Origin of the sequence: Arthrobacter sp. efr-133-TYG-118 (assembly GCF_030209755.1) — a bacterium.
Taxonomy (GTDB): Bacteria; Actinomycetota; Actinomycetes; order Actinomycetales; family Micrococcaceae; genus Arthrobacter.
In genome coordinates, this window is the sequence record NZ_JARVRH010000015.1 from 55,467 (window position 1) to 113,137 (window position 57,671).

The window sequence follows — 57,671 nt, forward strand, 5'->3', positions numbered from 1 at the left end:
GGCGTAGGCGTTCACGAGGCGCACGGCGCCGCCGTCGACACCCTTTGCACCCTGGACGTAGTCCGGGCCGCTCTTGATGATCGAGTCGGAGTCCGAAGCCACGGTACCCATGACCCACGACGGGAGGCCGCGTTCGTTGAGGCGGGCCACTGCGGCGTCGGCGATTTCGTGCGACACGATGGCCACCATGCCGACGCCGAGGTTGAGCGTGCGCTCCAGGTCGGCCAGCGGAACATTGCCGAGCTCTGAAACCAGCTTGAAGATGGCCGGCAGTTCCCACGTGGCGCGGTCAACCGTGGCCACGAGGCCCTGCGGCAGGACGCGGGCCAGGTTGGCTGCGAGGCCGCCGCCGGTGACGTGGCTGAAGCCATGCACGGCGCCGGGCGCGGCACCCAGGCCGCTGACCGGGAAGGCGCGGGCGAGGTCCAGGCAGTCGGCGGCGTAGACGCGGGTGGGCTCCAGCAGTTCTTCGCCGAGGGTGCGGCCGAGTTCGGAGACCTGGCGGTCCAGGGCCCAGCCGGCGTGGTTGATCACGCGGCGAACCAGGGAGTAGCCGTTGGAGTGCAGGCCCGAGGAGGCCATGCCGATCACGACGTCGCCAGCGCGGACGCGGTCCGGGCCAAGCAGGGCGTCGGCTTCGACAACACCGGTAGCTGCACCGGCGACATCGTACTCGTGCTCACCCAGCAGTCCCGGGTGCTCAGCGGTTTCGCCACCCACCAGGGCGGTGCCCGCCACGGAGCAGGCGGCCGCGATGCCGCGGACGATGTCCGCGATGCGCTCGGGCACAACCTTGCCGCACGCAATGTAGTCGGTCATGAAGAGCGGCTCTGCGCCGACCACCACGATGTCGTCCACCACCATGCCGACCAGGTCGAAGCCGATGGTGTCGTGGATGTCCATGGCCTGGGCGATGGCCACCTTGGTGCCGACGCCGTCAGTGGACGTGGCCAGCAGCGGCCTCTTGTAGGTGAGCAGCTTGGAGACGTCGTACAGGCCGGCGAAACCGCCGACGCCGCCGAGGACCGAGCTGTTGTGGGTCGCCTTGACGGCGTCCTTCATGAGTTCGACGGCGCGGTCGCCCGCTTCGACGTCGACGCCGGCTGACGCGTAGGTGATGCCGGTTGTGTTCTCAGCGGCGGAGGATGCGGAGGTCATACAGACTCTTTCTTATCGGCGTCGGTCAGCAGGTTCTCAAACTCGGCGTCGGGTCCGGGATCGCAGCCCGTGGCGCCGGGCTTGTTGGCCGGGTCGTCCGAGTCCGCGGTCGCGGCTTCGGCGGAGATGCCCGACGTCGGCAGCCCGCCGAGGTCGGTGCGCTCCAGGAGGTTTTTGCCCAGTTTGTCCGAACCCGGAAGTGCGATGGGGTACTGGCCCGTGAAGCAGGCGGTACAGAGGCGTTCGCGCGGCTGCTGGGTGGCGCCGATCATGCCGTCTTCGGAAATGTAGGCCAGCGAGTCCGCTCCAATGGCCTGGGAGATTTCCTCGATGGTGGCACCGTTGGCGATCAGTTCAGCGCGGGACGCGAAGTCGATGCCGTAGAAGCAGGGCCACTGGACAGGTGGGGAGGAGATCTTGATGTGGACGGCTGCGGCGCCGGCCTCGCGGAGCATCCGGACGATGGCACGCTGGGTGTTGCCGCGGACGATCGAGTCATCCACCACCACCACGCGCTTGCCGCGGATCACGGATTCGAGGGCGTTGAGCTTGAGCCGGATGCCGAGCTGGCGCAGGGTCTGCGAGGGCTGGATGAACGTGCGGCCCACGTAGGAGTTCTTGACGAAGCCGTGCGCGAACGGAATACCGGATTCCTCGGCGTAGCCGACCGCTGCCGGGGTTCCGGATTCGGGAACCGGGATGACGATGTCCGCTACCTGGGTGTTTTCGCGGGCCAACTGGCGGCCCATCTCCACACGGGACTCGTACACCGAGCGTCCGGCAATCGAAGCGTCGGGACGCGCAAGGTAGACGTACTCGAAAACACAGCCGGCCGGCGTCGCTTCCGCGAAGCGCTGGGAACGGACGCCGTTCTCGTCAATGGCGATGAACTCGCCGGGCTCGATCTCGCGGATGAAGCTCGCGCCGACGGTTGCCAGCGCGGACTGTTCCGAGGCGACAACCCAGCCGCGCTCAAGGCGGCCAAGGCACAGGGGACGGATGCCGAAGGTATCGCGGGCGGCGTAGAGCGTTCCTTCGTCCATGAACACGAAGCAGAAGCCGCCTCGGATCTTGGGAAGCAGCTCAAGAGCGGTCTGTTCAAGGGTCTTGCCCTCTTCGCCCTCAAGGAGCGCGGTGACCAGGGCGGTGTCCGAGGTGTTGCCCTGCTTCATTTCTCCGGTCAACTGGCCACCGTTGAGCTCGAGGATCATTTCCCGGAGCTCAGCAGTGTTGGTCAGGTTGCCGTTGTGCGCGAGGGCAACGGTGCCGGTGGCTGTTGCGCCCAGGGTGGGCTGTGCGTTTGCCCAGTGGCTTGCTCCGGTGGTGGAGTAGCGGCAGTGGCCGACGGCAAGGTGCCCTGTGAGGGTGTTCAGGGTTGTCTCGTCGAAGACCTGGGACACGAGGCCCATGTCCTTGTAGACATTGATGCGCTTGCCGTCACTGGTAGCAATGCCAGCCGATTCTTGTCCGCGGTGCTGCAACGCATACAGCCCGTAATAGGTGAGTTTTGCTACTTCTTCGCCCGGCGCCCAGACCCCGAAGACGCCACAAGCGTCCTGAGGTCCTTTTTCGTCGGGGAGAAGATCATGAGAAAGTTTTCCGTCGCCACGTGCCACTGGTCAATTGTCGCATGATGTTGGCGTGGTACTTTCCCTCACGCGGCATTGTGACCGGGATCCTATGCCTCGGCGTCGTCCCCTGTCGGATTGGGTACGGATTCGACGACGGCACGCCGGGAGCGCCGCACGCTGACCTTGTCCAGAACGAGGGCCGCGATGGCACCGAGCAGCACGCCGCCAGCGGCAAAGGTCACAAGGAAGAACCCGAAGACCGCGCCGGTGTCGAAACTCTCGTCGCCGGGGATCCCGTAGGCCACGAACGCGGCAACGATAATGCCGAGCACCCCGCCCAGGCCCATGAATGGAACGAACTTCGGCGCACGGCGGACCGTGATCCCGCGGCGTTCGGGAGCGCCGTCCCCTGACCTGGCGTTGTGCGCGGTGCTGTTTTGTGACGTGCCGCTTTGTGACGTGCCGTCGACGTTCGAGTCCTCAGAAACCATGCCTACCAGACTACCGTTTCGAGCAGGTTGGTTTGTGGTCTGAAGTCAGACCATTGACAGATGGAAGTGAAGTGGGTCACTATCGATGCGAGCGGTGTCGGCCCGTTCCCCCCTTCCGTTTAGAAAGAGAATAATCATGAGTGATCGTTCTACGGCAGCGAAGGTGCAGGCTGTGCAAGACGCAGATGCTGCGGCCCTCGCCGAGCTTGGCTACAAGCAAGAGCTACATCGCGGCATGTCCGGTTTCTCCAACTTCGCAGTCTCGTTTTCCATCATTTCGATCTTGGCTGGCTGCATTACCTCCTTCAGCATCGCGCTCAAGTCCGGCGGCCCGGCCGCCATCAACGTGGGTTGGCCAATCGTTGGCCTCCTGGTCTTGTGCGTGGCCCTTTCCATGGCCGAGGTTTGTTCGCGATACCCGACAGCCGGCGGCCTGTATTTCTGGGCCGGCCGGCTCGCCAAACGCAACAAGCGGGCCTGGGCCTGGTATGTCGGCTGGTTCAATTTCCTCGGTGAAGTGGCCGTCACGGCCGCAATCGACTTCGGTTGCGCCACGACAATGATGGCCTTCGCGGCGCTGACTTTCGGCGTCGAACCCACCGCTGGTGGTACGTTCGTCCTATTCGTCGTCCTCATGGTCATCCACGCACTGCTCAACAGCTTCGGCGTCAAGATTGTCAGCTTCCTCTCCAATGTCTCCGCTTGGTGGCACATTGTGGGCGTCGCGATCATTGTGGCGGCGCTGTGGATCATGCCCACGAGCCACCAGTCCTTCGACTGGACAATGACGGCGTGGCACAACGAAACCGGCTTCACCTTCGGGCCGTATGTCTTCCTCATGGGCCTGCTCATGTCGCAGTACACCTACACCGGCTACGATGCTTCGGCCCACGTTGCCGAAGAGACCAAGAACGCCGCCATCGCAGCCCCCAAGGGGATTGTCATGAGCGTGGTCATCTCCATTATCGGTGGCTGGATTCTGCTCTACTCACTCGTCGCCGCGATTCCGAACGGTTCAGAGGACGGACTGACCACCCTTGGTGCCACGCCAACCGGGTTGCCTCCCGCACAGATTTTCCTGGATGCGCTGGGCAACCCCGGCGTAGCGAAGTTCCTGCTCGCCATCGTGGTAGGTGCACAATTCTTCTGCGGCATGGCGTCAGTGACCGCCAACTCGCGCATGACTTACGCGTTCTCCCGAGACAACGCACTGCCGGGGTCCCGCATCTGGGCCAAAGTCAACGCCCGGAGCGGCACCCCGACAAATTCGATCTGGCTCTGCGTTGGCTGCGCGATTGTGCTCGCTTCACCCGCCCTGTTCAATACAACCGCGTATTTTGCGGTGACGAGCGTTGCCGTCATTGGCCTCTACATCGCGTACATCACCCCGGTATTGCTCCGCAGGCTCAACAAGAACTTCGTACCGGGTCCGTGGCACCTGGGGAAGTGGAGTCCCGTCATCAACTGGGTAGCAATTGTGTGGGTCGCCATCATCGTGATTCTCTTCGTTCTTCCGCCCGTCGCAGACATCACCATCGACACCTTCAACTACGCGCCAATCGCCGTCGTGGTCGTCTTCCTCCTTGCCACGGTGCTTTGGTACACCACGGGGCGTCGGACGTTCATGACGAGTGCCGAACAGGAGCACCTGACGATCGACGCGGATAAGCTGCTCAATTAGCACAACCATGGGCCGCCGGCGGTTCTTCGCCGGCGGCCTCCCAGCCAGGAAGGTCGCCATGTTCCTCGTTGAACCGATTGAATCCCCCCTGCTGGAGACGGTCTTGCTCCCCGTGCGTGGACACATGGCCTTCGAGTCGTGCGTCGAGCACTTGGGATCGGCAATTCAGTTGGGGATCTTCAAGACCGGCGAACGCCTCCCACCCGAGCGCGACTTGGCCGAGCGCATGCAGGTCTCCCGGGCCACGCTGCGCGAAGCGATCAGCGCACTGCGCGCGGCCGGTTTCGTCACGACCGTCCGGGGGAGGGGCGGCGGAACCATCGTCGAACCGGTCGGCAACGCCCGTCCGCCGGAGCGTCTGGGCAACAAGGACAGGCAGGAGGAAATCAGCGATATCCTCATCTTCCGCTCGGTGATTGAACCCGGGGCCTGCCATCGGGCGGCTTCGATGCGGCTCAGCGAGGATCAGCGCCGGCTTCTGACCGATTCCCTGGCCGAGGTTGAAAACGCGGGTTCACCGGTGGAATACAGGCAAGCGGACGCCCGCCTTCACTTGGCTTTCTCCGCTGTTGCGGGGTCGTCCGAACTCAATAAAGCGAGCACCACCATCCAGACAAAGATCCACGAGTTCCTCGCGGAGATCCCCTTCCTGCAGCGGAATATCGAACATTCAAACCAAGAACATCGATTGATAGTGCAGGCCATCCTCGACGGCGAGCCTGCAGCGGCCCGAAGCGTCATGGAATTGCACTGCGAGTCCACTGCCGCACTACTCAAGGGACTACTGAAATGAGCAGCACCATGAACGACATTTCGAACACCGTTCACCCTCGCAATGACCGTATGCTCACCGTTGAGCAACTTAAGGCGCAGATTGGCGAGGGCGCCATAGACACCGTGATTCTCGGCTTCACCGACATGCAGGGGAGGCTTCAGGGCAAGCTCCTCCACGCGCAATTCTTCCTGGATTCCGTCCTGGAGCATGGCACCGAAGGCTGCAATTACCTCCTCGCCGTTGACACCGAAATGAACACCGTTGATGGCTATGACATTTCCTCGTGGGAAAAAGGCTATGGAGACATGCTCTTCGACATGGATCTGGACACTATCCGCGTCCTTCCCTACCGCGAGGGGAGTGCACTGATCCAGTGCGACCTGTCCATGACCGACGGCACTCCGGTCTCCGTTTCACCCCGCGCCATGCTCAAGCGCCAGACGGCGAAGGCGGCCGAGCACGGTTGGAAGGCACTTGCCGGAACCGAGCTTGAGTTTGTGGTCTACAACGACTCCTACGAGCAGGCATGGGACCTGGACTACAAGCACCTCACACCTGCCAACCAATACAACGTGGACTACTCGCTCCTGGGATCCGGCCGCGTGGAACCCCTGCTTCGCAGGATCCGGAACGAGATGTACGCTGCGGGCATGACGGTGGAATCCGCCAAAGGTGAATGCAACTTCGGCCAACACGAGATCGCGTTCAAGTACGACGAAGTGGTCACCACGGCGGACAACCATTCCGTCTACAAGACCGCGGCCAAGGACATCGCCCATGACATGGGCCAATCCATTACCTTCATGGCCAAGCCCAACGAGCGCGAGGGCAATTCCTGCCACATCCACCTGTCCCTGCGCGGACTCGACGATGAGCTGGTCTTCTGGGACAAGGCCACAGGCGCCCGCACCAAAACCTACGATCACTTCATCGCCGGAGTGCTTGCGACGATGCGGGAATTCACGCTCTTTTACGCTCCCAACATCAACTCCTACAAGCGGTTCGTCAAAGGCTCTTTCGCCCCGACCGCGGTGGCCTGGGGCCTCGACAACCGCACCTGCTCGGTGCGCCTCGTGGGGCATGGCCAAAGCGCGCGGCTGGAAAACCGGCTGCCGGGTGGCGACGTCAACCCTTACTTGGCATTGTCGGCCATGCTGGCCGGCGGGCTCTACGGAATCGAAAATGAGCTCGAACTCGAACCGGCAACCCTCGGCAACGCATACACTTCGGGCGCTCCCACCGTGCCGACGACGATGCGGGAAGCGCGGGATCTGTTCGCCAACTCCGTGATCGCCAAGGAAGTCTTCGGTGAGGAAGTGGTCCGGCACTACGTGAACTACGCCGACGTCGAACTGGCAGCATTTGAGTCCGCCATCACGGACTGGGAGCTACGCCGCGGGTTCGAAAGGCTGTAGGGGCAATGACTCGGAATCAGACGCCGGCTCCAGATCCAGGTTCGAGCCCACGGCCTCGGATCGCCCTGACCACCTATCTCCAAGACGCGAAATGGGGGGTTTGGGATGCGCGGGCAGCGGTGCTGCCGGCGGCATATTTGGAAGCCGTCGTGGCGGCCGGCGGCACCCCTCTTCTTCTGCCGCCTATCGGCACGGATACCTCCGTACTTGACCTCGTGGATGGCCTGATTGTGGTGGGCGGAGCCGACGTCGACCCCGGAAATTACGACGCCGAGCCTCACCCAAGCACTCGCAGCCAGCCCGCCCGGGACGAGCACGACATCGCCTTGACGCTGGCCGCATTGGAGAAGGGGGTTCCTCTGTTTGCCATCTGCCGCGGCGCGCAAATCCTGAACGTGGCCTTGGGCGGAAACCTCATCCAGCACGTGCCGGATGTGCTTCCCGAGGCCAACTACCAACCCGCATCGGGGGTTTATGGCGAAGTCCAGTTCGGTACCCGGCCGGGGAGCATTATCGCCGAACACCTGGGCGAGCGGGCATCGGCGCCCGTTTATCACCACCAGATTCTCGACCGGGTTGCCGAAGGCCTGTGCGTCACGGCGTACGCGGCGGACGGCACGATCGAGGCCGTCGAGTCGACCCAAGGAAGCTGGGCGTTGGGCGTTCAGTTTCACCCTGAACAAAATCGTTCCGACGTGCGCCTCTTTGAAGGATTCATCGAGGCCGCCAGAAGGTACCGGGACGGCGAGCCCTGCGCTGAGCGCGTCGACCCAACGACGGAATTCAAACCGACAGAAACGAGCTGGGCGTGAGTGCCACAACTTTTGACATCATCAATCCGGCCACCGAGGAATTCCTTCAAACTGTTGAACTTGCGTCCCTCGCCGAGACCGACGCCCTGATTGCACGCGCGGCTGGCGCCTTTGAAACCTGGCGGAAAGTGTCGCCGTCGGACCGGGCACTGCTCTTGCGCCGGTTCGCGGCCGCCGTCGACGCCGATCTGGAGAACCTCGCACAACTGGAAGTCCGCAATGCGGGACACACGGTCGGCAACGCCCGCTGGGAAGCGGGCAATGCGCGTGACGTCATCAGTTACTACTCGGCGGCTCCTGAGCGGCACTTCGGGCGGCAGATCCCCGTTGCCGGAGGCCTCGATGTGACCTTCCACGAGCCGTTGGGCGTTGTCGGCATTATTGTGCCGTGGAACTTTCCCATGCCGATCGCGGCGTGGGGCTTCGCTCCGGCCCTCGCGGCAGGCAACACGGTGGTCCTCAAGCCTGCGGAACTTACGCCCCTGACGGCGATGAGGCTGGGCGAGTTGGCGCGCGAGGCCGGCCTGCCCGACGGCGTGCTGACCATCATCCCGGGGAAGGGCTCCGTGGTGGGAGCGCGCTTCGTGACCCACCCCGCCGTGCGAAAGGTCGTCTTTACCGGGTCCACCGGGGTTGGCAAGCAGATCATGGCCGGTTGTGCTGATCAAGTGAAGCGAGTGACGCTCGAGTTGGGAGGCAAGAGCGCAAACATCGTGTTCGCCGACGCCGACCTTCAGGCCGCTGCTGCCGCAGCGCCCGGCGGTGCGTTCGACAACGCCGGCCAGGACTGCTGTGCAAGGTCCCGAATCCTGGTGGAAAAGTCCGCCTACGATAGCTTCTTGGAGCTCTTGGAACCTGCAGTTCGGGCTGTCAAAGTCGGCAACCCGGCCGATGAAAGTACCGTCATGGGGCCGTTGATTTCCGCCCGGCAAAGGGAAACCGTCGCAGGTTTCGTGCCTTCGGGGGCGCCCATAGCTTTCCAAGGCGAGGTGCCCGAAGGGCCGGGTTTCTGGTTCCCGCCCACTGTCCTGGCCCCCGACTCGTTCGACGACCCGGCGGTGCGTGAGGAGATCTTCGGACCAGTCGTCGTCGTCGTTCCGTTCAACGACGAAGCGGACGCTGTACGGATTGCCAACGACACCGAATACGGCCTCTCCGGATCCATCTGGACCCAAGACGTTGGCCGGGCCTTGCGCGTGGCCCGCGGAGTGGATGCCGGAAACCTCTCGGTGAACTCCCATTCTTCAGTCCGGTATTCGACGCCGTTCGGCGGCTTCAAGCAATCGGGCCTGGGCCGCGAGCTGGGTCCTGACGCGCTTGATTCCTTCAGCGAAGTAAAGAACGTCTTCATCGCGCACTGAACCCGCCAAACTTTGGAAGCCCCATCATTCAAGGAGAGATCACCATGACCGAATTCATTTCAAACCGACTCAAGGACCGCACAGCCGTCATCACCGGCGGCGCCAGCGGGATCGGCCTGGCCACGGCAAAGCGCTTCGCCTCGGAGGGTGCCAACGTGGTCATCGCCGATATCGACCCGGCAGCCGGAGAAGCAGCCGCGGCCGCCGTCGATGGCATCTTCGTGAAGGTCAACGTCACGGACGAGCAGGAAGTCATCGACCTCTTTGCCGCAGCCAAGGGCCATTACGGCAGCGTGGATATCGCGTTCAACAATGCGGGTATTTCCCCGCCGGACGATGCATCCATCCTCGACACCGGAATCGATGCCTGGCGCCGGGTCCAGGAGGTAAACCTGACCAGCGTCTATTACTGCTGCAAATACGCACTCCCCTACATGTTGGAGCAGGGCAAGGGCTCGATCATCAACACCGCGTCCTTCGTGGCCGTGATGGGTGCGGCAACTTCGCAGATCTCCTACAGCGCATCCAAGGGCGGCGTGCTGGCAATGACCCGCGAGCTGGGCGTCGAATTCGCGCGCAAGGGTGTGCGGATCAACGCACTGTGCCCTGGACCGGTCAACACCCCGTTGCTGAAGGAACTCTTCGCCTCGGATCCGGAGCGGGCAGCGCGCCGCCTGGTCCACGTGCCCTTGGGACGTTTCGCCGAGCCCGAAGAACTGGCCGCTGCGGTCGCCTTCCTGGCAAGCGACGACGCCTCGTTCATTACCGCGTCGACCTTCATGGTTGACGGCGGCATCTCGGGAGCCTACGTCACCCCGATCGACTAGGGGCAGCTTCGAAGTCGGTTCCCCAGTCCAGTGGTGGGTGGGGAACCGACGCGTTAGCTTCCCCGGTACGTGGAGAACGCGAAGGGGCTGAGCAGGAGCGGCACGTGGTAGTGCTCGCCGGCGTCGGACACCGTGAAGCTCAAGTCCACTTCCGGGAAAAAGGTGTCCACGCCCTGTGCCTTGTAGTACGGACCGGTCGCGAAGTTCAGGCGGTAACTGCCGCCGTCGACCCTTTCAGGACCCAGGTCCTTGATCCGGCCATCCGCATCGGTGGTGCCGCTAGCGACGTGCCTCCAGTTGTCGCCGTCGCGCACGGAGAGAACGACGGCGACACCTGCCGCCGGGCGTCCGGATCCGGTGTCCAGGATGTGGGTGGTTATCTGGGAAACGCTCATTTGTTGGACACTCCTTCGTTGCTCGCGCGGGCTTCGCTGATGACGCCGGCGAGGCGCAGCAGTGCGATTTCGCGCAACTGGCCCGCCACGATGACGTCTTCTTCTTCCGCGCTGTGGCTCAGGCGCTCTTGGAGGGAGGCCAGGATTTCCTTGGCGGTCCGGCCCGCGGCGCGGATCAGGAAGACGCGGCCGAACTTTGCCTCGTATTCGCGGTTGCCTTCGGCCAAAGCGGTGACGACGCCGTCATCGCCGGGGTCGACGCCGGCCTGTTCGGAGCGGGACATCGCGGCTTCGGTGGTCTGGGCCTTCGGCCGTTCGCCAATCCGCGGATGGTGGGCCATCGCGGCCGCCACTTCGTCCGACGTGAACGGCTCGGCGGTTTCCCGGGCGAAATCGAGCAAGGAGTCCAGGCCGCTGAAGGGGCGCGCATCTGCGACGTGCTCCACCCAACGCTGGATGTCGAGGCATGGGCGGAGGACGTCGATGGCGTCCGCACGGTCCACGCTGTTGAATACTTCAAGCTGCATGCTTGTTCATTCCTCGTGCGAGTGCTGGCATCCATGGTGTTGGCTATGCGGAACTCCGGCCATTCCTGCCGGATGGACCTGCGCGCCTCCGCACTTCAGGCCTTCCACATCATGGAACTGTTATTTCAGCATACGTAATAGTGAATCCAATGACTGCCGTGGTGTCAAGAGAATACCGCACCCCGGTCCTCCCGCCCCGCCCTGCCCTCCCTGCGACGCCCGCTCACGTTTGGTGGCGTTTCCCGAAATGCTCGCTCACGTTTGGTGGTGTTTCCCGGAACGCTCGCTCACGTTTGCGGTCTGGTGGACAATGTCAGCAACGAGCCAAAGGAGTTCCGCCATGCCAGAGGTCCTGACTTCCCGGTATCTCTTCGGACCGGGTCCCAGCAATTGCTATCCGGAAGTGACCGCCGCGTTGGCGTATCCGGTGATCGGGCATCTGGATCCGGTGTTCATAGAGCGCCTGGACCGGACATGCGCCGGGCTTCGAACTGTGTGGGGAACCCGGAATGCCCGCACCCTGCCATTGAGTGCCACTGGTTCTGGCGGCATGGAGGCTGCCTTCGTTAATACAGTTTCCGACGGCGACGTGGCGGTAATTGCCGTCAATGGGCTTTTCGGGGAGCGCATGTGTGAGGTCGCCCGGCGCTGCGGCGCCACGGTGGTCCGCGTCGATCATGAATGGGGCCGGCCCGTGGACGCGGAGCGGGTCCTCGCCGCGCACCCTCATCCCAAGGTGATTGCCGCCGTCCACGCCGAAACCTCCACAGGCGTCCTGTCCGACGTCGCGCCCCTGGGCGCCGGCAAGGGCGACGCCCTGCTGATCGTGGACGCGGTGACGTCCATCGGCGGGCTGGAACTCCTGGCTGACGACTGGGGGATCGACGTCGGGTATGCCGGGACACAGAAGTGTTTGGGAGCGCCCCCTGGCTTGTCCCCGTTCACAGTGTCCGAGCGCGCTTTCGAGCGGCGCATCAAAGAGCCGCGTTCGTGGTACCTCGATATCGGCCTTCTGGGTGGGTATGTTGGCGCGGCGAGTGGCAGCCGGACGTATCACCATACGGCGCCGGTGACCATGATCGCAGGGCTCGAGGCCGGATTGGACCGCATCTTGGCCGAGGGGCTCGCGGCTGTTCAAGCGCGGCACCGTGCAGCCGGAGCCGAGTTGCGGGATGGCCTTGAAGCGATGGGGCTCGAGCTGTTTGCCGCGGAGGGCTCGCGATTGCCGAGCCTCACCACAGTCAAAGTGCCCGACGGCGTGGACTCGGCTGCCGTCCGCTCTTACCTTCTGGAGAACTTCAGTATGGAAATCGGCTCCGGGGCGGGTGCGTTTACGTCGACCGTTTGGCGGATCGGCATGATGGGTCCGAATGCCAACAGGGCATCGGTAAAGCTCGTTCTTGGCGCACTGGAAGAAGCGATCGCTAAAGCCTGACGCCCGCTCACATATGACGGCCAAATCCCAAACGCACGCTCACTTCTGGCAGAAAAGTGCCGAACCGTCCTGCAGGTCATCTGCGCGACGGTCACGCCGGACGGCCTTGTTTGTGAGCGGGCGTTGGCCCGGACGGCTTTGTTTGTGAGCGGGCGTTGGCCCGGACGGTCTTGTTTGTGAGCGAGCGTCGGCCCGGGCGGCCTTGTTTGTGAGCGGGCGTCGGAAGGGGAAGTTAGTGGCCGTTGGATTGGGCTTTTGTCGCGAGCATCTTGTCGAGGGGCTTGGCGTATCGTTCCTGGACGATTTTCAGGTGCAGCCAGCACTCCACGCTTGCCACCGAGTCCATCGCGCGTACCTTGTCCAGGACCTCGTACATTTCGTCCAGGGAGCTGACACCCACGGTCGCCACGAGGTCGTGCCTGCCGAGGCAGCTGGCCATGAACTCCACGCCGGGCGTCGCAGAGAAGAAGTCGATTGCTTCCTCGGTGCCGGCTGCTGTCGAGATTCCGAAGCCAAAGGCCATGGACCGCGAAGAACCGGAGCGGCTCCGGATAGGGCCGATCTGCATGACGCGGGCTTCCAGCAGGCGAAGGACCCGGATCCTGGCGGCGCTGGCCGAAAGGCCGATCCGTTCGCCGAGGGACTCGAAACCGAGGCGACCGTCCACCTGGAGCTCGCTCATGAGGAGCAGGTCCGCCTGGTCGAGTTCAAGCCGGGGGTCCGGGGGCTCCTTGCCGAGGAAGAGGCTGCGGACCACCTCTTTGTACATGAGGACATCGACGGCAGCCACGCCTTCGCAAAGGCGGATGGCCTCGACGTCTTCGTAGAGCCTTTCCACCGTGGGCAGGCGGAGTTCGGCGATGATGCCGTACCTGCCCGTGGTGAGGGAGGCGAACACGGCGCCGTCCAATTGGCTCAACTTCTCCAGAGCCGCGCGTGCGGAACCGTTGAGCCGGATGGAGATGTGCGCGACGGCGGTCAGGCCCAATAAGCGCGGATGGACTGCAGCCACAATCCGCAGTTCTCCGGAGGATGTGAGCTCATTGACCTTGGCCGTCACGGCGGAGCGTGTCACGCCCAGCTGCTTGGATAGCTCGCTGAACGAAGCGCGGCCATCGGCCTGCAGCAGGCGGATCAGCCTGTCGTCCAGATCATGCATGGTCTTCACAATAACCGCCTTGTCCCTAGGCCGCGGTAGTGGGTGCTTAGCGAGGTGCGGCGCCACGGCGAGCCGAGCGCCGCCGTCGTAATCAATACTTTCACGAGCCATGCGATAGGCAAGTGATTTGGATCAAAAAATCGTGAGGAGCGCACAAAAACTGTGTCACATCAGTATTAAACAACTGATTCGCTTGATTTGGCGGGATTTTTCGCTAGCATCGTGATCAACGCCACATCGGCGCACTCCGACTCGCGTTTCCACGCGACCCCAACAGTCATTGGAGATCTGCACATGCTCAAGTTCACGAAGCCCGCCCTGGCGGCCGCTGCGTTGGCCCTGCTGTTGAGCGGCTGCTCCGCCGCAGCTTCCCCCAGTTCCACGGGGCAAGCATCGGCCACCGCGCCGAAGGGACTCACCACGAGCGGCAAGCTCACCCTCTGTATCGACCCCGAATACGCGCCGCTGGAGTACTACGCCAACGGTTCCGGCGGTGACATCGCAGGGTTCGACGCCGATGCCGCCCGGGCTCTCGCCAAGCACTGGGGAGTCGACGCCAAGTTCGAAGTAACCACATTCGACGGCCTCATGCCGGGACTCCAAACCCGCCGCTGCGACGCCATCTTCGGTGGTCTTTACATGAGCAAGGCCCGTCTGGACGTCGCCGACGCTTCGGCCGTGATGAACGCCGGCCCCGCGATCCTCTCGGCACCGGCCAGCACGGGCAATTACAAGACCGCGCTGGACCTGTGCGGCCACTCCGTCGCAGCGCAGAGCGCCTCATCCAACGCCGCGCGCATCACCGCGCTCAAGGACGAGTGCAAGAAGGCCGGTAAGGACGAACCCAAGCTCACCGAATACCCCAAGACGGCTGAAACGGTGCTGGCAGTCCTCAACGGCAAGTCCGAGGCCTTGATCGAGACCAATGTGGCGGCCGCCTACATGGCCAGCCAGAACGAAGGCAAGCTCAGCGTGGCCCCCGGAGTCTTCCCGGCGGACACCACCTTCGGCGTGTTCACCCGCAAGAACGATCCGCTGTCTCCCGCCATCGCGCAAGCGCTGAAGGACCTCCACCAGGACGGCACCTTGGCCAAGATCGCCAAGGACAACAAGCTCGATCCCACGATCGTCGACGTCCCCTAGCCATCCTCCCCGGGGGCCGCAATAGCGCTGCGGCCCCCGCCCCTAACTCGAAAGGAGCTGGTGATGGAATTCGATGTCAACATCTTCGTCCAACAACTCGTGAATCCGAGCTACGTCTCCGGGGCTTTCCTGTCCGTCGCCGTCGCGGTGCTTTCACTCATCCTGGCCACGGCCATCGGCTTTGCCGTTGCCCTGGGACGCACCTCCCGTAGCCGGATCGCCCAGGGCGTCGCCGGAATCTACACCTGGTTCTTCCGGGCCATTCCGGCCCTGTTGGTGCTGCTCATCATCTGGAACGCCTTGCCGCAGCTTTTCCCCGTCCTGCGCCAGGATTGGTTCTCCCCGTTCATTGCCGCGTTCATCGGCCTGGGCATCGTGGAAGCCGCCTTCATGGCGGAAATCATCCGTTCGGCGTTGCTCAGTATCGACGAGGGCCAGGCCCTGGCTGGCAGGGCGCTTGGAATGTCGCCGGTCAAAGTCATGCTCAAGGTTGTCCTGCCGCAGGCCATCCGCACGGCACTGCCTCCCACAGGCAATGAGTTCATCGGCCTCGTGAAGTTCTCCTCGCTGGCCTCCGTGATTTCCCTGCAGGAACTCCTCACCACGGCCCAGGTGGGCGTGAACATCACGTTCCGCTATGCCGAGTACTACGCCGCGGCAATCGTCTACTACCTCATCATCGTCAGCCTTCTGACGCTTCTCCAAAGCTATGTGGAAAAGAAATTCGTCTGGACGTCACGATCCAAAACCAAGAAGCCTTCCATCCTGGAACCAGTCGGCCAAGGAGTGCAGTCATGACCCACAGCGGCCCGGAACCCATGCCGGAAACCTGGTCCGCCAACGACCCCGTGCTCAGCGTGCGGAATCTCCACAAGAGCTACCAGGACCAGCACGTCCTGCGCGGGGTCGAATTCGATATCCATCAGGGACAAGTCAAGGCGGTACTGGGTCCCTCTGGTTCCGGTAAGTCCACGATGTTGCGCCTGATGGCGCTACTCGAGCCAGCCGACGACGGCGAGATCCGGCTCCGCGGGCGGCGCATCGGTGTCCGTGAGAAAGCAAGCGGAACCGTGGCCCTCCCCGAACGCGAACTCGCCAAGGAACGCCGCAACATTGGCATGGTCTTCCAGAAGTTCAACCTGTTCCCGCACCTGACGGCCTGCCGCAACGTGATGCTCGGTCTGACCTCCGTCAAGGGCATCCATCACAAAGAAGCCGAAGAGCAGGCCATGGCCATGCTCCACCGTGTGGGTCTTTCGCACCGCGCCGGGCATTTCCCCTCGGAGCTCTCGGGCGGCCAGCAGCAACGCGTGGCCATCGCCCGCGCCTTGGTGATGAACCCGGACGTACTTCTCTTCGACGAACCGACCTCCGCCCTCGACCCCGAGTTGGTGGGCGAAGTCCTGGACGTCATGGAGAGCCTGGCCAACGACGGCATGACCATGATCGTGGTCACCCATGAAGTCCGTTTCGCCCGTCGGGTGGCTGATGAAGTGACCCTGTTCGACAGCGGGGTGATCGTGGAACAAGCCACACCGGACGAGTTCTTCGACAACCCCCAGCACCAGCGCACGAGGAAGTTCTTGAGCCATGTCCACTAAGCATCGCCCCCTCGCCGTCTACACGGACATGGAAGACCTCGACTACTCCGCCGGCGTCGCCCTGCTCGAGGACAACGGTTACGACGTCCGGTACCTCGGCACCCAGGACCCGGCGGTCATCGCGGAGCAGGCGAAGGACGCCGAAGCCTTGCTAGTGGGTTACGCCTCCGTGACCGCCGAGGTCATGGACGCCGTCCCGGGCTTGAAGATCATTGCCCTGGTCTCGATGGGCTTCGACAACGTTGACCTCGATGCCGCCAAGGAGCGCGGCATTTGGGTCAGCAACCTTCCCGGCGTCGCCACGGAGGAAGTCGCTTCGCACGCGCTGGCGCTTGCCCTCGCAGTCACGCGCGAAATTCCGTTTTTCCAAGGACGTGTGGCCGAGGGGGACTGGAACGGCCGCCCGGACAGCCGGGTGTTCCGGCTCAGTCAGGAGCGGCTGGGGCTGATCGGACTCGGACGGATCGGCAGCCGTCTCGGAGAGCTCGCCTCCGGCGTCTTCGGCGAGGTTATTGGCTACGATCCCTACCTCCCGGACACCCCGGCCACGAGGGAAGCCTTGGCGAAGGCGGGCATCCGCCGGACCGGCCTCGAAGAAGTCCTGGCGGAATCCGCCGTCGTGTCCTTGCACATGCCGCTCTCGGAGGAAACGCACCACATCATCAACGCTGAAAGCCTCTCGACGATGCGGCCAGGAAGCTATCTGGTGAACGTCAGCCGCGGTCAGCTGATCGACAACGATGCCTTGCGCGCCGCCGTCGACTCCAGCCACATTCGTGGAGCGGCGCTGGACGTGCTCGACGTCGAGCCGGCACCTGCCGACCACCCTCTCATGGGGCACCCGCGGATCCTCGTGACGCCCCACGTCGGCTTCCTCTCGGACTACACGCTGGCCGAATACGTCAGGATCCAGGCGCAGAACGTCATTTCCCAAGCCCGCACCGGGGCCCCGGACACCCCGTTGTTCGAGCTGGCACCCGCCCGCTGACTTCCGGCCGTACCGCAAACTTCAACACGCAAAGGTCATTCCCATGTCATTCCTGGCATCCCATGAAACTTCAACCGTAGCGCCAGCCGCAACGCTGTTCTTCGGCGGCCGCATCCGGACCGTCGACGCCCTGAACTCCGTCGCGGAGGCGATGCTGGTCATCGGCAACCGTGTTGCCGCCGTCGGGACGCCACACGAGTGCCGCGATGCGGCGCTTAAGCTCACGACGGCGGTGCCCGACGTCGTCGACCTCCGGGGACGCACGCTGGTACCCGGCTTCGTCGACCCGCACGCGCATCCCCTGATGTACGGACAGCTGCTGTCCTGGGTGGATTGCGGTCCCGAGGCGGCGCCGGACATCCCCGCCATGCTTGAACTGCTGGCCAAGGCGGCGGCCGACAACCCGGGAGACACTCCGATCCGCGGCTACGGCTACGAGCACCGCAACCTTGCCGAGCAGCGCCACCCCACGCGGCAGGAATTCGACACCGTCTCCACCACGCGCGAGGTGTACGTCATGAACGCGAGCGGCCACGGCGGAGTGGTGAACTCGTACGTGCTCGCGAAGGCGGGAGTGGACCGCGAGACTCCCAACCCGCCGGGCGGAACGTTCTTCCGGGACGCCGACGGCGAGCTGACCGGTGAGCTCTCCGACGCCGCCTGCGACATCCTCACGGGAGACGAAGGCGTCAAACTGGGGCACCACGGACCGAACTTCCACCTCGGAGACAGCAAAGAACACCACCGCGCCCAGCTGCTGCACGCCCAGCGCGAGTTCCTCAGCCACGGCGTGACCACCATCGGCGACGCCCAGGTGACCAAGCGCGAATTCGGCGCGTACCTGGACCTCGTGGAGCGGGGTGAACTGGTGACTCGCATCAACGCCTACTTCCTGTCGAGCCTCCTGGACGAGGTCCTGGAACTGGGTCTCGTGGACAAGTTCGGAGATTCCCTCCTTTCCTTCGCCGGAATCAAGCTCTATGCGGATGGCACCCTGGGCGGCTGGACGGCGTACTTCCCGGAGGGCTATCGCGACGATCCCTGCCGCACCGGCTCGCTCTACCACGAGCCGGCCGAGTACCGTGCCCTGGTCGCCAAGGCGCACAACGCCGGGCTGCAGACGGCGACCCATGCCCAATCGCCCACGGCCATTCAGTTGGTGTTGGACGCCGTCAGCGAGGCTCTTTCGGTGTCGCCACGGGCGGATCACCGGCACAGGATCGAGCACTGCGGGCTGCCGACGTTGGAGCAGATCGAGCAAATGGCCGAGCTCGGGATCATGCCCGTCAACCAGCCGCAGCACTACTACAACTGGGGTCCCGGCGTCACGGATGCGATCGGCTCCCCGGGCGAGCGCTTCAACCCCCTCGGCGAATTCGTAGCCGCTGCGGTGCCCGTGACGATGAGCTCGGATGCTCCCGTGGCCGATCCCCGTCCGCTGGAAGCCATTCAGACGTCCGTGACGCGCAGGACCCGCTCCGGCGTCCAGTTGGGCTCGGATGATCTCAAGATCGACGTGGTTGAAGCCCTCCGTGCCCACACCATCAACGGGGCACGGGCCATGGGTCGCGAGCAGGACCTCGGTTCCCTCGAACCGGACAAGCTGGCCGACTTCGTGATCTTGGCCGCGGACCCGCTCGAGGCGCACCAAGGTGACATCAGCGGCATCGAGGTTCTGGAGACCTGGGTCAACGGCGTGCGAGTGTACGCGGGCTGAGTCAGACCCGCTGAGTTGGCCCGCGCCGTCCTGACCTTGTTTGAACCCGGCAGCTCGGGCGACACACCCCTGCTTGGGCGAGTCGGGGCAGTTTGAGAAACAAAGAAGGTCAGGAAGGCAGCGGCAAACACAGTTAGACCACGACGTCGGCACCCAACGTGAGTGCCGACGTCGTGGGTTTTGTCGACTCAGCTCCTCTGGACCGAGTCGGGGTGGGTGAGAGAGACCCATGGGAAGGCCGGGAAATCGAGACGTGGATCTCTCGGTCAAGACGCCAATCTGAGTCCACACCGACTACAGGCAGGGCCCTTGTTGACTTGGCCCGGATCCTTGACTCCGGCGAGGGCGGCCACCAGCCTGGATGTCAGAAAATCGCAAAGTTTCTGAACGACCTCCGAGGTCTTCATGAAGACGGACCTGGCTCGATGCCGCAGCCTTCCTGGGTCAACGGCGTGCGGGTGTACGCGGGCTGAGGGGCGCCGTGCGCCAGATCGCCGGAAAGCTGCCGGTTCGCTGGAGCCTTCCGGCGATCCCGCAGCCCTCCGGCGATTTCGCCCGGTTGGGCGCCGGGCGGACCGGGCTTAGGCCCGGCGTATGGCCTCAGCCAGGCGCTTGACTCCCTCGGTGAGCTGCTCCTCCGGCGCGTACGAGAAGGCGATGCGGAGCTGGTTGCTGCCACCGCCGTCGGCGTAGAAGGCACTGCCGGGCACGAACACCACTCCTGCCTCGATGGCCGCGGCCAGCACGTGCTCGGTGTCGATTCCCTCGGGCAGCGTGACCCAGGTGAAGAAGCCACCTGTGGGCGTGGTCCACCGGGTACCTTCGGGCATGTAGGCGGCCAAGGCGTCCAGGGTAGCCTCGCATCGGGAGGCGTAGACGGCACTGTACGCCGCTATCTGGTCCCGCCAGTCGAAGCTGCTGATGTACTGCTCCACCACCAGTTGGCTCAAGACCGAGGGACAGATGGTGGTGGCCTCGGAGGCGATCTGGAGGCGGCCGCGCACCTCTTGGGGCGCCACCACCCAGCCGACGCGCAGGCCGGGAGCGAAGATCTTGGAGAACGAGCCGAGGTAGAACACGTTGTCCGGATCGAGTGAGTGCATTGCGGGTTTCAGCGTGCCATCGAAGCTCAGCAGGCCATACGGGTTGTCCTCGACGATCAGCACGCCTTCGGCACGGCATATGTCTACCACGCGCCGCCGTCGCTCGAGGGACAGGCTGATGCCGCTGGGGTTGTTGAAGTTGGGGATCGTGTAGAAGAACTTGATGGTCTTGCCAGCCGCTTTGAGCCCGGAAATGACGCCCTGGAGGCGGTCAGGATCGACCCCGTCGCTGTCCATATCCACGTGGGCCACTTCGGCCTGGAAGCCTTCGAACACGCCGAGCGCGCCCACGTACGTGGGTCCTTCCGCGATCACCACGTCCCCCGGATCACAGAAAAGCTTGGTCACGAGTTCCAGCGCCATCTGCGAGCCGGCCGTGATCTGTACGTTTTCCGGCGACGTCTTGATGCCCTCGAGCTCCATGACCTGGCAGATCAGGGCCTGCAGTTCCTCTGTTCCCGCACCCGAGCCGTACTGGAGGGCCTCCAGCCCCCGGCGCGCGACGACGTCCCTGGCCATCGCGGCAATGCGGTCCATCGGCAGGACGGGCAGGTAGGGGTTGCCGCCGGCGAGGGAGATCATGCCCGGCTGCATGGAAACATCGAAGACTGCGCGGACGGGGGAGGGCTGGAAGCCCGCCGCACGCTTGGCCATCCGGCCGGTGTGGGACAGCTCTGTTGTGGTGGTCATGGTGGTCCTTCGGTGTTGGTGGGCGGCCGCTTCGATGCGGCCCCGGGCGCGTCTTAGGGCACGTCCACGAGCCTGGAGCGCTTTTTATGGATGAATTCGTCGGCGTCGATGCCGAACTCCCGGGCGGCAAATCGGTGCAGGGTCTCGATCATCTCCGCAGGTGAGAAGCTGTGGACCCCGTTCAAGGACTGGATCGCGAGGCCATCGATCGTAGCCAGAAGCAACGTAGCCACTTCGTCGATATCGATGGCCGGCTGGAGCAGTTTCTCGTCCACGGCTTCTTCGAGCGCCCGGACGAACAGCCCGCGCCATGACGTCCAGACTGCTGCGACGCTTTCCCGGATCTCGGAGTTCTTGTGGGCGGCGGCGTAGATCTGCAGCCAGAATCCCCACGCTTCTTCGAACGGGGTGTCGCTTTGGATGGAGAACGTCAGCAGATCGTGCAGGCGTTCCACCGCGTTGTTGCCGTGATCGTAGATGCGCTGCCATTCGGCGAGGGATTCGTCGATGCGGTACTCCACCGCTGCGCCAATGAGCCGTTCCCGGTGCCGGAAATAGTGCTGGATCATGCCGATGCTGAAACCTGAAGCCTCGGACAGTTCGGCGAAGGAGCAGCCTTCTACGCCTTCGCGGGAGATTACCTGCGAGGCATGGTGCAGGATGTTCTGCCGGCGTTCTGCCATGGCTTCTGCCGTGACGCTTCGCGTGCGGCGGCCCGGGTTTGTCTCGCTCATGCCGTTGCTCCTTCGTTTGTCTGGTCGCGCTGGTCCAGGTGGGGCGCCTTGTGAGTGCCCGTAGTCATCTCTCCACGATGTTGCCATGGTCCCTTGACACGCGTTGTTACTCATCTCACAATAAGTTGAACATATTGTTATTTCAACCCGATTCGAACCGGAGATCCACAAATGATGCGAAAAGGCATGAAAAGCCCGCTCGTGGCAGCGGCAATCAGTTTCCTGGCGTTGACGACGGCTTGCTCAAACACAGAAGGTGTGGCCGCTACCGCATCCGGCAACGCATCGGCCAGCGGCCAAAGTGGTCAAAGCGGCCAGGAACTCGCGCAGGCCGTGCAAGCCGATTCCAAGGTTCAGGCGCTGCTTCCGGCCGCCATCAAGAGCAAAGGCTCGCTGACCCTCGTCACGGACCCCACCTACGCCCCCATCGACTTCACCGATGACCAGGGCAAGATCGTCGGCCTCGAACCGGACATGGCGTTGGCCGTGGCGAAGAAGATGGGCGTCACCATCAAGATAGAAAAGGCCGACTTCAACGGCATCTTGGCCGGCATCGAGGCCCGCCGCTACGACGCTTCCTGGGCCGCTTTCTCCATCACGGACGAGCGCAAGGACAAAGTCAACATGGTCAGCTACATGCGCGGAGGGGCATCCGTCATGGTCAAAAAGGGCAATCCGCTGGGCATCAACTCGGAACTGGACCTCTGCGGGAAGACCGTCGCTGCCCAGACCGGGACAACCCAGGCGCTGAGCGTGCTTCCGTCCTTCGACAAGAAGTGTGCCGACGCCGGCAAGGACAGGCCTGTTTCGCTCCTGCTGCCCCAGCAGGATAACGTCAACCAGGCTGTAGCCTCGGGCCGCGCCCAGGCACTCGTGGCCGACAACGCGCTCACCGGATACTACGCCCAGCTGCAGCCGGACGCCTTCACCTCCGTAGACTCCATCCTCGTCGAGCCGTCCTTGTCCGGCGTCGTGAGCCCGAAGGACGACGGCGGCCTGTCCAAGGCATTCCAGGCGGCGGTCCAGTCGCTCATGGACGATGGCACCTACGCCAAGATCATGGAAGCCTGGAACCTCAAGTCCGGCATCATCACCAAGTCTGAGGTCAACCCGACGGTGGGGTCATGACCGTGTCCGAGCTGCCAATCACCGCCGAGGCACGGCATGACTTCGCGGATTTGGCGTCGCGGCCCGTGCTCAAGCGCAAACGGCCCGGACAACTGATCGCGATGGTGTTGGTGGGTCTGTTCGCGCTGATGGGCGCCTACGTCATCGTCACCAACCCCGGCTTCGGCTGGCCCACCGTGGCCAAGTACCTGTTCGACATCCGCATCCTCAACGGCCTCCTGACCACGATCGAACTCACGACCATTGCCATGGTCCTGGGACTCGTGATCGGCCTGGTGATCGCGGTCATGAGGATGTCTGACAACGCGCTCCTGCGCGGCGTGGCCGGCGCCTACATCTGGTTCTTCCGGGGCACGCCGCTCATGGTGCAGATGCTTTTCTGGGGCTTCGCTGCTGTTCTCTTCCCCACCATCGGCATCGGCATCCCCGGCGGTCCCATGTTGGTGGAATGGAACACCAACGACGTCCTCCCGCTGTTCGTGGCAGGCATCCTGGGCCTGGGCTTGAACGAAGGCGCCTACATGGCCGAAATCGTGCGTGCCGGCCTGATGGGTGTTCCTGCGGGACAGTCCGAGGCCTCCCACGCCATGGGTTTCAGCCGGATGGAAACCCTGCGCCACGTGGTCATCCCCCAGGCCATGAAGATCATCCTTCCGCCGGTAGGCAACGAGACCATCTCCATGCTCAAGACCACCTCCCTGGTGATCGTGATTGGCGTCGGCGACTTGTTGTACAACGCCCAGCAGATCTACGCCCGCAACCTCCAGCAGATCCCGCTCCTGATCGTGGCGAGCCTCTGGTACATCCTGCTCACCACCATCCTCTCGCTCGTCCAGGCCCGCGTTGAGAAGCGGTACTCCCGCGGCAACACCATCCAGGCACGAAAGGCGTAGCGGCAATGTCTGAAGTCCAGTTTTTCAACGTGCACAAGGATTTCTCCGGCATGGAGGTCCTCAAAGGCATCAACTTCACGGTCGAATCCGGCCAAGTGGCGTGCCTGATCGGCCCCTCCGGATCGGGCAAGTCCACGCTGCTCCGCTGCGTCAACCACCTCGAAACCACCAGCTCCGGAACCATCCTGGTGGGCGGCCGCATGATCGGCTACGAGGTCCACGGCGACAGGCTCATCCAGGCACACCAGAAGGACATCAACAAGCGCCGGTCCAGGATCGGCATGGTGTTCCAGTCCTTCAACCTCTTCGGCCACATGACAGCCCTCGAAAACGTCATGATGGGCCCGGTCAAACTCCTCAAGGTTCCCAAGGCCCGAGCCGAGGCCGAAGCCCGCGAGCTCCTGGCCAAGGTGGGCCTCGCCGACCGCACGGGACACTATCCGGCCCAACTCTCCGGCGGCCAGCAGCAGCGCGTCGCCATTGCCCGGGCGTTGTCCATGAAGCCCGACCTCATGCTCTTCGACGAGCCAACCTCTGCACTCGATCCTGAACTCGTGGGCGAAGTCCTCGACGTCATGAAAGCCTTGGCGCGCGACGGCATGACCATGATCGTCGTGACCCACGAGATGGGCTTTGCCCGCGAAGTGGCCGACGTCGTCGCGTTCATGGACGGCGGCGTCATTGTCGAAGCCGGCGATCCCAACGAAATCATCTCCCGCCCACAGCACGAGCGAACAAAGGCGTTCCTCTCCAAAGTTCTCTAGGCCTCAATTCACGTTCAAAGGACTCCAACCTTGACCAGTTCCATCCCCACCAACAACGTCGGCCTCGCCGTCATGACCACGCTGCGGAACTACGGGATCGACGCGATCTTCGGGATCCCCGGCACCCACAACCTCGAGTTCTACCGTCACCTGGAGCCGCTCGGCATTCGCCCGGTGACCACCCGTCATGAACAAGGAGCCGGGTACGGCTCCGACGGTTGGAGCCAGCTCAAGGGGCTTCCCGGCGTCGTGATCACCACCTCCGGACCCGGCCTGCTGAACGCGATGTCCGCCGCGGCTACTTCCTACTGCGAGTCCCGGCCGATGATCATCCTGTCCCCGGGCGCGCCGCGCGGCAGCGAGTTCTCGGACATCGGGCTGCTGCACGAAACGAAGGACCCCACCGGTGCGGTCCGGGCCCTGATCGGGCGCAGCACGCGGGTAGCCAGCGGCAGCGAGGCCGTGGAGCTGATTCACGAAGCCTTCGCCTTCTTCGCGCACGGGCGGCCGCGACCGGTCCACATCGAGATCCCGCTGGACGTGCTCGAGGGCGCGTCCGACGTCGACCCTTCCGCCCTGGAGGCCCGCCCCTTGGGTGCGCCGAAAGCAGCAGCCGACGACGCCGTCGCCACCGCCGCGGAGATCCTCCGCCGCGCGTCCAACCCGGTGATCCTGGCCGGGGGCGGATCGCTCGGAACCGGCGGCGCGCTGCTTGAACTTGCAGAACTCCTGCAAGCCCCCGTGGTGACCACCATCAATGGGAAGGGCGCTATTCCGGAAGCCCATGCGTTATCGCTTGGTTCGGAAATCCGGCTCGCAGCGGCCCAGGATCTGTGCAACGCTTCCGACGCGCTGCTGGTGATCGGCTCCAAGGTGGGCGAGTCAGAGCTGTGGGGCGGCAAGATCGTGCCGCAGGGGAGTTGCATCCGCATCGATATCGACCCCGCCCAGCTGCAGTGCAACGTTGCGCCGGATGTCGAGCTCCTCGGCAACGCGTCCGCCGTCGTGCCCCAACTACTCGCAGCGCTCGCCGGGCACGCGTCGGTCGTGGCGCCCGAGCTGACTCCGCTGCGCGGCGAACTGCGGACAGAAGCCCGCTCCATGGCGCCCGTGCTGGCCCAAATCAACGAGATCCTCGCAGCCACGCTGCCGGCCGACACCGTTATTGCGGGGGATTCCTCGCAGATCACCTATTTCGGAACCACGTCCTTCTTCCCCATGCAGAAGCCGCATCAGCTCTTGTACACCCCCGCCTACGCCACTCTGGGTTATGGACTGCCGGCCGCGATTGGCGCGAAGGTGGCCGACCCCGATCGTCCGGTGGTGGGGCTGATCGGCGACGGCGCGCTCATGTTCGCCGTCCAGGAATTCATCACAGCCGTGGAGCAGGGCGTGGACCTGCCCATCATCTGCGTCAACAACGGGGGCTACGGGGAAATCCGGCAAAACATGGAGGACCGGGGTCTTGCCCCCGTTGGTGTGAACTTGACGCAGCCCGACTGGGTGCGGCTGGCCGAAGGCTTCGGTCTGACGGCGTTCAACGTTGAATCCCTCGACGAGCTCGCCGGGGTGGTCACCAAAGCGCTCGCCGTCAAAGGACCAAGCCTCATCCACGTGAGCACCGAGTAGCCCGCCCCGACGCCCCGCCCTCCCCGCCGCCCGCGCACGCTCGCTCACTTATGGCGGCTTTTGGGCGCACGCTCGCTCGCTTTCTTTAAGCAAGTGATGGAGCGTTCGGTGGAAAGGCCCTATACGTGAGCGAGGGTCATCGGGGCGAGCGCGGGGTGGCGGAACGGTTTTTGGATCTGCATGACTTGAGGAAGGAACACGATGAGCGGGACCACCAAGAACGCCGAGTTGAAGGCCACGGCATGGGAGTGGGTGGAGCGGCAGAAAGAGCAGCTTTCGGCCTGGCACACGAATATTTGGGAGCTGGCCGAGCCAGCATGGCGCGAATACGAGTCCTGCGCCTGGTACGTCAAGACGTTGCGCGAACATGGCTTCACCGTGGAGGAAGGCAGTGGGGGCATGCCCACCGCGTTCGCCGCCGAATGGACAAGTCCCGCCGGTCGCGGCGCGCGAATCCTTGGCTATGCCGAATACGACGCCATCCCGGGCAATTGCCAGGCGGCGTCCACCAAGCGGGAGCCCCGTGCCGGGATGTCACGCTTCGCTCCGGGCCACACCGATCCGCATTCGGCCCTTGGCATCTCGACGCTCGCGGCCTTCCTCGCTGCAAAAGACACGATGCAACGGCACAACATCCCGGGCACCTTGGTCTACACGGGCGAGCCGGCCGAGAAGGTCCAGGGATCCAAGCTGGTCCACGGACTGCGCGGCTATTACGACAACCTGGATGCCATCATCTCGTACCACCCGTTCTATATGATGCCGCTGTGTAACACCGTCCGTTGGGACACCCACTGCGGGTCCTACTACAGCAAGATCTACACCTTCACTTGCGACAGTCCGGAGGGCTGGAACAACACCTACGGCGACAGTCCCATCCCGTCGTCGCACTCTGCCGCCCGGGCGCCTGGAGCGGACGCCGCACTGTTCACGATGTTCTCGCTGACCAAGACCACACAGGATTCGATGCTGCCGCAGGCGGGCGGTTGGTCGCTGTCGGAAGCGATCCTCACCGCCGGGCAGGCGACGGCGGACAACCAGCCGGCGGGGCTGGCCCAGATCCAGTACTCCTGGCGCTGCCCGAGCCTCGCCGAGGCCGACTCCGTCCTGGCGGTGCTGGATCGCAACGCGGAACTCGCCGCGGCTGCATCGCACTGCGGCGTTAGTTCCCGCTGGGTGGCGCGCAACCGTCCGGGCATCGCCAACCACACTGTCGCGCAGGTGGCCTGGGAGAACATCGCCGCTGTTGGAGCACCGATTTTGGATGAGCGGGCCCGGGAGATCGCACGCGAAATCCAAGCCTCGTGCGGAGTGGAACCCATGGAAAATCCGTTCCATCCGGCAACGGCCGAGCTCATCACCCCGCAGGACGCCGAAGCAGAGCTGCGCCGGCACATCCCGGCAACCCAGCAGAACTGGACCAGCGATGACTATGTGGAAATGACCTGGTACGCGCCCACTATCCGCTTCTACACGGCGCGGCCCACGTTGGCGCCGGATGAGAAGGGCACTGCATACCCGGGCTGGGCTATGACCGCGATGGGTGGAATACCGGAGACGATCGACCCCACCATCACGGCGACAGGCAAGATGATCGCCGGCATGGTGCTCGATCTGTTGACTTCTCCGGACGTGCTGGCGGAGGCAAAAACAGAGTTCGACGCCGAGAAGCGCCGCCGCGGTGCCGTGGCACCCCTGCTTCCTGCCGATTTCAGCGCGCCGACGGATTTCCGATGGCCCGAATACATCGGGGAAGGCAAAGCGCGCACGTGGTGGATCCCCGTGTCCGAAGAGTCATGGAACACCGCCGGCGGCAACTAACCCCTAACCCGGACGCCCGCTCACCTATAGGGGTCAAATTCCAAACGCTCTCTCACTTGTGGCCGGAAATAGGGAATCCTCCTGCAGATCATCATCTGCAGGAGGATTCCGCTATTCGGCCTTGTTTGTGAGCGGGCGTCGGGCCGGACGGCCTTGTTTGTGAGCGGGCGTTACAGGCCGAGTTCGGCCTTGAGGGCTGCTACGTGGCCCTGGGCCTTGACCTGGTACTGGGTCAGCTTGACCTTGCCTTCGCCGTCGAGCACGACGGTGGAGCGGACCAACCCGTCCACCACTTCGCCGTTCACGAGCTTCTCGCCCCAGGCGCCGTAGGCGAGGGCGACGGCGTGGTCTTCGTCGGAGAGGAGCGGGAAGGTCAGGGAGAAGTCGCCGGCAAAGCGTGCGATCTTTTCCGGGGCGTCGGGAGAGATGCCCAGAACTTCGTAGCCGGAGGACTGCAGGCTGGAGAGGCTGTCGCGGAAGTCGCATGCCTCCGTGGTGCAGCCGGGGGTGGCGGCTTCCGGGTAGAAGTACACGATGACGTTGCGTCCGCGGTAATCGGACAGGGAGACCTTCTGGCCTTCGGAGTTAAGCAGCGCGAAATCGGGGGCCTGGGTTCCGGCGAGGAGTTTTTGGGTCATGTTGCGATCCTTGACTTGTCGGGCAACCGCCGTGGCCGGCGATCAATCTATAGGTGTAACGGGCTGCCTAGATGCAGTATTCCGCTGGTCCGCGGACTGTGGAGCCTGGTCCGGGCACGAACTGGTAGCCGCCTCCACGCACTGTGGCGATGACATGACGGGCTGAACCCAGCTTGCGCCGGACGCGTCCAACATACACGTCGATGGACCGAAATGCCGCGCCGGGACAGTCAAGTGACTCCAAAAAGCGTTGCAATTCTTCACGTGGGATGGGCCGGGACAGGTTTTCCACGAGGTAGCGGAGGAGGCTGTGTTCCATCGCAGTGAAGCTGACAGGGACACCGTCGAGAAGGACGGTGTTCGCGGCCAGGTCCACTGCCACGCTGCTGCGTCGGCCGGCCAGGGAGACGGGCGGGTTGGCAGCGGCGTCGGCCGCTTCCGACGCCGCAGCGGCGTCGAACGCTTCCGGACCGGAAGCCTCCGGACCGGAAGAATCACCGGACGTTGCAGCTCCGGCGGCGGGCCAAAGGAGGACTTCCGCCCCCGGAGCAAGTTTGCGGGTCCGGGCCAGGACCGCTTCAGCGGCCCGGGCCCAAACCTCGGGATCGATCTCGCGGCCTTCGCCGGGCTGCACCCACACGGCCAGGCCGCGCGGGAGCATCCCAGGGCGAACCAGCCCGGGCCGAAGCGCGGAGGGCCGGGCGGCTGGCTGGTGCCGCGAGGCGTTGAGCCGTGCGGGCAGTTGCCCGTACGGGGCATGGACGTTGACGGCCATGGCTGTGGCCCTACACGCCGCCGCGGCGGATCAGCTTGCCGCTGGGCGTCCGGCCGTCGATCTCGCTGCCGCGCAGGTACGTTTTGCGTACGACGCCGGAGAGCGCCTTGCCGTCGTACGGCGTGATCGGGTTCTTGTGCTTGAGCTTCTTGACGTCGACGACGAACGCGTCGTCCGGCGCGAAGATGGAGAAATCAGCGTCGTAGCCGAGCGCCAGCTGGCCCTTGTTGTGCAGGCGGGCCAAGGCGGCGGGCTTCTCGGACATCCAGGACACCACTTGCTCCAGGGAGATGCCGCGGTGCCGTGCTTCGGTCCAGATCAGCGAGAGCCCCAGCTGCAGCGAGGAGACGCCGCCCCAGGCCACGGCGAAGTCGCCGTTTTCCAGGTCCTTGAGGTCAAGTGTCGAGGGGGAGTGGTCCGAGACGATGCAGTCGATGGTGCCGTCCTGCAGGCCCTGCCAGAGGAGCTCGCGGTTGGAGGCCTCGCGGATGGGCGGGCAGCACTTGTACGCGGTGGCGCCGTCGGGGATTTCCTCGGCCATGAGCGTCAGGTAGTGCGGGCAGGTCTCCACGGTGAGGTGGACGCCGTCGCGCTTTGCCGAAGCGATCATCGGGAGAGCGTCCGACGACGAGAGGTGCAGGATGTGCGCGCGGGCGCCGGTCCAGCGGGCGCGTTCAATGACCTCGGCGATGGCCTTGTTCTCGGCGCCGCGGGGGCGGGAGGCAAGGAAAGTGGAGTAATGTGCGCCGCCGGGGTGGGGTGCGTGGTCGATCGCGTGGGAGTCCTCGGCATGGACGATCATGAGGGAGTCGAAGGACTTGAGCTCGGCCATGTCCTCTTCCATCTCGTCCGCGTCCAGGTGGGGGAATTCGTCCACGCCGGAGTGGAGCAGGAAGCATTTGAAGCCGAAGACGCCCTCGTCGTGCAGCGGGCGGAGGTCCTTCTTGTTGCCCGGGATGGCGCCGCCCCAGAATCCGACGTCCACGAACGCCTGGTCCTCGGCGACTTCGCGCTTGAGCTTGAGGCCTTCCACGTTGGTGGTGGGCGGGATGGAGTTCAGCGGCATGTCGATGATGGTGGTGACGCCGCCGGCTGCCGCAGCGCGGGTGGCGGACGCGAAACCTTCCCATTCGGTGCGACCGGGCTCGTTGACGTGCACGTGGGTGTCAACGAGACCGGGGATGAGGGTTTCGTCGTCGGCGAGTTCGATGACTTCGGCGCCGCTGAGGCCGTTCCCCAAGGGTTCGATCGCGACGATCACGCCGTTGCGGACGCCGACTTCGCGGGCGGTGATGCCGGCGGTGGTGAGGATGCGCTGGCCGCGAATGACCAGGTCAAACGGGCCGTGTGCTGTGGTGGTTTCTTCAGACATGGAGTTGCTCCTTGGTCTCGGTTCGCGCTGCGTCATGGGTAGGTGACGTTTTTTCAGAAAGGCGCACGCCGATGTGCTTACCCAATTCTTCAATCAGCGGCCCTGCTTCAGCTATACATTTCTCTACATTGGATTCGAGTTCGGTCAATGCGTGGACCGACTCGAAACCGGACTCCGAAAGTTGTTCCGGGCTCAGCGTACTGCGGCCGCACACGGCAATCACGGGGATCCCTGAACGCGCTGCCGCCCGCGCCACGCCCATGGGCGTTTTGCCGAGCAGGCTTTGTTCGTCGAGGCTGCCTTCGCCGGTGATCACCAGATCAGCGCCAGCCAGTCGCTGCTCGAGTTCAGTGAATTCGAGTACGACGTCGATGCCCGGCCTCCGTGCCGCGCCCAGCGCCGCGATGGCGATGTAGCCGACGCCGCCCGCCGCGCCTGCGCCCGGTGCCTGTGCAGCGTCCTGGGCTTCGGAGCCGATTTCGCTGGCGAGGACCTGGACGAAGTGGGCCAAGGCGGCGTCGAGCGAGGCGACGTCGTCCGGCGTCGCGCCCTTCTGCGGTCCGAAGATCGCGGCGGCGCCGGTGCGGCCCAAAAGGGGATTGTCGACGTCGGACGCCAAGACGAACTCGGTGACCTCCAAGCGGACGTCGAGATTCGAGAAGTCGATCCGGTCCAGGCGGGTGAGTGCTGCGCCGCCGCCAGGGAGTTCGTTGCCGTCGGCGTCGAGGAGGACCGCACCGAGGCCCTGCAGGACGCCGGCGCCGCCGTCGGTATTGGCGCTGCCGCCGACGCCGAGGATGATGTGCCGGCAGCCGAGGTCCAGGGCGGCGCGGATGAGTTCGCCGGTGCCGAGGCTCGTGGCACCCTTGGCCGTTTCGGTGTTCGGGGCGCTGCCGTCGCCGAAGCCCGGCAGTACGGCGAGTCCGGAGGCCGCCGCCATTTCGATGACGGCTTCCTCGCCGCGGACGGCGAATTCGGCCTTGATCGGATGGCCCATGGGTCCGGTGACCGTCGTGCTGCGGCGGGTGAAGCCGGAGCCGACGGCGGCGTCGAGGGTTCCTTCGCCGCCGTCGGCCACTGGAATGAGCGTGGTTTCAAAGCCCTCGCCCGGGCGGCTGGCGGCAAAACCTGCCCGCAGTCCGGCGCTCAAGCGGCTGGCGACCTCGGGAGCTGACAGCGATCCCTTGAACTTGTCCGGGGCTATGACCACACGCATTCCGTACCTCCTTCAGTACTTACTAGTCCAGCAGGGCGATGATCGCAGTGGGTGCGTCCTCGCCGCGCTCGGCCAGCTCTTCGAACTCGTTCACGCCGTTGATTTCAACACCCATGGAGATGTTGGTGATCTTTTCCAGGATCACTTCGACCACCACGGGAACCTTGAACTCGTCCATGAGTGCCTTGGCCTTGTCGAACGCGGCAGGCAGGTCGGACGGGTTCTCCACGCGGATGGCCTTGCAGCCGAGGCCCTCGGTGACCTTGACGTGGTCCACGCCGTAGCCATTGGTTTCCGGGGAGTTGATGTTCTCGAACGCCAGGGACACGTTCTGTTCCATGTTGAAGCCGCGCTGCGACTGGCGGATCAGGCCCAGGTACGAGTTGTTCACCACCACGTGGATGTACGGCAGGTTGAACTGTGCGCCCACGGCCAGTTCTTCGATCATGAACTGGAAGTCGTAGTCACCGGACAGGGCAACAACGGTCTCGTCCGGCTTGCCGCGGACAACGCCCAGGGCGGCCGGGCATGTCCAGCCCAAGGGGCCGGCCTGGCCGGCGTTGATCCACTTGCGCGGGCCGAAGACGTGCAGGAGCTGCGCGCCGGCGATCTGCGAGAGGCCGATGGTGGATACGTAGGTGGTGTCCTTGCCGAACGCCTTGTTCATCTCTTCGTACACGCGCTGCGGCTTGATCGGCACGTTCTCGAAGTGGGTCTTGCGCTGCAGGGAACCCTTGCGTGCGGTGCACTCGGCAACCCACGCGGAGTAGTCCGGCAGGGACTTGGCTGCCTGGCGCTCGCGTGCCAGCTCGATCAGCCCGTCCAGCGCCGCACCGGCGTCGGACGCGATGCCGAAGTCCGGCGAGAACACGCGACCGATCTGGGTGGGCTCGATGTCGATGTGCACGAACTTGCGGCCGGCCGTGTAGGTGTCCAGGCCGCCCGTGTGACGGTTGGCCCAGCGGTTGCCGATGCCGATCACGAAGTCAGAGGCCAGCATGGTCTCGTTGCCGTAGCGGTGCGAGGTCTGCAGTCCCACCATGCCGGCCATCAGCTCGTGGTCGTCCGGGATGGTGCCCCAGCCCATGAGGGTGGGGATGACCGGAACGTTCAAGAGTTCGGCCAGCTCAACCAACTGCGCGGAGGCACCGGCGTTGATGATGCCGCCACCGGCGACGATCAGCGGGCGCTCGGCTGCGGTGAGCATGTCCAGTGCCTTTGCCAACTGATTGCGGCTGGCCTTCGGCTTCTCGACGGCAATGGGCTCGTACGCGTCGATGTCGAACTCGATCTCGGCCATCTGCACGTCGAACGGCAGGTCCAGCAGGACCGGGCCCGGACGTCCGGAACGCATCAGCTGGAAGGCCTTCTGGAAGGCGCCCGGAACCTGGCCCGGTTCCAGGATGGTCATGGCCATCTTGGTGACCGGCTTGGCGATGGACTCGATGTCCACGGCCTGGAAGTCTTCCTTGTGCAGCTTGGCAACGGGCGCTTGGCCGGTGATGCAGAGCATGGGGATGGAATCTGCCCAGGCTGCGTACAGGCCGGTGATCATGTCCGTTCCTGCCGGGCCCGAGGTGCCGATGCAGATACCGATGTTTCCGTCCGCTGCACGGGAGTAGCCGTCAGCCATGTGGCTGGCGCCTTCAACGTGGCGGGCCAGCGTGTGGCGGATGCCGCCGTGTGCCCGCATCGCGGAATAGAAGGGGTTGATTGCCGCGCCTGGCAGGCCGAACGCCTCGATGGCGCCTTCCTTTGCCAAAATGGCGACGGCTGCGTCTACAGTGCGCATCTTCGTCATGGTGTGCTCCTTGAAAAGTCTGTTTTGCCCGCTACGGGCGGTTTTTGGGTGTGTCTGGGGGAGCCGGCGTCGGAAGTGCCCGACGCCGGCTGTTGGTTTTTGCTTGTTTCCGCCTTTTGGGGCGGGCGGCTTAGCTGTTTACTTGCGGCCGGAGAGCTGGAGGACCTGCTTGAAGAGGCCGGAGTGGTCGAGTCCGCCGTCGCCCTGGTTGACAGTGGCGGCGACGAGCTGTGCGACGACGGCGCCGAGCGGGATTGCGACGTTGGCTTCGCGGGCTGCGGAGGTGACGATGCCGAGGTCCTTGTGGTGGAGGGCCAGGCGGAAACCGGGGTCGAAGTTGCGGTCGAGCATCTTCTGGCCCTTCTGGTCGAGGACCTTGGAGCCGGCCAAACCGCCGCCGAGGACCTTGAGGGCTGCGTCCGTGTCCACGCCGTAGGCCTCAAGGAAGGCGATGGCCTCGCCGAGGACCTCGATGTTCACGGCCACGATCAGCTGGTTCGCTGCCTTGACGGTCTGGCCGGAGCCGGAGGGGCCGACGTGGATGATTGTCTTGCCGACGGCGTTGAGGACATCCTGTGCTGCTTCGAAGTCGGCCGCGTCGCCGCCAACCATGATGGACAGGACGGCGTCGATGGCGCCCTGCTCGCCACCGGAGACCGGGGCGTCGAGCGGGCGGATGCCGGCTGCGACGGCGTCTGCGGAGAGGCGGGCCGCGACGTCCGGGCGGATGCTGCTCGCGTCGATCCAGAGGGTGCCCTTCTTCGCGTTGGCGAAGACACCGTCCGGGCCGCTGACGACACCTTCGACGTCGGGGGAGTCCGGCACCATGGTGATGACGACGTCGGCGTTCTTGACGGCATCGGCGATGCTTGTGGCACCCTTGCCGCCTTCGGAGACGAGCTTGTCGATCTTGTCCTGGCTGCGGTTGAAACCGGTGACGGTGTGGCCGGCCTTGACCAGGTTGATGGCCATGGGAAGGCCCATGATTCCGAGTCCGATAACTGCAACGTTGCTCATGATTTTCCTTACTGAAGTCTTTTTAGCTCAGGTGTGCTGGACCCAACTAGCTCGCAGTTGTTGTCGTTTTGAGGGCTCTAAACGACAACAACTGCTACTCAGTTGGGCGGGTTCGCTAGTGGGAGGTGGCGCGCTGGCGGATGGCCCAGCTGAAGGCCGTTTCCTGCGGTTCCTTGTATTCGAGGCCGATGTAGCCTTCGTAGCCGAGTTCGCGGCTGCGGGCGATCCATTCGCCGAGGGGAAGCTCGCCGGTTCCGGGAGCCCCGCGGCCGGGGTTGTCGGCGATCTGGATGTGGCCGAAGTCCTTGGCGTGGTTCTCGATGACGGCTGCGACGTCGTCCCCGTTGACTGCCAGGTGGTAGAAATCGGCGAGGAGCTTAACGTTCGTGGCGCCGGATTCTTCCTTGACGCGGGCGATCACCTTGAGGGCGTCGGCGGCCTTGAGGAGCGGGTACTTGGGCGCGCCGCTGACGGGCTCGAGGAGGACGGTGCCGCCGATACGTGCGACGCCGTCTGCTGCGCTGGCCAGGTTTTCGGCGCCGATGGCGTCCTGCTTCTGGGCCGATTCGCCGTCTACGCGGTTGCCGTAGAGGGCGTTGAAGGCCTTGCAGCCGAGACGCTCGCCGATGCCTGCGACAACGTCGATGTTGTCCAGGAATTCGGAGGAGCGGGCGGGCCAGGAAACCAGGCCGCGGTCGCCGCCCGGCATGTTGCCGGCGTTGAAGTTCAAGCCGGTGAGCTGAACGCCAGCGTCTTTGATGGCGTTCTCGAACTCGGCTACCTGGGCGTCCGACGGGACGGAGGTCTCAAAGGGCCACCAGAATTCGACGGCGTCAAAGCCCGCAGCCTTCGCGGCCGCTGGGCGCTCGAGCAGGGGCAGCTCCGTCAGGAGGATGGAGCAGTTCACTGTGTACGTCATCGTAGGTGTCCTTCCGGGGGAGGGCTTGGGATCTATCTTCCGCTTGGCTTGTTCTCTAGGGCTAGTTCGCCCTAGTAAGTTTCCGCTTTGTGGAATTTAGATTCTGCTTTATGAAAAGTTTAGGGAAGGGGGGGGTCGGAGTCAAGGGGTGTTCCGTGGGGAGGGGGTTTGGGATACCAAGTGGCGCTGTTGGGTGCGCTGGGAGGGGGAGGCTGGCTACGACCCTTGGATTCATGGCGCTGGATGACAACGGAGAGGCTACGCGGGGCGAGGGTGCGGAGGACGTGAGGTCGAATCTACGTTGGCCTGAGCATAAGGAATAGTCGGGTTTCCATCTACGTGTTGCCACGCTTCCGTCTACGTGTTGCCACGTTTGACCACTTAGATTCGACGACGGCACCACTTAATTCGTCGTTTTCAACACTGAGTCGCCATTTTCGCCCTTAGCCTTCCTCTACGGGTTCCGATTTCAAACCGGAACCACAGATGGATTGGGGGATTCATGGAAAATCGCGTCTTGATTGCTCGGGAAGTCCTAGTGGCAGCGTCAGCCACGGAGCCCTTGTTGCTTCCTGGGCCCGAAAAAGATGCCTTTGAAGCCTACAAACAAGGCGAACGCGCATGCGAACCCTAGTTATCCCTGTCGCCCAAGGGGCCGTAGCTGACTTCTCTGCGACGGCCGCTCGGGCCCCCATCCCCCGAGAAAGGTTCCGATAGTGATCCTTTCATCAACTATCCGCAGGACGGCCACAGCCTTCGTGCTCGCGTGTGTCGCTGGCAGCACTATTGTCGGGCTCCTTCACCAACCGAAGACGCCACCGCTTGCCTGGACCTCCTTGGCTCTTGGCGCGGTTGCCCTGGTCCTAGTGCTCACAACAAAGCGAAGTCCGAAGCGCGATGCTGGTCTGTTCGCGATCGGCGGGATGGGTAGTGGCGTTTTCATGGCAGCGTCGACCGTTAGCTTCCCCGGGTCGCTTCCGATATGGCTTTGGACGATCGGCGCGATCTGTCTTGGAACCATGACTCTTGTCGTCGATCCGGAGGCGACCCAAAACAAATCCGTCAGTCGTCTCTAGGCATCGGCGATGGGAAGGCTGTTCGTTCTCGGGCTGGCGCTGGTCCTGTTCGTGGAATGTCTTAGCTGGGGCCGAGAGCGGGCTCCTCCGTACTTGTAGTAAAGGACTCGCGAGCCGCGCTCCCGGACTAATTCCGTGCGATCGGCTCAGGGTGGAGAACATGTTCGATATTCATGTCTGACCAGAAAAGCGGTTGGAATTCCAAGGCCGACCGGTAATTGAGAATGGGGAATCGAATGAAAATGGTTAGGAATGTAAGGAAGGCAGTCGCGGCAGGCGCGCTGACGACACTCATGGCAATTGGGGCGGCATCGGGAGCGCAGGCCACTAGCGCGTCGGGCACCGCGTATTTCGATAACGGGCAACCGATCACGGCAAATATGTGGATCCAGCCGGTTTCAAATGGCGGCTGTGGGAGTTTTTCCTCGTCGGCGGTGATGAACGTATCACCTAATTGGATCCGCAACACGACCTCGTTCTACCAGTACGGAGTCGGGTCCATCAGCATCACGGGTGTCAATGTATCGGGATCGGGAACCAGCAATCCGGCGACACTTCAGTGGACCAACAGTAACGGCGCTCGTGGATCCTATTTGAGTGGCACTGTCTGCATGGGTTGGGGGGCGTTCTACCTAGGTGCGGATGTGGCGGCCACTGCGTACTACTACGGCAATTTGCGCACTGCGTCCGCGCACGTATGACGAAGAGATCGGCACTGCAGTAATGAAAAGAGGCCCGGGTATATGTCGTCGAAACTTGCAGCCCACACGAAGCGCCAAACTATTGGCGGTGCTAATCGTGGCTATGCTCTGCCTGCCTGCCTGCAGTGCCGGTCTCTCCGCGCCGGCTAACGATGTTTCTGCCATGCAAGAAGACTTGAAGAAGCTCCAAGGAATCAACGGCCTCATAAGGATGCCCGAAGGGGAGGGCCAAGAGCGTGGGGATCTGTACACCACCGCGTTGTACTCCGCGGACCTTGGTTCCTACCTGCTGGCCGCAGACAACGCCAATAGGACCGTCCGCGAGGCGCTCAGCGAGCAGACCGCGACCGACCTGCCGACGCTTTGGTCGGCGCTCAAGTTAATTAGGGCTGCCGGCGCAACTTTGCCTGCCGAATTGGATGCGAGATTGGCTAACGCCGCGATTCCTCCGAGGCAGCAGGATGTAGGCGCCGAGATCGCCGCGCTCTGGTTTTGGGTCGATATCGGTAGGATGCAAGGCTGGTCCGCGATCGGTGGAAAGTCCTTTGGGGAAGAAGAGCTCGTGCGGCTTAGGGCAATTGACGTCAACTCGATCACGAACAAGCCATATCTTGTGTGGCGTCTCTTCGATTCCTATTCGGCTCTGCAAAAGCAGAAACCCAGCGAATTGGAACGAGCGTTGAAAAACGTGGAATACAAGAAGCTCCCTGGCGACTATGAGTCGACCCTTGACTTTCAAGCCGCTCTTGAAGCGAGAGTAACGCTTGGAAAGGATCTCGTCGTTCCAAACAATGCTAAAGACCATATCGTTGGGCTTCTGGATTCAAGCCAGGTGCATGACGACGTGCTGATCGCCTCAATGCTCCGTTCCCTGGAGTTGCTGAACGCGCAGGCCGAAGCACAACGACTTATCAAGGACCGTATTGCACCCAGAGTCGACCAGAAGACTGGACTTATCCGCTCAGCGACTCTCGCCAAAGGGTCAGTCCATGGGACTTATCTTGCCGCGAGACTCCTCGACACGAACTTTCCAGAACTCGCAAGCGAGCGAACCCGAGACGAACTGGAACGGGTGCTGAAGGCGCCCGAAACCGATCTGATCACTCAGCTCAAGGCGCTTGTGGCACTTAAGCGCTCCGGCTCCTCGTCCTGGGGGAGCTACGGTGCCGTCATCGAGCGGGGACGGGCAGCGCTTCCGGCCGCCGTGACATTCGCAAATCTCAGCGGGTACATCGAGTTGGTGGACGTTCTGGTGCAGCTTGAGCCCAGTGCCCGGTTGGGGCGACTGGAGGCGTTCGATGCAGACCCCGGAGTTGAAGATCTACTCTCCGGCGCCCTGATGGCGCTCTCTAACTCCATGTACTTCTCAAACAGCGAAGAAGTGAGATCAATGTTTCCGGCCGTCCAGTCCGCTCTCCCGCAGCTCATCGGTTCACCCAAGGGAAACGGCCTGAACTATTTTCGAGCGTTGACCGCCATGACGAACGCAAGTCGCTCCGGACTTGGATCAAACGACTTCGACAAGGCGGCCGAGGGACTCCGGACTCTCAAAGGCTGCGAAGAATTCCCATCCTTGTATCGGATGGAAGCAGAAAAGGCGTCCCCGTGTAGCCTCTCGCTTTCAGCCGCCATGATCGCGGTCCCGGGTGCCTACGACTTCGGGGAGAACAAATGACCTCGGTACTCCGTCTTGAGGACATCGCCAAGTCTTTTGCGGGTGAGCGCGGGACTCGACAGTTGGTCCTTTCTGGAATCAGCCTGAACGTTGAGGCCGGTGAAATCGTCTGGCTGCGAGGCGAGTCAGGTTCGGGGAAGTCAACGATCCTCAATATCTCCGGACTTCTGTCAACCCCCGATGCCGGCAAAGTGTGGATCAACGGTGATGACAGAACCAATGCATCGTCACGGACGGCGAGTCTTGTCCGCTCGAGCCAAATTGGAATGGTGTTCCAGAGCAGCAACCTAATGCCCGAACTTACGGCGTTGGAAAATGTTCTCCTTGCCAGCAGCCAGCCCATGACACGCGCAACGATTACGGCGCAGTTGGATCGCTTCGGCCTTGCGGCGGTCGCTGATCGGCAAGCGAAGAGGCTTTCCGGCGGGCAGCAGCAAAGAGTCGCGTTTTGCCGCGCACTGATCAACCAACCGTCACTACTACTAGCAGACGAACCAAGTTCGGGTCTTGACTCGACAAATACTGAAGCCATCCTTGACGCCATGCGAACGGGCGCCAGCGGCGGGTGCGGTGTCCTCGTCGCTTCGCACGACGAAGTCTTCCAACACGTGGCCCACCGTCAGCTTCCGATGAAGGAGTTGCTCATTGAACAGAAATAGAGTCTTTGCTGCGAGGTCAGTGCGGCTTTCTCTATCTAAATTGAGGCCGCTCGCGGTACTGATGAGTCTTGGCATTGCGGTATTCATTTTCGCCGACAGCATCGTGGGGGCCGGCATAAGTTCATACTCAAACAAGATCACCACTAACTCTGCCCTGAATTATGTTGAGGTAACTTCAGTAGGTCCAGACTCAGCTCGCGAGATCACCGACGATTCGTTGTCCCGCTTTGACCGAATCGATCATGTGGTGGGGTCCTCGGGCTGGGCACAAATTGACCTCGCCATAGAGGATCCTGCGAATTGGCCATCTCCGAACAACCCCGGTGCGTTCATGGGGACGCCATTTATCAGCGGAATCACCCCAAAAGTGCTGCTCGGAGAGATGCCCGGAGGCGGCCCTGGGGAAGGCCAGATCCTGCTCCCCGACAAGGGACAGGGCCAGAAATATGCTCAGCTGCTCGGCAAGGAAATGAACTTCGTGTACACGAAGGAAATCGGCCCAGGCAACGGGGAACCCGTGTCCATTTCTCTCCTTGTGTCAGGTATCTATGACAACTCGTCGCCGGGTACGGATGGTGCGCAGGCTGCATACGTATCCAGCAAGGTACTCAAGTCAGCACTCGCCAACGCCCGGCCGGATACCAAAGCGTCAACCTATCCGCGCGCATATGTTCGCGTTGACTCAGCAGACGAAGTGGTCAATGTACAAAACCAAGTCCGAGCGCTCGGATACTCAGTGAACAGCGTTGCGGGCCAAATCCGGTCCCTCTCAGGCCTCTTCGCTCTTCTCGCCCTTGTCAGCTGGGTGATCGGTGGGTTCTTGATCATCTTCTGCCTCGGGGTCGGAGTGTCTGTTGGTGGCAGTTGGATCAAGCAGAGAGCTCGCGAAGTGGGTCTCCTCAAAGCCATCGGCTGGTCGGGGGCCTCGATAGCCGGGGTTTATCTGGTCGAGTTGGCCGCAGTGGGTCTGATCATTAGCGTTGTGGGAGCGCTCCTGGGGACACTTTGCTCCATCCTAGGAACGGCGGTCTTCAGCGGCCTGCAGCTCGATCTCTTGCCGGTGGCTGCGTGGGCAATGCCGAACTGGCTGCTCGTGCTCGGAGCACTCTTCTGCGTGCCTTTTTTCTTGTGCCTTGGAGCCGTTGGCCACGTCGCAAGACTCGCTCGGCTCGACGCGGATTCCTCGCTGAGGGACCTGTAGATCCCCCTAGTGCCCCAGACTCCGAGCAAAGCGCGCGACCGCGTTTTCCGCCGTCGGGACCGGTCCGAATATTTCGGCTTGGCGCGAAGTGTCCGCGACGTATTTGCCGGTCTCGAACCAGGCGAGCATGGAGCTCATGTCCTTGACCATAGGGACAAAAGGTCCCATTAACGCGCCGAGCGCGTGAACCAGCCCGGACGGCATCGAGCGGACGCGGACCTGTCCACCCGCAAAAGTCGAAGCGATGTCGGCGATATCCTGCATGCTGACAGCTCGGTCCCATCCGATGTCGATCCGCTCGCCGTCGGCGACGTCCGCGTCGACCGCGGCGGCGAGGTAGACGGCGAGGTCCGAGGTGAGAACGAAGGTAAGCGGGACGGTCTTGGTGCCGAACCACGTGAGGCGCTTCTTCTCGAACGGGTCTCCTCCCATCTGGGTGATCTGGTCGAGAAAAGCGCCGGGGCGAAGGGCGACAAACGGGACACCCAGTTCCTCCAGCTTGTCTTCCGTGAGTTTCTTGTGCCAGAAGTGCGGGACGTTCGGTGTCTGGTCTGAGGTGAGGATGCTGACCAGAATGAATCGCCTGACACTCGTCCGGCTCGCAGCGACGGCCAGGTTGGTGTTGCCTGTGGTGTCGATTTCCAGGGCCCGTTTGTCGCGACGGGTGTACCCGGCCGCAGAGGTGATAACGGCGTCGACCCCTGTCATTGCGGCGATGAGGGAGTCGAGGTCGAGCATGTCGCCGCGGGCAATCTCGACACCTTTGGCCTCGAGCTTGCTCGCATCCGATCCTGGCCGCACTAAGGCCCGGACGCTCTTTGCCCTTGCGAGCAGTTCATCGACCACTTTGCCGCCGACATGGCCGGTGCCGCCGACGACGAGGACCGGTTTGGTTTCAGCCATGGGTACTCCTTCATGATTGGTTGGTTGGCCACCGGCCTCGAAGCGCTGCGGTCAACTGACTCGGTGAGTTCTCCGAGCCCGATGACAGCACTGTCACAGTTCCCATCCATCAAGTGTGTCACCGCCGATGCGGGGTGAAACTGGGTCCGAGTGCGCCGCCACCCAGCTGACAGGTGCTACAGGTAGGCCTTGACGCTGGCGCGAAGAGCGTCCGCGTGTTCGTAGATGTCTTCAAGGGAGTCGATGGGCACACGCCTTTCCTCTTTGTGTTCGTCGAAGAGTCCGATGTACTTCTGTGCTCGGTTGAAATGCAGGCGCGCTATCGGCCTGCGGTTATTGTCATCTAGGAGTACGGCGAAGTACGACTTGGCGTCGCGCTGGAAGACCCTTGAGGGCTTGACGTCGCTGCAAACGATCGCCCGGACAATCTGGTATCCCTCGATTTCTTCGAGCGTGGTCTCAATACCATCGGCTTCGGCGAGGTCGGATTCAACGACCGGCTCACTCGTCACCGTCGGAAGAATTGCCGAATCGTCGACCTGAGTAAAGGTCTGAGAGCCGAGGGCTTTCTTAAGACGTTCATTAGCCTGATCATTGAGGAACTGCTTCGATGCCTTTCTGACGAGCGAAGTGAACTGTTCGCGCACGCGCTGCGTATAAGGGCCGGTATACACCCGTGTGGTCAAGAACTTGACCCACTCGTCTTCAGGCTCGCGGAACTGGGCAGCTAGGGTCCGTTTTAGCTCGCCGATGTATTTCAGTTCGCCAGCTGCGTTGATGATCGAGTCCAGATCGAAGACATCTTTTGAGAGTTTCTGGAGTTCCGGCAGGAGCGAATCATCGATCTCATTGAGATCCAGCACCAGGAACGGCTTTTCGTCCATACGGTTCGGAGCATCGAGATCAGTAAAAAACTGATACACCTCGCCGTTTGTGAGTATGGCGATCCGTGCATTTGTGACTGCAAAATAGCGGAACAGCTGAGAAGCGTGTTCGATCCTCACTGGTCCGATGGATTTCTTACACTCGATGAGGATCTGTATCTCGCCATCCTTCACGATGGCGTAGTCGATCTTCTCGCCTTTCTTGATCCCTACATCCGCCGTGAACTCGGGCACGACCTCAAGTGGGTTGAAAACGTCGTAGCCGAGGATCGTTGAGATGAACGGCATGACGAATGCGTTCTTCGTTGCTTCCTCGGTCTGAATAGCCTCGCGCTGCTGACGCACCTTTGCGGCAAGCGCCGAGAGCCGTTCTGCAAATTCCATGTGTCCCCCTTGACCAATCCCGACATTGAGCCAACCGTAGACCAGCGCCACAAAGAGATCACGGAAGTTGGGCGTGTCTGTTTACACCCCAATTAAACGGAGCAGCCCCTCCCCAATTTCCTGCCCGATCCGCCGCAACAGTTTCGCCGACAACACCGGATCCTTCGAGGAGTCCCGGTCGGTGTAGTCCGCCAGCGTGTAGACATGCGAAAGCGACATCTCGGACCACCGCTCCTGAGGCAGCAACGAGCGGCCCGCGACGGCGATGATCGGCCGGGTGCCCGAGCGGCGCGCAACGGCGGCCGGCAGCTTTCCGGCCAAGGTCTGCTCGTCGATGCTGCCCTCGCCGGTGATGACGACGTCGCAGCTGTCCTTACGGGTGTCGAAGTCCAGGAGGTCCAGGAAGTAGTCCGCCCCGGACACCTGCGAAGCACCCAGAAACAGGCAAGCAAAACCGATCCCGCCGGCGCTTCCAGCGCCGGGATGCTCGGCACAGGAAACTGCATCGTCAAACCCGCCCGAAGCAAGCACAGAGACAAAGTGCGCCAGACCGGCGTCGAGCGCTGCGACATCCTGAACCGAAGCGCCCTTCTGCGGGCCGAACACCTCAGGCGCACCATCCGGCCCGCACAGCGGGTTGTGCACGTCGCTCGCAACGATCAGTTCAGTATCGGCCAGCCTGGGGAGGGACGCCCCGAGAACGGAATGAACCAGGCCAAGATTCCGCCCGTTGCCCTCCAAAGAAAGTCCGGAAGCGTCGAGGAAGCGGAAGCCCAGAGCGGTGAGCATGCCCATTCCTCCGTCGCTGCTGGCGCTGCCTCCCAGCGCCAACACGATCCGCGCTGGCTTCAACGAAAGCGCAAAGAGAACAGCCTCGCCAAAGCCGCGGCTCGACGCATCGAGCGGCAGAAGCCGCCCGTGCGGCAACAGGCCCAATCCGCAAGTGTTCGCTACCTCCACAACAGCAGTGACGCCGTCGAACGCGATGCTCGCACGGACAGGCTGGCCAGTCGGGCCCGGAACCACCAAAGCATGGCGGCCGAAGCCGGAGGTGACTGCGGCATCGACGCTGCCGTCACCTCCGTCCGCCAGGGGCAACAGTTCACAGTGGACCGCTCCCGCGGAACGGATCCCTGCTGCCAGGACGTCCGCGACCTCGCCGGCAGTGAGGCTGCCTTTGAACTTGTCGGGCGCGATGAGGACGGTCTTCGGGGCGGTTGCGTTACTCATGTCAGATGGACTCCGAATAGGCGGGATGGCGATCGGCGGCCTGAAAGGGCTCGACGGCGGCAGCCGGCGCCGGCGCCTCAGGCACCTCAACCGGCTCCACAACCTCGCCGGCGAAGACGCGGCGGACGCGATCGGCGTCGAGGGTACGGTCCCACCACGCGATGAACAGGGTGGCGACGGCATTGCCGGTGAAGTTCACCAGGGCGCGGCACTCGGACATGAACTTGTCGATGCCGAAGATAAGCATGATGCCCGTGGCCGGGATGGTGCCGATGGTAGCCAATGTGGCAGTCAGGGCGATGAAACCGCCGCCCGCAACCCCGGCAGCACCCTTGGACGTAAGCAGCATGACGGCGATGAGGCCCAACTGCTGGCCGATGCTCAAGTGCGTGTTGGTGGCCTGGGCGATATACACGGCGGCCAGGGAAAGGTAGATCGCGGCGCCGTCGAGGTTGAAGCTGTAGCCGGTGGGAACAACGAGCCCAACCGTCTCCTTCTTGACCCCCGCATGCTCGAGCTTGCGCATCAGGCCCGGCAGCGCCGGTTCGGCGGTCGAGGTGCCCAGGATGATCAAGTATTCCTCTTTGAAATGCCGGATCATCGTGAAGATGTTCAGCTTCAGGAACGCCATGACGGAGCCGAGGACCACCACCACAAAGAGGATCGAGGTGATGTAGAACAGCGCGATCAGCCCACCCATGCTCGTCAGGGAGGACACGCCGTACTTGCCGACTGCAAAGGCCATGGCACCAAAGGCGCCCAGCGGCGCGGCCTTCATGATGAAGCCCAGGATCTTGAACATCACGCCGGTGAGCCGCTGCACGCCGTCGAGCACGGGCGCGCCGAGCTTGCCCATCGCGTTCAACGCGATGCCGAAGACGACCGCGATGAAGATGATCTGGAGAATGTCGCCGGCAATAAAGGGTTGCACGATGCTCGTCGGGATGATGTTGGTCAGGAATTGCCACCATTCCTGGTGCGCGCCGGCGTCGATGAGCTTGGCGGCGGCATCAGTGGTCTTGATGGTGCTGGCAGTAGCGTTGACGCCTTCGCCAAGCCGGAAGATGTTGATCGCCACCAGGCCGAACACCAGCGCACAAATGGTGCCGACCTGGAAATAGGTGAGGGCCTTCAGGCCCGTCATCCCGACCTTCTTCAGGTCCGCGACGCTCGCGATTCCGCCGACGATGGTCAGGAAGACGATCGGTCCGATGAGCATCCTCATCGCATTGACGAACGTGGTCCCGATCGGTTCCATGGCGATGCCCTCGGTCGGCGCGAGCCAACCGAGAAGGACGCCAATGAGAATGGCGGTCAGCACCCAGAAATACAGTTGCCGATACCAGCGGGTCTTGCGTGCCTTAGCTGCGCCGGCTTTGTTGATGTGTTCCATGATTCCTACCTCATTGTGGAATGTCTCTGGAGATGGTCTTTGTGGTGTGAAGCGTTGCGGTTAGTTAACGTACGACGGCGGCCGGCCAGCCGCCGTCGTACGTCACCGAAGGCTGGCGCTAAGCGGCGTCCCGAGGGCCCCGACGCGAGCTTGCGAGTGTTGGGAAGGGACCTCCGCGGTATGAGTAAGTGCCTTGATGATCGCTTCGGTAACGTCGTCCGTGTTGGCCTCGCCGCCGACGTCGCGGGTCAAGAACCCGGCGGCGGTGGTCTGCTCAATGGCGGCTTCCACCAGGCGGGCCTCTTCGTGAAGGCCGAAGTGGTCGAGCATCAGGGCTGCGCTGGCGATCGCGCCGATCGGGTTGCTAATGCCCTTGCCTGCGATGTCCGGCGCGGATCCGTGGACCGGCTCGAACATGCTGGGGAAGCGCCGCTCCGGGTTCAGGTTGGCGCTCGCGGCGAGGCCGAGGCTGCCGGCGAGTGCCGAGCCGAGGTCCGAGAGGATGTCGGCGTTCAGGTTGGACGCGACCACCACTGACAGTTCCTCGGGGTGGAGGATGAACTTGGCGCTCATGGCGTCAACCAGGACGCTCTCGGTTTGCACGTCCGGGTAGTCGAGGGCGACGCGGTTGAAGGTTTCGTCCCAGAGGACCATGCCGTACTGCTGGGCGTTGGACTTGGTGACGGACGAGACCTTCTTGACCGTGCGGGTCCGTGCGAGCTCGAACGCGAAGCGCATGATGCGCTCGCAGCCTTTCTCGGTGAACAGCGCGGTCTGTAGCGCGACTTCGTTGCCGGGGCCGCGACCGCTCAGGTTGCGGCCGCCGAGTCCGGCGTATTCGCCTTCGCTGTTTTCGCGGACAACGATCCAGTCGAGCTCCGTGTTGTCAGCCTTGCGGAGCGGGGACTGGATGCCCGGGAGGAATTTGACCGGGCGGATGTTGGCCCACTGGTCGAAGTTCTGCGTGATGTTCAGGCGCAGGCCCCAGAGGCTGATGTGGTCCGGGACGTTCTCCCAGCCGACGGCTCCGAAGTAGATGGCGTCGAAGTCCTTGAGGGCGTCCAGGCCTTTAGGGTCCATCATCTGGCCGGTCTTCTCGTAGTAGCCGCAGCCCCATGGGAACTCGGTCCATTCGAAGGCGAACCTGCCGTTGGAGTTCGAGGCCAGGGCGTCCAGGACGCGGCGGCCTGCGGAGACAACTTCCTTGCCGACGCCGTCCGCGGGGATCGATGCGATGCTGAATTTCTGGGTGGCGCTCATGCCTACCTCCTCGTTGAGTTTGTTAGCAGAGTCACACTGCCTTCCTCTTCAAGTAGACGGGCGGCGGGTAGGTGGCGTCCAAGACTTAGTTTCGATACGACTGATAGGTAGCACCTATTGGTTTGACTGGCTGTTGGTGCGCTCGGTGTGCTCCGCAGCGACTTTCAAGAACGCTTGGGCCGCGGGGGTGAGGTTGTCCTTGCGGCTGAGGACCGCGACGTCCAGATGGCTCACCGGTTCGATGAGCATTGTGCGTAGCCCGGCTTTGTGCGCTGTAGGAGCCCACGACGCCGGCATCACCGCGTGCCCGACGCCCGCCAGAACCAGGGGCAAGATTGAGGTCCGGTGGGCGACTTCGACGACGATCTCCACCTCGACGCCGTGCGCGAGGGCATCATCCACGAGCCAACGCATGAGGGAGCCGCGCTGGCTGGCAATGATGCGCTGGCCTCCGAGATCCTCCCGTTGGATGGCTGTTTGCTCGGCGCCAAAGACGTCAGCCTGCGGGTTGACGATCAGGATGAGCGGTTGCTTTTCGAGTTCGAGGACTTGGACGCCTGGAACCAGGATCGGCGTAGGGGAGCCTGCCAGCCCGATCTCGGTGCTGCCGTTCCGGACTGATTCGATCACTTCTTCGGGCGTGAACGCGGCACTGACGTTGAGCCGGACTGCGGGATAGACCTTGGCAAAGGCGGCAATCATGGACGTCAGCGGCTCGATGCCAGGGGAAGGCATGGTGATGATATCGAGACGACCGCTTCTGATGCCGCGGAGTGACTGGACCGCGGATTGCGCGGCGTCGAGATCCCGCATGACGAGGCGCGCCGGGCCGATCAGCTCCTTGCCGGCTTCGCTGAGGACTGCCCTGCGGCCGATGCGGTGGAACAGCGGAACGCCGAGCTCCTTCTCGAGGCTCGCGATGGTCTGCGAAAGCGAAGGCTGGGCGATAAGCAAATGCTCGGCAGCGCGGTTGAACCCGTCGTGGTCGACGACTGCGAGGAAGTACTTCAGTTTTCGCGTGTCCACGGTGCGGCTCCTCTGGCTGGGCGGACTTCCGGAACGATCGATAGCCTACGCCTATCAGAGCCTCGAGCGATGGCCGGGCTGTCTGGTGTTCTTCGCTGGGCCGCCCTAAAGAATCCGGTTCCTTCCCAAGATTTTTCGCCCGGGCGCGGTTCTCGGGCCTAATAATGTCAGTGGTCCCTGCGAGGATTTCCTTATGGCCGGGAACCGTGGAACACAGCTGATCGGAGCAGGCGCGCGTTCGGGCAGCGCGGGTCCGGAGGCTGTCCCGGATGTTGCCGTCCCGGGCGTCGAGGTGCGCGAGTTGATCGACGCCGTGAGATCGCTTCGGCCAGGCGCCGGCGGCACCGAACTGATCAACCAGTTGCGTGCACTGGAGGACCTGAAGTCCGCGGCCGCGGCCGCGGCCGCGCAGGCCAGGATCGCCGTCGCGTTCGATGCCGTCCAGCGCAGCGCCGAAGCGGCGGCCGGTGTCCCGGCCGACGAACGCGGGCGCGGCATCGCCGCGCAGGTGGCCTTGGCCCGGCGGGATCCTCGGCCCGCGGATCCCGGCTCCACGGACTCGCCAAAGCCCTCGTGGGCGAAATGCTGCACACCCTCGCCGCCCTCGAGTCAGGCCGGTTGAACGAATGGCGCGCCACCCTGCTGGTGAAGGAAACAGCCTGCCTGAGCGCCGAGGACCGCTGCGCCGTGGACGAGGAACTCGCCGCCGACACCGGGACCTTCGACGGTATGGGAGACCGGGCGATCATCGCCGCGGCCCGGACCGCTGCCTACCGGCGCGACCCCCGCTCCGTCACCCGGCGCGGCAGCCACGCCGCCGAGGAACGGCACGTCAGCCTCCGCCCCGCACCGGACACGATGACCTACCTGACCGCCCTGCTCCCCGTCGCCCAGGGCGTGGCCGTGCACGCGGCCCTGTCCCGGCACGCCGACACCCTCCGCTCCGGACGGGAAACCCGCAGCAGGGGGCAGATCATGGCCGACACCCTCGTCGAACGGACCACCGGCACCCCCGCAGGCATCAGCGGGGTGGAGGTGCAGCTCGTCATGACCGACCGCACCCTCTTCCAGGGCGATGCCGAACCGGCACGCCTGCCCGGCTACGGCATGGTCCCGGCCGCCTGGGCCCGGACGATGCTCACGACCGGCGAACCCGAGAGCGGTCAAGAACTGAAGCTGACCGTGGATGGTGCACTTGCCACCGAGCTTGAAGCACGCGGCTGCGATTTGGACGATCCGCTATGGTCGGCCAAGGTCCTTTTGGAACAGCCTCAGCTGATCAAGCAGGTACATCGCGACTATTTCGACGCCGGCGCCGCAATCGCCATCACCTCGAGCTATCAAGCCCTGCCCCAGGGATTTGCCCGGCGCGGCATTGCCGAGGCGGAAGCTCGCGGACGGTTCCGAGTATCGGGGCGACTACGTCCTCACCCAGCGCGAGTTTAAGGAGTTCCACCGGCCGCGGATTGGGGCGGTCGTGGCAAGGCTGTCGACGAAGCGTTAGCGCGCAGATCCGATCAGAACGTGCCGCCTCCCGTTTCACCCAGGGGGTACTCGCGCTGGAGTTCGGCAACCTTGGGATCGTCCTCGTCGGCTCCGTAGTCCGAGTTCCGGGTGATGTCCTTTCCGTCGGGGAGCTTCATCGCGCGGAAGACCAGCGATAGGACGGCGGCAACGATGAGGTTGATGGCGAACGCCACAACGGCGATGTAGACCTGCACGTTGGTGCCGGGGATGGCAGCGATGGAGCCGCCGAAGTTGGCCTTCGTCACGGGGTTGACCACGTTGTACGCCGCGATTGTTCCGTAGATGATCCCGGCGGTCCAGCCTGCGAAGAGCGCCCAGCGGTGGAACCACCTGGTGTACAGCCCTGCCACGATTGCGGGGAAGGTCTGCAGGATCCAGATACCACCGAGGAGCTGCATATTGATGGCGGCCGACTGGTCCATGGCGATCACGAAAATCAGCGCTCCGAACTTCACCACGAGCGAGGCGATCTTGGAGACCTTCGCTTCTTGCCGGGGGTCGGCGTCGGGCCGGATAAGGTCGCGGTAGATATTGCGGGTGAACAGGTTGGCGGCAGCGATCGACATGATGGCTGCCGGGACCAACGCGCCGATGGCGATAGCCGCCAAGGCGATCCCTGCAAACCACGCGGGGAAGTTGTCCAGGAACAGCTGCGGAACCACTAGCTGCGGATTGACGGCACCGTTCAAGTCAATGGGCTTGGTGCCCGCGGAGATCGCCGCGTAACCCAGGAGGGCCAGGAACCCGAGCATGAGCGAATACAACGGAAGAACTGCGGCGTTCTTGCGGATGGTGTTCCTGCTCTTGGTCGCCAGGACCCCGGTTACCGAGTGCGGGTACATGAACAGCGCCATGGCCGAACCAAGAGCCAGCGTCCAGTACGCCGAATAGCTTGCGGCACCAGGGATGAAGACGCCGGTTGGCTTGCCTGTGGCCGGACTGATGGCGTCGAGTTTGGTCTGGGCTGCACCGAAGATATTGTCCCAGCCCCCGAACTTGATGGGCAGGTAGATCACGGCAACGATGACCGCGAGGTAGATCAGGAGATCCTTCACGACGGCGATAAGCGCCGGCGCCCGCAGGCCCGAGGTGTAGGTATAGGCGGCCAGGACCACGAAGGCGATGATCAGCGGAAGGTCAGTCAGCAGCACATTCTGCGCGCTGCCGAGGCCCAACACCGTGAGCACCGCTTTGATGCCGACCAGTTGCAGCGCAATGTAGGGCATGGTTGCGACAATGCCAGTGAGGGCCACCGCAACCGTCAGTGCCCTGCTGCCATAGCGCCCGCCAACGAAGTCCGCCGGAGTGACGAACCCATGCCTGTGCGAGACCGACCACAAACGGCTCATCAGCAGGAACACAATCGGGTAGAGCACGATCGTGTAAGGCACCGCGAAGAAACCGCTCACGGCTCCGGTGGCCCACATTGCCGCCGGGACGGCCACGAACGTGTAGGCCGTGTAAAGATCGCCACCGAGAAGGAACCACGTCACCCACGTCCCAAAGCCGCGTCCGCCGAGGCCCCATTCATCGAGACTGTGCAGGCCTGTTTCCTTACCTGCGCGCCAGCGTGCGGCGAAGAAACCCAGGACCGCCACCAGGATAAAGAGGACGACGACGACGGTGAGCGCGACGCCGTTGACGGGCCGGTCCGCTGTGGTCGCCATTGGGACGGCGAGCATGCTCATTGTTCCTGCTCCTCAATGCGCGCGCCGCGCGCTGCCTCGCGGCGGCGACGGTCCTCTTTGGTCACCAGCCGGTAGGAGACGCCCACCATGCCCGCGGTGATCGGGACCCAGAGCATTTGGTACCAGTAGAAGAACGGCATACCTGCAAACCGCGGCTGATCAATTGAATACGCCGGGACGAGCAGCGGAACCAGAATGGCGATGGCCAGAAGGATTCCGGCCACAATATACGGACCGGGCCTTGCGGGCCCTCGGGTCGGCACATCGGGAGATGACATGGACGCCTCCTCATAGAGACGGCCCCCGGAGCGGGATGGGCTTCCCGGGACGTACCGGTGGCCTGGCAGACCGTACATATACCGGTCCATCAACAGAATAGATTCTGGATTAATTCTTTGACAGGGGAAGTAGCCCACGCTTTTTCGCCAGGGAGTCCTGGTGCCGGCCGGCACTGTCCGGACCGCCGCCGTCGTCGTTGTCTAAATGTAGCCAGACCCGCGCAGCGGATCTCGAATGTTTGTCATTCGTCTTGATTAGAGCTGGTAGTATCCGTGACGTCCGCTCCTGTGGGCGTTTGCTGGCAGGCGCGGGTCTCTTCCGTTGCCAAAACGGAAGGAATTTCATATGAACGCGTCGATCCCGCGCGCTCCCAGGCGGCAGAATCCCGTTCGGCCGCGTATCCGGAAGGGCGTCGCCGGGTACGTAGCTGTTCTAGTGGCGGGCATCGTTCTCGTCGCGCCGGGAGCGGGCGCTGCTTCCGCGTCACCCGCGACGACTCCACCATCCCCATCCCCGTCCGCGACATCAACTACCTCGAACGACCACGCGATGGGTTCGACTGTCCGCAGTCACGAGCCCGCCGCGCCGATGCGGATGTCTGCCCAGGCCGTAGTGCCCGCTTCGGTGGCCTCCGGGGTGCCGGGAATGGATGTCAGCAGCCACCAGGGCGATGTGGACTGGTCCACTGCGGCCGCAAATGGCGCCAAATTCGCCTATGTCAAGGCCAGCGAGGGAACCGGCTACGCCAACCCGTACTTCGCAAGCCAATATGCCGGATCCGCAAACGCCGGACTCCTGCACGGCGCATACCATTTTGCGCTGCCCGACGCGTCCTCAGGAACAGACCAGGCCAACTACTTTCTGCAGAGCGGCGCAGCCTGGACCCCGGACGGGAAGACCCTTCCTGCCCTCTTGGACATTGAATACAACCCGTATGGAAGTACCTGCTACGGATTGAGCCAGGGTGACATGGTGAATTGGATCTCCGATTTCGCCACGACCATACTGTCCAAGACCGGGCGGCTGCCTGCCATTTACACCACCACCGACTGGTGGACCACCTGCACCGGCAACGCGGCGGGTTTCGGAAACCATCCCCTGCATATTTCCAATTTCTCAACTGACCCTGGAGCACTGCCGGCCGGCTGGCCGGACTATACCTTGTGGCAGAACTCCGATACAGGCGTCTTTCCTGGAGACCAGGACGTCTTCAACGGCACTCTCACCCAGCTGACGGATTTCGCCACCAACCCGGGCCCTATCTTCTCCGATATTTCCGCGGATCCGTTCATGTCCGAAATCAACTGGCTCGGTTCCCGTGGCATATCCACTGGGTGGACCGAGTCGGATGGGTCAAGGAACTATAACCCCCTGACCACGGTAGCTCGGGATGCAATGGCCGCCTTCATGTACCGTCTGAAGGGCAGCCCGGCCTTCACTCCTCCGGCGACGTCGCCATTCACCGACGTCGCCACCAGCAACCCGTTCTACAAACAGATCACCTGGCTCGCACACAACGGCATCAGCACGGGCTGGACAGAAGCCAACGGAAGCAAAACCTACCGTCCGTATCTTTCTGTCAACCGCGACGCCATGGCTGCTTTCATGTACCGCCTTGCGGGTAGTCCGGCTTTCACGGCACCGGCGACTTCACCATTCACCGACGTCGCCACTGACAACCCGTTCTACAAACAGATCACCTGGCTCGCAAACAGCGGCATCAGCACGGGATGGACGGAGTCCGACGGAAGCAAAACCTACCGGCCGTATCTAGGGGTCAACCGGGATGCGATGGCCGCGTTCATGTACCGATACAACACCACGTTCGGGACCATGCACTGACCGCGAGTGGCTTTTTGAGAAGTGGGGTCTAGGCTCGGCCTCATGACAGCTGATAAACCGATGCCGCAGGATCCGATGCAGGACCCGCAGCCGAGGGGTCCGACGTCGCGCGCCGAGTCCGGCGCCGAGCACAGCTTCCGAACTGAGTTGAAGCGCGGGGAGGACGTCATCGATCCGATGACTTTCGCCGGCTCGCTTCCGCAGGATCGCGGCATCGCCCCGCGTCTTCGGGTCAGCCCCAGCAAGTGGTTCAATTTGCTCTGGTTGATCCCGATCGGCTTCGTGCTGCTCATCGTCGCGGTCGCCGTCGCGAAAGGAATCCGGGGGCACCCGTCCGTCGAGTCGTTTCTGAAGACCTATCCGGGAGCCTCAAAGCTGCCGGACGACGCCCCCGTGGGCTTTCCGGCCTGGCTGGGCTGGCAACACTTCCTCAACATGTTCTTCATGATCTTCATCATCCGTTCGGGCGCACAGATACTCACAGATCACCCGCGACTGTATTGGACACGGCATTCGACGCCGGGACGGGATTGGTTCCGGGTACAGAAGCCAGTGCCCGAAGATCCTTTGTGGACGGCTAAGAAGGATTCGATCAGCCTCCCTCGACAGGTCGGCTTGCCGGGGCTACGGCACTCGATCGGGCTCGCGCGCTGGTGGCACCTCGGGATAGACACGCTGTGGTTGGCCAACGGGATCGTCTTCTTCGTGCTGTTGTTCGCGACGGGCCAATGGATGCGCGTTGTCCCGTTGAGCTGGGATGTCATCCCGAACTCGATCTCGGTTGTCATCCAATACCTCTCGTTGGACTGGCCGACCGACAGCGGATGGACGAACTACAACAGTCTGCAACTGATCGCCTACTTCGTCACGATCTTCATCGCCGCACCCGCGGCTCTCGTCACCGGGCTAGGCATGTCTCCGGCGCTCTCCACGCGCTTTCGCCGCATCAGCTCAGTCTTCAACGTCCAAATGGCGCGTTCCTTGCACTTTCTGGTGCTGTGCTGGTTCCTGTTGTTCGTCGTCCTCCACGTGGCTCTGGTTCTCACTACCGGGGCGCTGGAGAACCTCAACCACATGTACGCGGGGCGCAACGACCAGTCCTGGACGGGGTTCTGGATTTTCGCTGCCTCGATGGTGGTCATCATCGTGGGGTGGGTCGCTGCGACTCCGCTCACCATCCGGCATCCGCGCCTCATCCAGAGGGCCGGTTACGCCCTGATCGGGCCGGCCGAACGGTTGTTCGAGCACATCGACTCACGCCCAGGACAATACACGGAGAAGGACATCTCGCCGCGCCTCTGGCTCAACGGCCAGTATCCCGAATCCGACGAATACAAGAATCTCTTCGACAACGATTTCCGGGACTACCGACTGCGCATCAATGGGCTCCTGGGCAATCCGGTCGAGTTGAGCCTCGCCGAGCTGCGAGCGATGGATTACCACGAGCAGATCACACAACACTTCTGCATCCAGGGCTGGTCCGGAGTGGCCAAATGGGGCGGGGTGTCGATGCAGGCTATCCTCGACTTGGTCAAGCCGACACCCGAGGCAAAGTGGGTGGTGTTCTATTCGTTGGGTGAGGGACCGGATGAGGGTGACTACTACGATGCGCATCCGATCGAGCAGATGGGCTATCAGCTCACCATGCTCGCCTATGACATGAACGGTGCGCCCTTGTCGTACGGCCACGGAGCGCCACTTCGGTTGCGCAACGAGGTGCAGCTCGGCTTCAAGATGGTCAAGTGGATCAAGGGCATCGAATTTGTAGCGGACTTCTCCGACGTGGGGGGCGGCTTTGGCGGCTACAACGAAGACCATGAGTTCTTCGGATACCGGCAGTCGATCTGACGGAACCGGAGAGTGGACTCGTCGCAAATCGATCTCCTAGCCATTTTGAGTGGCTGCTCAAAACATGTCATCAATCGCCTTGGCCAGCTCCGGCGTGTGGTCTAGGAAGCCCATGTGTCCGCCAGGTACAGTCCGGCGGCTGATGCCAGCATGGGAAGCTATCCACTCGGCGGCTTCTACGAAGCCACATCGCCCAGCCCGCACTGAGCCAGGAGCTCAAAGCTTTGGAAAAATCGCTCGGACTCAGGCTCCTGGAGCGGACACACAACCAGGTTTCGCTCACAGATGCCGGCCGTCGCCTTCAGGAGGAAGCAGAGCGCATCATTCAAGCTCACGACGCCGCTTTGACGGCCATGGAAGAGATCCGCAGTCCTCAACGCGGCACGCTCAAACTCGGCGTGCAGGGGTCTTGAAACTTCTTGATCGGACTTGAACGGACAGGCATTGATCGGGCTGCAGCGCGACGGCGACCCCGACACCCGCGAGCATGTGCTGGGTTTGATGATGGATGGCGGCATGATCCCCGGCCCACACCGCTGGTCGCCAAGCATTGCGACCAGCATGAGCCTGGTGGTTGCAGGGCTTGGTGTGTCGTTCAAAACGCCGCATCAGGTAGTGCCCGGTGATCCGCCCGGCGTCGTGTGGCGCCCGTTTGCCGGAGTGTCGTATCCTGTGCCCACGGTACTGGTCTGGCTTCGGAACGACGCCTCGCCCCTGACCACCCGGCTGGTCGCGCAGGCCCGGCTTCACGTGGCTAAGCCAGCGTAGGCAATGCTTCGAGTTTGAGCAGATACCGTTGCCCCCGGAGAGACAGTGGTGTGGTCAGCACGTTTCATTTCGGCAAGATTCTGCCGATTAGTCGCTCTGCCCGCGAAGCAGCGGTGGGCCCGCCAGCTACGTACCCGCCAGCCATTCCGGTTCGAAGTCCGGATGGTCTGAATACGGGAGCGCGAGGGCATTCAACGATTTCGTGGTCCATTCGATCGATTCCGGGATCCACTGCGGCGTATCACCAAGCGTGCCGCGAACCATCGTGGCCAGGGCCGTCTGCCGTGCGGATTCCACGATCCTGAGCAGCCTTCTTTTTGATTCGCATTCCAGGAGGAGGCGTCGCTCATACCATTTGCCCGCCTCGGAGACGGAACGGTCGCCGAGGAGTTTCCGCGCCGCAGCCTCGTCCTCGTTCAGGCGGTCCGAGAGGAAATCGACGATATCCACAAATTGAGCGTACGCGTCCCTCGCGGCTGCGGAAATGTTTGCCTCCGCTAAGCGGGGTCGGCTTGCTTTTCGCGCTGGAGCTCGACGGCGGGGGACGAAGCGACGGCAGCGGCTCGGGCCGAAACCGGGATGTTGACGTGGGGGAGGGCTGCAACGTGGGGGAGGGCGTTGAAGTGGCTCCGGGACATGCTGCCGAACTCGTAGGCGGTCTCGGCGTGCTCGGACAAGTCCACGCCTGCGAGCTCCGCCTCGTGGCTGACCCGGAATCCAACGGTCTTATGGATGACAAGGGCAATGATTGCCGTCATGATTCCTGACACTGCAAGGGTGACAAGAATGGCCACGATTTGGGCCACGAGCTGCTGGAGTCCGCCTCCGTAAAACAGTCCTCCTCCTTGGCCGTTCACCGGGAACGCGATGAATCCGAGTGCGAGCGTGCCGACAAGTCCGCCACCGAGGTGCACGCCCACGACGTCGAGGGAGTCATCGAAGCCGAACTTGTGTTTCAGGTCGACGAACACGGCGCAGGCGGCGCCGGCTACCAGCCCCAGGCCGAGGGCTGCGGCGGGAGCTACATTGGCGCAGGCCGGAGTAATAGCCACGAGGCCGGCAACGACGCCGGAAGCGGCACCCAAGGATGTGGGGTGGCCGTGTCGGATCTTCTCGGTGACCAACCAGCTGAGCATTGCACCGGCCGGGGCGACGAGGGTGTTCACCCAGATCAAGCCGGCCTGCGCCGACGTCGTGGCCGCGCCGGCATTGAAACCGAACCAACCGAACCACAGGAGGCCGGCGCCAAGCATGATGAAGGGGAGGTTGTGCGGGCGGTGGTTCGGGTCTTTTCCAAAGCCGTGACGCTTGCCCAGGATCAACGCCAGGACAAACGCGGCAGCGCCGGAGCTGATTTCCACAACTGTGCCACCGGCGAAGTCAATCACCTGACCGAAGACCGAACTGATGGCTCCGCCAGGACTGAGGAGGCCACCGCCCCAGACCATGAAAGCCAACGGGCAGTACACCAGGGTGATCCAGATGGGGACGAAAATGACCCAGGAAGTGAATTTGGCGCGGTCAGCGATGGCGCCGCTGATCAGGGCAACAGTGACGATGGCGAAGGTAGCGCTAAAACCGAGCTTGATGAGATCGGTGGAACCGACAAGGTCCGCCGAGCCGAAGCTGCTGAACGGATTGCCGAAAATCCCCAGGACACTCTTGCCGCTGATCATCGAGTAGCCCCACAGGATCCACACGGCGCCCACGATGCCCGCGGAGATGAAGCTCATCATGATCATGTTGAGGGAGGCCTTGGCCCGGGTCATGC

Annotated in this window: 50 protein-coding genes and 1 pseudogene (2 of these 51 cut by a window edge); 25 read left to right on the top strand and 26 right to left on the bottom strand. The window is 63.1% G+C overall.

The window, feature by feature from the left end:
• The 3 genes from purM to QRN59_RS14170 form a co-directional block, all read right to left on the bottom strand.
• Window positions 1-1,158 carry the 5' portion of a phosphoribosylformylglycinamidine cyclo-ligase gene (gene purM, locus QRN59_RS14160; RefSeq protein WP_284983143.1) on the bottom strand. 3 nt of this gene lie to the left of the window's left edge, so 1,158 of the gene's 1,161 nt are visible here — the first part of the coding sequence; the start codon lies at window positions 1,156-1,158; the stop codon falls past the left edge of the window.
• Window positions 1,155-2,774, bottom strand: coding sequence for an amidophosphoribosyltransferase (purF, locus tag QRN59_RS14165; protein ID WP_078107476.1), 1,620 nt, complete (start codon window positions 2,772-2,774; stop codon window positions 1,155-1,157). The genes purM and purF overlap by 4 nt, the downstream gene beginning before the upstream one ends.
• Window positions 2,775-2,836: 62 nt before the next feature.
• Window positions 2,837-3,220: a hypothetical protein gene (locus QRN59_RS14170; protein ID WP_284983144.1), complete on the bottom strand. Its 384-nt coding sequence runs from the start codon at window positions 3,218-3,220 to the stop codon at window positions 2,837-2,839.
• A 136-nt stretch (window positions 3,221-3,356) separates the two neighbouring features.
• Between QRN59_RS14170 and QRN59_RS14175 the strand changes: the two genes are divergently transcribed.
• From QRN59_RS14175 to QRN59_RS14200, 6 genes are read left to right on the top strand one after another with little or no spacing between them, the layout of a single operon-like run.
• Complete coding sequence (locus QRN59_RS14175; protein WP_284983145.1) at window positions 3,357-4,901, top strand: amino acid permease; 1,545 nt, start codon at window positions 3,357-3,359, stop codon at window positions 4,899-4,901.
• 58 nt (window positions 4,902-4,959) lie between these two features.
• Entirely contained in the window at window positions 4,960-5,694 is a 735-nt protein-coding gene (locus QRN59_RS14180) for a FadR/GntR family transcriptional regulator (protein WP_284983146.1), read from the top strand.
• Window positions 5,691-7,091 (top strand): glutamine synthetase family protein, encoded by a 1,401-nt coding sequence (locus QRN59_RS14185; protein WP_284983147.1) that lies wholly within the window; start codon window positions 5,691-5,693, stop codon window positions 7,089-7,091. The genes QRN59_RS14180 and QRN59_RS14185 overlap by 4 nt, the downstream gene beginning before the upstream one ends.
• A gap of 5 nt (window positions 7,092-7,096) precedes the next feature.
• The gene (locus tag QRN59_RS14190) at window positions 7,097-7,903 is read left to right on the top strand and encodes a gamma-glutamyl-gamma-aminobutyrate hydrolase family protein (RefSeq protein ID WP_284983148.1); all 807 of its coding nucleotides are present in this window, start codon (window positions 7,097-7,099) and stop codon (window positions 7,901-7,903) included.
• Window positions 7,900-9,264, top strand: a complete 1,365-nt coding sequence (locus tag QRN59_RS14195; protein ID WP_284983149.1) for an aldehyde dehydrogenase family protein — start codon at window positions 7,900-7,902, stop codon at window positions 9,262-9,264. The genes QRN59_RS14190 and QRN59_RS14195 overlap by 4 nt, the downstream gene beginning before the upstream one ends.
• Window positions 9,265-9,308: 44 nt before the next feature.
• The gene (locus QRN59_RS14200; RefSeq protein ID WP_284983150.1) at window positions 9,309-10,091 is read left to right on the top strand and encodes a 3-oxoacyl-ACP reductase; all 783 of its coding nucleotides are present in this window, start codon (window positions 9,309-9,311) and stop codon (window positions 10,089-10,091) included.
• 53 nt (window positions 10,092-10,144) lie between these two features.
• On the opposite strand, the gene uraH is transcribed toward QRN59_RS14200, so the two are convergent.
• Together uraH and uraD are read right to left on the bottom strand one after the other, a co-directional pair.
• The gene (gene uraH / locus QRN59_RS14205; RefSeq protein ID WP_265979873.1) at window positions 10,145-10,486 is read right to left on the bottom strand and encodes a hydroxyisourate hydrolase; all 342 of its coding nucleotides are present in this window, start codon (window positions 10,484-10,486) and stop codon (window positions 10,145-10,147) included.
• Window positions 10,483-11,013 carry a 2-oxo-4-hydroxy-4-carboxy-5-ureidoimidazoline decarboxylase gene (uraD, locus tag QRN59_RS14210; protein ID WP_284983151.1) on the bottom strand — a complete coding sequence of 177 codons (531 nt, stop codon included), beginning with the start codon at window positions 11,011-11,013 and terminating at the stop codon, window positions 10,483-10,485. The genes uraH and uraD overlap by 4 nt, the downstream gene beginning before the upstream one ends.
• A 340-nt stretch (window positions 11,014-11,353) precedes the next feature.
• On the opposite strand from uraD, the gene QRN59_RS14215 reads away from it, so the two are divergent.
• The gene (locus QRN59_RS14215) at window positions 11,354-12,448 is read left to right on the top strand and encodes a pyridoxal-phosphate-dependent aminotransferase family protein (RefSeq protein WP_284983152.1); all 1,095 of its coding nucleotides are present in this window, start codon (window positions 11,354-11,356) and stop codon (window positions 12,446-12,448) included.
• Window positions 12,449-12,680: 232 nt separating this feature from the next.
• On the opposite strand, the gene QRN59_RS14220 is transcribed toward QRN59_RS14215, so the two are convergent.
• The gene (locus QRN59_RS14220; RefSeq protein WP_284983194.1) at window positions 12,681-13,607 is read right to left on the bottom strand and encodes an Lrp/AsnC family transcriptional regulator; all 927 of its coding nucleotides are present in this window, start codon (window positions 13,605-13,607) and stop codon (window positions 12,681-12,683) included.
• A gap of 222 nt (window positions 13,608-13,829) precedes the next feature.
• On the opposite strand from QRN59_RS14220, the gene QRN59_RS14225 reads away from it, so the two are divergent.
• The 5 genes from QRN59_RS14225 (at window position 13,830) to QRN59_RS14245 (ending at window position 19,056) form a co-directional block, all read left to right on the top strand.
• Window positions 13,830-14,750, top strand: coding sequence for a transporter substrate-binding domain-containing protein (locus QRN59_RS14225; RefSeq protein ID WP_284983153.1), 921 nt, complete (start codon window positions 13,830-13,832; stop codon window positions 14,748-14,750).
• Between the two features lie 63 nt (window positions 14,751-14,813).
• Complete coding sequence (locus QRN59_RS14230) at window positions 14,814-15,548, top strand: amino acid ABC transporter permease (protein WP_234754358.1); 735 nt, start codon at window positions 14,814-14,816, stop codon at window positions 15,546-15,548.
• Entirely contained in the window at window positions 15,545-16,351 is an 807-nt protein-coding gene (locus QRN59_RS14235; protein ID WP_284983154.1) for an amino acid ABC transporter ATP-binding protein, read from the top strand. The genes QRN59_RS14230 and QRN59_RS14235 overlap by 4 nt, the downstream gene beginning before the upstream one ends.
• A complete protein-coding gene (locus tag QRN59_RS14240; protein WP_284983155.1) occupies window positions 16,341-17,339 on the top strand; it encodes a C-terminal binding protein in 999 nt (332 codons plus the stop codon). Before QRN59_RS14235 ends, QRN59_RS14240 begins: the two co-directional genes overlap by 11 nt.
• 43 nt (window positions 17,340-17,382) lie before the next feature.
• A complete protein-coding gene (locus QRN59_RS14245; RefSeq protein ID WP_284983156.1) occupies window positions 17,383-19,056 on the top strand; it encodes an amidohydrolase in 1,674 nt (557 codons plus the stop codon).
• 581 nt (window positions 19,057-19,637) lie between these two features.
• On the opposite strand, the gene QRN59_RS14250 is transcribed toward QRN59_RS14245, so the two are convergent.
• On the bottom strand, window positions 19,638-20,849 hold the full coding sequence (locus QRN59_RS14250; protein ID WP_284983157.1) for an aminotransferase-like domain-containing protein: 1,212 nt from the start codon (window positions 20,847-20,849) through the stop codon (window positions 19,638-19,640).
• A gap of 53 nt (window positions 20,850-20,902) precedes the next feature.
• A complete protein-coding gene (locus QRN59_RS14255) occupies window positions 20,903-21,583 on the bottom strand; it encodes a TetR/AcrR family transcriptional regulator (protein ID WP_284983158.1) in 681 nt (226 codons plus the stop codon).
• Between the two features lie 186 nt (window positions 21,584-21,769).
• On the opposite strand from QRN59_RS14255, the gene QRN59_RS14260 reads away from it, so the two are divergent.
• From QRN59_RS14260 to QRN59_RS14280, 5 genes are all read left to right on the top strand, one after another.
• Complete coding sequence (locus QRN59_RS14260; protein WP_284983159.1) at window positions 21,770-22,711, top strand: transporter substrate-binding domain-containing protein; 942 nt, start codon at window positions 21,770-21,772, stop codon at window positions 22,709-22,711.
• The gene (locus QRN59_RS14265; protein ID WP_284983160.1) at window positions 22,708-23,604 is read left to right on the top strand and encodes an amino acid ABC transporter permease; all 897 of its coding nucleotides are present in this window, start codon (window positions 22,708-22,710) and stop codon (window positions 23,602-23,604) included. The genes QRN59_RS14260 and QRN59_RS14265 overlap by 4 nt, the downstream gene beginning before the upstream one ends.
• 5 nt (window positions 23,605-23,609) lie before the next feature.
• Window positions 23,610-24,368: an amino acid ABC transporter ATP-binding protein gene (locus QRN59_RS14270; protein ID WP_284983161.1), complete on the top strand. Its 759-nt coding sequence runs from the start codon at window positions 23,610-23,612 to the stop codon at window positions 24,366-24,368.
• A gap of 30 nt (window positions 24,369-24,398) precedes the next feature.
• Window positions 24,399-25,997: a thiamine pyrophosphate-binding protein gene (locus QRN59_RS14275; protein WP_284983162.1), complete on the top strand. Its 1,599-nt coding sequence runs from the start codon at window positions 24,399-24,401 to the stop codon at window positions 25,995-25,997.
• A gap of 201 nt (window positions 25,998-26,198) precedes the next feature.
• Entirely contained in the window at window positions 26,199-27,818 is a 1,620-nt protein-coding gene (locus QRN59_RS14280) for a zinc-binding metallopeptidase family protein (RefSeq protein ID WP_284983163.1), read from the top strand.
• A gap of 170 nt (window positions 27,819-27,988) precedes the next feature.
• Here QRN59_RS14280 and bcp read toward each other — a convergent pair whose 3' ends face one another.
• From bcp to QRN59_RS14320, 8 genes are all read right to left on the bottom strand, one after another.
• Window positions 27,989-28,456 carry a thioredoxin-dependent thiol peroxidase gene (gene bcp / locus QRN59_RS14285; RefSeq protein WP_284983164.1) on the bottom strand — a complete coding sequence of 156 codons (468 nt, stop codon included), beginning with the start codon at window positions 28,454-28,456 and terminating at the stop codon, window positions 27,989-27,991.
• A gap of 67 nt (window positions 28,457-28,523) precedes the next feature.
• On the bottom strand, window positions 28,524-29,231 hold the full coding sequence (locus QRN59_RS14290) for a winged helix-turn-helix domain-containing protein (RefSeq protein ID WP_284983165.1): 708 nt from the start codon (window positions 29,229-29,231) through the stop codon (window positions 28,524-28,526).
• A 10-nt stretch (window positions 29,232-29,241) separates the two neighbouring features.
• Complete coding sequence (gene allB / locus QRN59_RS14295) at window positions 29,242-30,603, bottom strand: allantoinase AllB (protein ID WP_284983166.1); 1,362 nt, start codon at window positions 30,601-30,603, stop codon at window positions 29,242-29,244.
• Window positions 30,596-31,819 carry a glycerate kinase gene (locus QRN59_RS14300; protein ID WP_284983167.1) on the bottom strand — a complete coding sequence of 408 codons (1,224 nt, stop codon included), beginning with the start codon at window positions 31,817-31,819 and terminating at the stop codon, window positions 30,596-30,598. Before QRN59_RS14300 ends, allB begins: the two co-directional genes overlap by 8 nt.
• Window positions 31,820-31,841: 22 nt before the next feature.
• Window positions 31,842-33,620, bottom strand: a complete 1,779-nt coding sequence (gene gcl, locus QRN59_RS14305; protein ID WP_284983168.1) for a glyoxylate carboligase — start codon at window positions 33,618-33,620, stop codon at window positions 31,842-31,844.
• Window positions 33,621-33,758: 138 nt separating this feature from the next.
• Window positions 33,759-34,637: a 2-hydroxy-3-oxopropionate reductase gene (locus tag QRN59_RS14310; RefSeq protein WP_284983169.1), complete on the bottom strand. Its 879-nt coding sequence runs from the start codon at window positions 34,635-34,637 to the stop codon at window positions 33,759-33,761.
• A gap of 115 nt (window positions 34,638-34,752) precedes the next feature.
• Window positions 34,753-35,556 carry a hydroxypyruvate isomerase family protein gene (locus QRN59_RS14315; protein ID WP_284983170.1) on the bottom strand — a complete coding sequence of 268 codons (804 nt, stop codon included), beginning with the start codon at window positions 35,554-35,556 and terminating at the stop codon, window positions 34,753-34,755.
• A gap of 1,203 nt (window positions 35,557-36,759) precedes the next feature.
• The gene (locus QRN59_RS14320) at window positions 36,760-37,101 is read right to left on the bottom strand and encodes a hypothetical protein (RefSeq protein WP_284983171.1); all 342 of its coding nucleotides are present in this window, start codon (window positions 37,099-37,101) and stop codon (window positions 36,760-36,762) included.
• Window positions 37,102-37,508: 407 nt separating this feature from the next.
• Here QRN59_RS14320 and QRN59_RS14325 point away from each other — a divergent pair, with 407 nt between their 5' ends.
• The 3 genes from QRN59_RS14325 (at window position 37,509) to QRN59_RS14335 (ending at window position 40,868) form a co-directional block, all read left to right on the top strand.
• The gene (locus QRN59_RS14325; protein WP_284983172.1) at window positions 37,509-39,008 is read left to right on the top strand and encodes a hypothetical protein; all 1,500 of its coding nucleotides are present in this window, start codon (window positions 37,509-37,511) and stop codon (window positions 39,006-39,008) included.
• Complete coding sequence (locus QRN59_RS14330) at window positions 39,005-39,667, top strand: ABC transporter ATP-binding protein (protein WP_284983173.1); 663 nt, start codon at window positions 39,005-39,007, stop codon at window positions 39,665-39,667. The genes QRN59_RS14325 and QRN59_RS14330 overlap by 4 nt, the downstream gene beginning before the upstream one ends.
• 331 nt (window positions 39,668-39,998) lie before the next feature.
• A complete protein-coding gene (locus QRN59_RS14335; protein WP_284983174.1) occupies window positions 39,999-40,868 on the top strand; it encodes an ABC transporter permease in 870 nt (289 codons plus the stop codon).
• Window positions 40,869-40,874: 6 nt separating this feature from the next.
• On the opposite strand, the gene QRN59_RS14340 is transcribed toward QRN59_RS14335, so the two are convergent.
• The 6 genes from QRN59_RS14340 to QRN59_RS14365 all read right to left on the bottom strand — a co-directional run bounded on the left by QRN59_RS14340 (window position 40,875) and on the right by QRN59_RS14365 (window position 47,948).
• Window positions 40,875-41,771, bottom strand: coding sequence for an NmrA family NAD(P)-binding protein (locus QRN59_RS14340; RefSeq protein WP_284983175.1), 897 nt, complete (start codon window positions 41,769-41,771; stop codon window positions 40,875-40,877).
• Window positions 41,772-41,947: 176 nt separating this feature from the next.
• On the bottom strand, window positions 41,948-43,039 hold the full coding sequence (locus QRN59_RS14345) for a type I restriction endonuclease (RefSeq protein ID WP_284983176.1): 1,092 nt from the start codon (window positions 43,037-43,039) through the stop codon (window positions 41,948-41,950).
• Between the two features lie 81 nt (window positions 43,040-43,120).
• The gene (locus QRN59_RS14350) at window positions 43,121-44,269 is read right to left on the bottom strand and encodes a glycerate kinase (RefSeq protein ID WP_284983177.1); all 1,149 of its coding nucleotides are present in this window, start codon (window positions 44,267-44,269) and stop codon (window positions 43,121-43,123) included.
• Window position 44,270: 1 nt separating this feature from the next.
• Window positions 44,271-45,662, bottom strand: a complete 1,392-nt coding sequence (dctA, locus tag QRN59_RS14355) for a C4-dicarboxylate transporter DctA (protein ID WP_284983178.1) — start codon at window positions 45,660-45,662, stop codon at window positions 44,271-44,273.
• Between the two features lie 102 nt (window positions 45,663-45,764).
• The gene (locus tag QRN59_RS14360; protein ID WP_284983179.1) at window positions 45,765-46,922 is read right to left on the bottom strand and encodes a tartrate dehydrogenase; all 1,158 of its coding nucleotides are present in this window, start codon (window positions 46,920-46,922) and stop codon (window positions 45,765-45,767) included.
• 114 nt (window positions 46,923-47,036) lie between these two features.
• Window positions 47,037-47,948, bottom strand: coding sequence for a LysR family transcriptional regulator (locus QRN59_RS14365; protein ID WP_284983180.1), 912 nt, complete (start codon window positions 47,946-47,948; stop codon window positions 47,037-47,039).
• A 193-nt stretch (window positions 47,949-48,141) separates the two neighbouring features.
• Here QRN59_RS14365 and QRN59_RS14370 point away from each other — a divergent pair.
• A pseudogene (locus tag QRN59_RS14370) lies at window positions 48,142-49,394 on the top strand (homocysteine S-methyltransferase family protein).
• Between the two features lie 71 nt (window positions 49,395-49,465).
• Here QRN59_RS14370 and mctP read toward each other — a convergent pair.
• The gene (gene mctP, locus QRN59_RS14380; RefSeq protein ID WP_284983181.1) at window positions 49,466-51,163 is read right to left on the bottom strand and encodes a monocarboxylate uptake permease MctP; all 1,698 of its coding nucleotides are present in this window, start codon (window positions 51,161-51,163) and stop codon (window positions 49,466-49,468) included.
• Entirely contained in the window at window positions 51,160-51,441 is a 282-nt protein-coding gene (locus QRN59_RS14385; RefSeq protein WP_284983182.1) for a DUF3311 domain-containing protein, read from the bottom strand. The genes mctP and QRN59_RS14385 overlap by 4 nt, the downstream gene beginning before the upstream one ends.
• Window positions 51,442-51,787: 346 nt before the next feature.
• On the opposite strand from QRN59_RS14385, the gene QRN59_RS14390 reads away from it, so the two are divergent.
• From QRN59_RS14390 to QRN59_RS14405, 4 genes are all read left to right on the top strand, one after another.
• Window positions 51,788-53,284 carry a lysozyme gene (locus QRN59_RS14390; protein ID WP_284983183.1) on the top strand — a complete coding sequence of 499 codons (1,497 nt, stop codon included), beginning with the start codon at window positions 51,788-51,790 and terminating at the stop codon, window positions 53,282-53,284.
• Window positions 53,285-53,326: 42 nt separating this feature from the next.
• Window positions 53,327-55,132, top strand: a complete 1,806-nt coding sequence (locus QRN59_RS14395) for a molybdopterin-dependent oxidoreductase (protein ID WP_284983184.1) — start codon at window positions 53,327-53,329, stop codon at window positions 55,130-55,132.
• A 188-nt stretch (window positions 55,133-55,320) separates the two neighbouring features.
• Entirely contained in the window at window positions 55,321-55,545 is a 225-nt protein-coding gene (locus QRN59_RS14400) for a LysR family transcriptional regulator (RefSeq protein ID WP_284983195.1), read from the top strand.
• 16 nt (window positions 55,546-55,561) lie between these two features.
• Complete coding sequence (locus QRN59_RS14405; protein ID WP_284983185.1) at window positions 55,562-55,900, top strand: LysR substrate-binding domain-containing protein; 339 nt, start codon at window positions 55,562-55,564, stop codon at window positions 55,898-55,900.
• Between the two features lie 126 nt (window positions 55,901-56,026).
• Here the strand turns inward: QRN59_RS14405 and QRN59_RS14410 are convergent, their stop codons facing one another.
• Entirely contained in the window at window positions 56,027-56,350 is a 324-nt protein-coding gene (locus QRN59_RS14410; RefSeq protein ID WP_234754299.1) for a DUF6221 family protein, read from the bottom strand.
• Between the two features lie 47 nt (window positions 56,351-56,397).
• Window positions 56,398-57,671 carry the 3' portion of an ammonium transporter gene (locus QRN59_RS14415; RefSeq protein WP_284983186.1) on the bottom strand. It continues 88 nt past the right edge of the window, so only the last 1,274 of its 1,362 coding nucleotides appear in the window; the start codon falls outside the window, past its right edge — the gene reads right to left on this strand; the stop codon is at window positions 56,398-56,400.

Coding starts and splice junctions, on each gene's coding strand:
- bcp (WP_284983164.1), bottom strand. CDS start 28,456: ATGACCCAAAAACTCCTCGCCGGAACCCAGGCCCCCGATTTCGCGCTG.
- mctP (WP_284983181.1), bottom strand. CDS start 51,163: ATGAGCATGCTCGCCGTCCCAATGGCGACCACAGCGGACCGGCCCGTC.
- dctA (WP_284983178.1), bottom strand. CDS start 45,662: ATGGAACACATCAACAAAGCCGGCGCAGCTAAGGCACGCAAGACCCGC.
- allB (WP_284983166.1), bottom strand. CDS start 30,603: ATGTCTGAAGAAACCACCACAGCACACGGCCCGTTTGACCTGGTCATT.
- QRN59_RS14170 (WP_284983144.1), bottom strand. CDS start 3,220: ATGGTTTCTGAGGACTCGAACGTCGACGGCACGTCACAAAGCGGCACG.
- QRN59_RS14185 (WP_284983147.1), top strand. CDS start 5,691: ATGAGCAGCACCATGAACGACATTTCGAACACCGTTCACCCTCGCAAT.
- QRN59_RS14270 (WP_284983161.1), top strand. CDS start 23,610: ATGTCTGAAGTCCAGTTTTTCAACGTGCACAAGGATTTCTCCGGCATG.
- QRN59_RS14180 (WP_284983146.1), top strand. CDS start 4,960: ATGTTCCTCGTTGAACCGATTGAATCCCCCCTGCTGGAGACGGTCTTG.
- QRN59_RS14230 (WP_234754358.1), top strand. CDS start 14,814: ATGGAATTCGATGTCAACATCTTCGTCCAACAACTCGTGAATCCGAGC.
- QRN59_RS14300 (WP_284983167.1), bottom strand. CDS start 31,819: ATGCGTGTGGTCATAGCCCCGGACAAGTTCAAGGGATCGCTGTCAGCT.
- QRN59_RS14290 (WP_284983165.1), bottom strand. CDS start 29,231: ATGGCCGTCAACGTCCATGCCCCGTACGGGCAACTGCCCGCACGGCTC.
- uraH (WP_265979873.1), bottom strand. CDS start 10,486: ATGAGCGTTTCCCAGATAACCACCCACATCCTGGACACCGGATCCGGA.
- QRN59_RS14215 (WP_284983152.1), top strand. CDS start 11,354: ATGCCAGAGGTCCTGACTTCCCGGTATCTCTTCGGACCGGGTCCCAGC.
- QRN59_RS14240 (WP_284983155.1), top strand. CDS start 16,341: ATGTCCACTAAGCATCGCCCCCTCGCCGTCTACACGGACATGGAAGAC.
- QRN59_RS14190 (WP_284983148.1), top strand. CDS start 7,097: ATGACTCGGAATCAGACGCCGGCTCCAGATCCAGGTTCGAGCCCACGG.
- QRN59_RS14235 (WP_284983154.1), top strand. CDS start 15,545: ATGACCCACAGCGGCCCGGAACCCATGCCGGAAACCTGGTCCGCCAAC.
- QRN59_RS14200 (WP_284983150.1), top strand. CDS start 9,309: ATGACCGAATTCATTTCAAACCGACTCAAGGACCGCACAGCCGTCATC.
- QRN59_RS14385 (WP_284983182.1), bottom strand. CDS start 51,441: ATGTCATCTCCCGATGTGCCGACCCGAGGGCCCGCAAGGCCCGGTCCG.
- QRN59_RS14255 (WP_284983158.1), bottom strand. CDS start 21,583: ATGAGCGAGACAAACCCGGGCCGCCGCACGCGAAGCGTCACGGCAGAA.
- QRN59_RS14350 (WP_284983177.1), bottom strand. CDS start 44,269: ATGAGTAACGCAACCGCCCCGAAGACCGTCCTCATCGCGCCCGACAAG.
- QRN59_RS14345 (WP_284983176.1), bottom strand. CDS start 43,039: ATGGAATTTGCAGAACGGCTCTCGGCGCTTGCCGCAAAGGTGCGTCAG.
- QRN59_RS14245 (WP_284983156.1), top strand. CDS start 17,383: ATGTCATTCCTGGCATCCCATGAAACTTCAACCGTAGCGCCAGCCGCA.
- QRN59_RS14310 (WP_284983169.1), bottom strand. CDS start 34,637: ATGAGCAACGTTGCAGTTATCGGACTCGGAATCATGGGCCTTCCCATG.
- QRN59_RS14335 (WP_284983174.1), top strand. CDS start 39,999: ATGGGGACGCCATTTATCAGCGGAATCACCCCAAAAGTGCTGCTCGGA.
- QRN59_RS14220 (WP_284983194.1), bottom strand. CDS start 13,607: ATGCATGATCTGGACGACAGGCTGATCCGCCTGCTGCAGGCCGATGGC.
- QRN59_RS14280 (WP_284983163.1), top strand. CDS start 26,199: ATGAGCGGGACCACCAAGAACGCCGAGTTGAAGGCCACGGCATGGGAG.
- QRN59_RS14330 (WP_284983173.1), top strand. CDS start 39,005: ATGACCTCGGTACTCCGTCTTGAGGACATCGCCAAGTCTTTTGCGGGT.
- QRN59_RS14395 (WP_284983184.1), top strand. CDS start 53,327: ATGACAGCTGATAAACCGATGCCGCAGGATCCGATGCAGGACCCGCAG.
- QRN59_RS14315 (WP_284983170.1), bottom strand. CDS start 35,556: ATGACGTACACAGTGAACTGCTCCATCCTCCTGACGGAGCTGCCCCTG.
- QRN59_RS14265 (WP_284983160.1), top strand. CDS start 22,708: ATGACCGTGTCCGAGCTGCCAATCACCGCCGAGGCACGGCATGACTTC.
- QRN59_RS14260 (WP_284983159.1), top strand. CDS start 21,770: ATGAAAAGCCCGCTCGTGGCAGCGGCAATCAGTTTCCTGGCGTTGACG.
- gcl (WP_284983168.1), bottom strand. CDS start 33,620: ATGACGAAGATGCGCACTGTAGACGCAGCCGTCGCCATTTTGGCAAAG.
- uraD (WP_284983151.1), bottom strand. CDS start 11,013: ATGCAGCTTGAAGTATTCAACAGCGTGGACCGTGCGGACGCCATCGAC.
- QRN59_RS14340 (WP_284983175.1), bottom strand. CDS start 41,771: ATGGCTGAAACCAAACCGGTCCTCGTCGTCGGCGGCACCGGCCATGTC.
- QRN59_RS14390 (WP_284983183.1), top strand. CDS start 51,788: ATGAACGCGTCGATCCCGCGCGCTCCCAGGCGGCAGAATCCCGTTCGG.
- QRN59_RS14250 (WP_284983157.1), bottom strand. CDS start 20,849: ATGACCACCACAACAGAGCTGTCCCACACCGGCCGGATGGCCAAGCGT.
- QRN59_RS14360 (WP_284983179.1), bottom strand. CDS start 46,922: ATGAGCGCCACCCAGAAATTCAGCATCGCATCGATCCCCGCGGACGGC.
- QRN59_RS14175 (WP_284983145.1), top strand. CDS start 3,357: ATGAGTGATCGTTCTACGGCAGCGAAGGTGCAGGCTGTGCAAGACGCA.